We start from the raw sequence: 57,671 nt of genomic DNA on the forward strand, positions 1-57,671 counted from the left end.
TTATGGCCACCGAACTTGCCGATCTTCGTAAAGAGTATACGCTAAACGGACTTGACGTACCTGATGTTGCGCCGGACCCGATCAATCAATTCCAGGTTTGGTTCAACGCGGCGCTGGCTGCCAATGTTCACGAACCCAACGCCATGCACCTGAGTACCGTCGGAAAAGACGGGCGTCCGGCCGGGCGTATTGTGCTGGTGAAGGGGGTGGATGAACGCGGTTTTACGTTCTACAGCAACTACAGTAGCCGAAAAGGAGAGGAGCTGCTGGCCAACCCCGTGGCTTCACTTACGTTTTTCTGGCCTGAGCTGGAGCGTCAGGTACGTATCGAGGGGTACGTTGAGCAAGTAAGCGCCGCCGAGTCCGATGCCTATTTCAACAGCCGCCCCCGAGGGAGTCAGCTGGGGGCGTGGGTGTCGCACCAGAGTGAGGTGATTGCGGGGCGCGAGGTGCTCGAAGCCGAACAGCAACGCCTGGAAGCCCAGTTTGCCGATCAGCCCGTACCGCGCCCGCCGCATTGGGGTGGTTTTCTGGTCCGGCCCGACGCCATTGAGTTCTGGCAGGGCCGCCCCAGCCGCCTCCACGACCGTATCCGGTACCGCAAAACGGGCGACAACTGGCTCATCGAGCGGCTGTCGCCCTAGGCGGTTGCGGTGGCTTTAGGCGGCGAGCGCCTGTTCCAGATCAGCAATGAGGTCATCGGCGTCTTCGATGCCGACGCTGAGGCGGATCAGTGTGTCTTTCAGACCGTTTTTAAGGCGTTCTTCTTTCGGGATGCTCGCGTGGGTCATGCTGGCCGGATGCGTACACAGCGACTCAACCCCTCCCAGCGATTCGCCGAGCGAAAAGAGCCGGATACTTTCCATGACCTTGATGGCTTCGGGATACGAATCGCCGGTTAGTTCGAAAGACAGCATGCCGCCAAACCCGCGCATCTGCCGGGCGGCCAACTCGTGGCCGGGATGGGAGGGAAGACCGGGGTAATAGACTTTGCCCACGCGGGGGTGTTGGTCTAGATACTCGGCTACCCGCTGGGCATTTTCGCAGTGGCGCTGCATCCTGACGTGCAGCGTCTTGATACCCCGCAACGCCAGAAAGCAATCTTGTGGCCCCGGCACAGCCCCGCAGGCATTCTGAATGAATCGCAGCTGAGCGGCGGTGTCGTCGTCGTTCGTGATGATGGCCCCCATTACCGTATCGGAGTGGCCGCCGATGTATTTGGTAACCGAATGCACCACCACGTCGGCACCCAGATCGAGCGGATTTTGCAGGTAAGGCGAGGCAAACGTATTGTCGACGACCAGCCTGATGTTTTTTTCCTGATCGTCTCCACGCCGGGTACGTTGGGCGATGGCGTTGATGTCAACGAGCCGGAGCAGGGGGTTGGTAGGTGTCTCGATCCAGACCATGCGGGTACGTTCCGTCAGGGCCGCGTCGAGGTTGGCGGGGTCGTCGAGCGAGACGAACTTGAACGTCAGGCCCAGCGGCTCGAACACCCGTACCATAATCCGGTAGGTACCGCCGTAGAGGTCACTGCTGGCGATGATCTCGTCGCCGGGTTTGCAGAGTTTCAGGATGGCGTCTGTGGCGGCCAGGCCCGAGGCAAAACAAAGGCCATGCTGTCCATTTTCGAGCGCCGCCAGATTAGCCTGCAGGGCGTCGCGAGTCGGGTTTTGCGTCCGGGCATACTCGTAGCCTTTGTGCTTCCCCGGCGACTCCTGCACGTAGGTCGAGGTTTGGTAAATGGGCGTCATGATGGCGCCCGTAGTTGGGTCGGGGTGTACGCCCGCGTGGATGGCTTTCGTTCCGAATTGCATAGATGAAGTCAGGTACGTCGATGGCACGAAACTAGTTCATTCGGCGCAACCACCCACATGGCCCGTCCTTGTTTCCAGCTTATGACCCCATTAGACGACAAGCAAACGCCGCCGGTCGATGAGTCGACCGGCGGCGTTTGGGTATAAAGAACGGTATGTATTGACTAAAGCAGACTGCGCAGTATCGTTTCGACGAGCGAGGCGACATCGGCCAGACGGGCGGCTACCCAATTGGCCACACTCAGCTGGCTGTTGTGCGGCAGGGTCAACGTGGGTCGCTGAGCCGCTGCTGGCTGTAGCATGCGCAACGTCATGAATCCGGCCAGCATCAGGCAGTTCAGGCTCAGGGTGAGCACGGTCTTACTTCGTAGCAGTTGAGCAAGCCAGTTCATGATGGTGTTGGTTAACAGGCACAAAATTAATCAGGGCAATGAAAATACCTATTTTGCGATCACCTTTATTAAGGATCCCTGCTGCACCTGATCATCGTTTTTCATGCTGTTCAGCACCCCCAATTCTTCCAACCGGCTGCTGGGCATACCCAGGGCCGTCATGGCGTCGCGGAACGTACCTGTGCGAGGCACTTGCTTCACGTACACCCGGTCCGGTTTGCGGTTTAGTTTGTCGGGGTCGGTGAGGGTGCGGAAGCTTTCCGATACGCGCTTGAACGAAGGGAACGCCTGCTGAAAATCGGTGGCCGCTGACAGCCCGTGCAGGGCATAAATCCCGTTGTTATACTGGATCAGGTACGTTCCGATTTGCAGCGTGTTGGCGGCTGACTGCTGTTGCTGGGGCTGGCCTTGCTGCTGTTGCGGTTTCTGCTGCGAAATGACCACCAGCGCGGGCAGACCATTAACGGTTGTCTTGCCATTTTCGAGCACCGTCAGGCCCAGTTCTTTAACCATGTTCTGAGCGGCTTCATCGAGCGAATTGCCTTTCGCCAGCATCAGGATCATCGCCGACTTGCCGTCTTTGGGGCCCATCTGGAACTGGGCGGGCGAGTTCTGGTACTGCCAGCCGCTCGGCACGCTAAACTGAAACTTCAGCTCGGGGTGATAAAACATGTTGTTTTCCACAAAACCCTGCCTTGGGTCTTCGCCAAACATAATGCCATCGACGAGCCGCAGGTAGGCGTCGCGGTTGATCTGGTAGTTGGCAGGGTTCTGGGTCTGATAGTCCTTGGCCAACTGATTGACGCGCGTGAAGCGGTTGCCCGGGTCGGGGTGAGTCGAGAGCATGTTGGGCACGGCCTGTCCCGAATTATCCTGAATCCGTTTGATGGTGCTGAAGAAGTTGGCCATCTGCCTGGCGTCATACCCAATTTTGCTTGAGTAACCCACGCCCAGCTGATCGGACTCTGATTCGTGGTCGCGGCTGTATTTGAGCGTCAGGAGTTGCGCGCCCTGCATGAGCGTTTCGCCCAGTTGCGGCACGAAGATGGTACCGGCGATGGCTCCTAGTGTGCTGAACAACTGGCTGGTTTGCTGCCGAACGGAGTGGCGCGCCGTAACGTGCCCAATCTCGTGCCCCAACACACCGGCAAACTCCGCCTCGTTGTTAAAGTGGGCCATAATCCCCCGCGTGAAGTAAACGTACCCACCCGGCACGGCAAAAGCGTTGACGACGGGCGAATCGACGATGTAAAATTGGTAGGGCAGGTCGGGGCGGTGCGAAATGGCCGCCATGGCCTTACCTTTTTCGTTGATGTAAGCGGTCAGCTTGGCATTCTCGTAAATCCCCATCGACGCGACGATTGAGGGGTGCGACTCTTTGCCAAGGGCGATTTCCTGCTCGGTCGACATCAGGCTTATCTCGCGCTTGCCCGTGACTGGATTTCGGGCGCAGTGGGTGAGTGTCAGGGCCAATCCGGCAATGGCCAACCGGGTAAATCGTGTAGTGAACTGCATTGTGCGAACGGAGAATGTGTCGTGTAGTAAGTAAGTAACCACGCAGGCAGTGCGTATGTTTGCTGGGTAAATGTGCTATGAATTCGGGAGATTGTACAAAACGGCAGAGCTTTCCCCAGACGGGAAGCCATTTACTACCCACGTGAAACCATCGTGGTGGGGAGCGCGGGCTCGTTGGCCGAAGCGACTGTTGGTGAATTGGGCTATAAAATGAACCCCAGCGCGAGCCCTCCCAGAATGAGCGCAAAAGGGGGCGTTTTGGTGAATTCGAGCAGCAGAATGGTGCCCATAACCACCGCGACGAATGGCCAGTGGATGACCATCGGCTCGAAGAGAATGATGGCCGAAGCGGCCGTCAGGCCTGTGCTGGCGGCGTTGATGCCGTCAAGCGACGCCCGTACGGGACGATGGCGTTTGACCTGATCCCAGAAGCGGTACACAAAGAAGATCAGGAACGTACCTGGCAGGAAAATCGCCACCGTAGCCACCAGACTGCCCAGCAGTTGGCCCTGAAAGCCTTCGGCGCGCATGGCGAGTGTGCCGATGTAGGAGGCAAACGCGAATACCGGCCCCGGCATCGCCTGCACCAGCCCCAAACCCGACAGAAACTCTTCGCGGCTGACGTAGTGCTTAAACGCAACGAACTCGTTGTAGAGAATGGGCGTAAGCACCTGCCCACCGCCAAACACGAGGCTGCCATTGCGGTAAAAATTCTCGAACAGCCGCACGGGCAACGACTGCGTAATAGCCCCTAAGACCGCCGCGCCGACGAGCACGCCCAGCCACAGAAAAAAATTGGCCCACTGAATCTGCATGGGCTGGTGTTCCATTTTCTCGTGCTTCTGATACTTCAGCGCCGTAGTGAGGCCACCCACCAGAATCACGATGGGCGTCATAAACGGCGACCGAAACGCGTAGGCCGCTAATGCCGCCAGAACGGCCAGCACGACCCCGGTCTGATCGCGAATGACCTTGCGGCCAATCCGATACCCCGCCACCACCAGGAAGCCAACGGCCATCGGCTGCACGTAGCGCGTGAACGCCAGCGACCCGTTATGTTGCTCGACGTAGAAAATGCCGATGCCTGCCGCCGTCATCATCAGCACGGCTGGCAGGCACCAGATCAGGAGCGTCAGGTAGGCCAGATTGGGGCCGCCAATTTTGAAGCCCAGCGCCGTAATCGTTTGGGTCGAGGTGGGGCCGGGCAAGAGTTGGCAGAGGGCCGTCAACTCCATCAGTTCTGCCTCGGTGAAGTACCGCCGTTTGCGCACCAGCAGTTCCAGAAAGAGGGTGAGGTGCACCTGTGGTCCACCAAACGACGTTAGGGCCAACACCAGCACGTCCTTCAGGAAAATGAAGTAGCGAATCTTCCGAACGGGCGGCAGGGTAGAGGTAAACTTCATGCAGCAGGGGCAAGGGGCACGGGGCTTCGGGCACGAGTAGCAGGAACGCTTGCTCCCCTGCCCAAGCCCCGTGCCTTACTTTTTCTTCAATCCCAACTCCTGCAAACGCTCATCCAGAAACTCGCCGGCGGTCATGTCGGCGTAGAGTTTCGGATTTTTGGCGTCGATGCAACTGCCGAGGCTGGTTAGGTCCATATCAGCGCGGGGATGCATAAAGAACGGAATGGAATACCGCGACGTCCCCATCTTTTCGCGGGGCGGGTTCACTACCCGATGAATGGTCGATTTGAGGCGGTGGTTGGTCAGCCGGTCAAGCATGTCGCCTACGTTCACAATGATCTGATCGGGCAGGGCCGTGATCGCGATCCACTGACCGTCGCGGCGGAGCACTTCCAGCCCATCGGCCGAGGCACCCATCAGCAGCGTGATCAGGTTGATATCGCCGTGAGCCGCCGCCCGTACGGCGCCTTCGGGCGTGGTGTTTGGGTCGAGCGGAAAGTAATGCAGCGCCCGCAGGATGCTGTCGCCGTTCCGAACTTTATCCTCGAAATAGGCTTCGGGCAGGTTCAGGTAGAGCGCAATCGCCCGCAACAGCGTTTTGCCCGTGTTCTCCAGAATCCGGTACGTATCGACGGTATACTTGCCAAAATCGGGGTACTCATCGGGCAGCACGTTGGCGGGCATCGACCCTTCCGGTTCGGGCTGACCGATGTGGTAGAACTCTTTCAGGTCGGCCACCTTAAAGCCTTTGGCCGTCTCTTTCCCCTTACCAACGTACCCACGTTGCCCGTTGAGTTCGGGGTGTTCGTAGCGCTTTTTTACCTCATCGGGTGCCTGGAAAAATTCCCGAGCCGATGCGTATAAGTGTTCCGTTAGCTCGGCGGTGAGGCCATGGTTCCGGATTGCAACAAAACCAATATTGGTAAAGGCGTCGCCAAGTGCCTGCACAAACTGAGCGCGGCGAGCGGCGTCGCCTGACGTAAAATCCGCTAAGTCGAGCGAAGGTATCTGGTCGTACAATGATAAATCAGCCATGATCGAAGACGAAGTTGCTAAACGACAAAATTACGAAAACCCGCAGAATCCTTGTTAGTGGTCCTAAGTCAAGCAGCGGTTGCGTTACTTTTGCGGCTTCAACCAACAACCAATCGGCCTGGTTGGTTGACACTCAGAAAAACACCCACACGTACGTTCTAAAGCGACTATTCACGTTCTATGCAATCATCCTCAGATGTGCCTGCGCCAGCCGCTGACTCCACAGTTATCAGCTTAATGCAGGCCGCCTTAGACCAGTCAGCTAGCGGTATCATTGTCTGCGAAGCCGTACGGGACAACCGGAGAGGAATCCAAGCGGCTCGTGTGGTGCTGGTGAACCGGCGGGCCGAGCAATACCTGGGCCTGTCCCGTAGCGAATTGATTGGACAGACCGGTGACAGCATTTTAGTGACGGCTACCAGCAGTGATCTGTGGCCCAACGTCTACAAGGCCATCGAGACGGGGGAGCCGAACCGCTACGACGTGTTTCTGAGTATTCGGCGGAGTGAGGTAGCCGCCTGGTTTGATATGTGCATCGAGCCGGTGGGCGACGGCGAACGTGTGGTGGTTTCGCTGGCCGACATTACTGAGATACGGAATGCCAAACAGGCTCTGATGGGTGAGTCGATCCTGTTCAAAGCGCTTTCGTCGACGGTGCCTGAGATGGGGGTTATCGTCACCGATTATTTCAAGAAAATTCTAACCGCCAGCGGCCTGCTGCCCGATCTGCTCTCAAATACCAATCCCGATGAGCTGGTAGGGGGGCTGCTGGAAAACTTTGTGTTGCCCGAATTTCGGCAAGACTGGCGCAATTACCTCGGTACGGCCCTTCGCGGCGAGGCGCACTTTTTCTCCGACCACTGGGCGGGTTGGCGCAGTGAAGTATATGTGGGGCCCGTCTATAATGACGTGGGCGCGGTGGTCATGATTCTGGTTGTGTTCCGCAACGTCACCGAGCAGTACCGGCAGCAACAGGCCCTCATTCAGAGCAACATGGCCCTGGAACAGTCGAACCGGAGCCTCGAACAGTTTGCCTACGTGGCCTCCCACGATTTGCAGGAGCCATTGCGGAAAATCAAATCCTTTGGTGACTTGCTCCGTACGAATTACGGCGACGCCATCGGCGAAGAAGGTATCGGTCTCATTCAGCGGATGCAGTCGGCTTCGGAGCGGATGAGCACCCTGATTCAGTCGCTGTTGGCCTACGCGCGGCTCAGTTCCGAGCAGCGATCGCCCAGCGTGGTGCATCTGGAAGACCTGTTCAACGAGCTCATCAGCGACCTGAGTGTAGCTATTCAGGAACGAAACGGCGTGGTTCGTCTGAAACCACCCCTGCCTATTATCCCCGGCGACGAGCAGCAGCTACGGCAGCTGTTTCAGAACCTGTTGACCAACGCCCTGAAGTTTGTGCCCTCCGACCGAACGCCCATCATCACGATTGGGGCGCGGGTGGTTGAAGGCCCCAAAGTGCCTCATGTGGCGGCCGCGGCCGATGCCATCTACGCCGAAGTCGATATTCAGGACAACGGCATCGGAATCGATAAGGAGAACTACGACAAGATTTTCGGACTCTTCAACCGGTTGCACGGCCGCAAGCAGTATGAAGGATCGGGCATTGGGCTGGCGACGACCAAAAAAGTGGTCGAAAACCACAAAGGCGCGATCACCATCGACAGTCAGCTCGACAAAGGCACCACGTTTCACGTATACCTGCCTATGAAAGGCGAAGGCGATACGATAGAGGCATAAGGCTGAGCGGTTGTAAGTGGGTAAGTCTGGAACGTCGTACAGAAAAAGTCCGGCGTCTGGATAGTCCGTTTGGGTGATGCTTACGCAAAGTCAACACCCAAACGGACTATCCAGACTCCGGACTTTTTCCTGTATGACTTATCTCAGACGTCTCTATGCCTGGAACAGCTTACTGGCTTTGTCCCAATCGTAGAGGTTCCAGGCAGCGGCCACGTAGTCGGGGCGTTTGTTCTGGTATTTGAGGTAGTAAGCGTGTTCCCACACGTCGAGCCCGATCAGGGGCTTACCTGGTTTCTCGGCCAGTTTCATCAGCGGGTTATCCTGGTTGGGTGTCGATACGATCTCGACCTCGTTGCCGGTCTTGATGAGCCATACCCAGCCTGACCCAAAACGGCCCGTAGCGGCTTTGCCCCACTCGTCCTTAAACTTATCGAACGACCCATACTTTTTGGTGATCGCATCGGCCAGCGCCCCTTTAGGCTGCCCGCCGCCCTTCGGCGACAGAATCGTCCAGAAAAACGAGTGGTTCCAGTGGCCACCTCCGTTATTACGCACCGCCGCCGGGGTTTTGGCGTCGATAGCGCGTACCAGATCGTCGATGTTCATTTTCGCCATATCCGTGCCCGCCACTGCCTTGTTGAGGTTGTCGACATAGGCTTTATGGTGCTTCCCGTGGTGAATTTCCATCGTCATCTTGTCGATGTGGGGTTCCAGGGCGGCAGCGTCGTAGGGCAGAGCGGGTAGCGTGAATGGGCCGGCGGGTTGCTGGCCTATGAAGCCAAACGAGTTGGTAAACGACAGGCCTGCGGCGGCTCCGAATGCTATTTTTAGGAATTCAGCGCGGTTCATGGAGTTGATTGATTGGGGGTAAAGGCCCGCCGAAACGGACCGACTTGGGCAAAGAAAGCGGTTTTTGCGGAATGCTGCTCATCCCGACCGGCAGGCAGACTCGCCGCCCCGCCAAGAACATAACCGCTATGGAATGGTTTTGTCTGTGTAGCACACACAACGAATGCGGTTTACGGATAAGGTTTGTTTGATCACGGGCGCCACGTCGGGTATTGGCCGGGCGGTGGCGCTGCAAATGGGTACTGAAGGCGGCAAAGTCGCCGTGATAGGGCGGAAGCCCGACGAAGGCGACGAGGTGCTCGGGGCCTTTGGGGAATTGGCCGGTGAGGCCATGTTTATTCAGGCTGATATTGCCGACGCAGCGGCCATCCAACGGGCTGTTCAGCAAACAATCGACCGCTGGGGGCGGGTTGACGTGCTCGTCAATAATGCCGCCAAAATGACCTTCACGCCCATCGTCGAGCTAACCATCGACGATTGGGACGACCTCATGGCGACCAACCTGCGGTCGGCGTTCTTATTCTGCAAGTACTGTATCCCGCACATGAACGGTGGGGCTATCGTCAACGTCAGTTCGGTGCATGCGCATCAGACGACGCCCAACGTGGTACCTTATGCCGCGTCGAAAGGGGCGCTGGAAGCCTTCACGCGTGGGTTAAGCCTTGAACACCCGCGCGCTACCGTGCGCGTCAACTGTGTGGCACCGGGCGCGGTGGATACCCCAATGCTATGGGATAATCCCAACGTGAAAGCCAACCGGGAAACGATTGATATGACCGAAGTGGGCCAACCCGAAGACCTGGCATCCGTTATCTGTTTCCTGGCGTCGGACGAAGCCCGGTTCATTAACGGCACTACGCTCGTAGCGGATGGCGGCCGCCTCGACAAACTGTAGGTGGTGGCAGCAGTCCTAAGTGGCTGAACCTGAGTAGGGAGTAAATGTCCGTAAAAATTAGTTTGGCCCACTGACTAGAAAATAAGGCGGTTTCTTGCAGCGGGAAACATTTTGCCTTTATTTGCGTTACATTGATTACTGACGGAGTAGTCTATCTTTGTCGCTTAGCGAAACCCTGAGCCGTAGTCTACTGGACCGGTTTTTGTTCGTAATCTGCAGGCAGTAGACTCCGTTGCAGAATCAATCATCCGGTCAATCGCACTGGATGTGGCCAATCTAGCCAGTTAACTTCGCCGATTTCCTGACGACCCTCACTTAGTGCTTACCAACTCCTAGTTGCCGTTCGGGCCACTCACCAACGTTCCTCACGTGCGCGTTCATTCCGGTCTTCTGCTCACCGACTGCGCCACCCCTTAGTATGTATACCTCAAGCGAATTGAATGCTAAGCTCCTTGCAGAGCTGCGCGGCCTTGCCAGTCAGTTTGGTATTGAAGACGCCGCCAAACACACTAAAAAAGAATTAGTTACGAAAATTTTGGATAACCAAACCCAACCCCCCGCGGCTACACCTACCGATGCTTCCGCCGCGCCAGCGCCTAAGCGCGCTACCTCCCGTAGCCGTAAACCCCAACCCGACGCCGGTGCCCCCACCGACGCCCTGCCCGCCGTTGAGGCTGATCCGCAGGCACCCGCGGCAGTAGCTGCGCCGGCCGACACCGCCGACGCTACCCCCGCCCGGCCTACGCGCCAACGTGCCAAACGCACCACCGACGTACCTGCCGAGGCGCCTCAGTCGGTTGCCGCCGAACCAGTAGCCCCGGTAGCCGACGCAGTGGCGGCCAACGTACCTACCGACAACGTACCTGCGGTTGCAGAAGCCCCCGCCGAAGCAAACCCGGCTACCGACGAGCAGGCTGGCCTGCGGCGCGAGCCCCGGCAGCGCCTCGATGCCCCCCGCCCGGCCGATGCCCGCCAACAACGCACGGGCGATAACCGGTTCAACGAAAATCGCCCTAACCGCAATGACCAGAATCGGAACAACGACCGGTTCCGCGACAACAATCGCGAGAACCCCCGCGACGCTGGCAATGGGATGAACCGGCAGCCGCGCCCCGACAACCGCGGTGGCAACGACCTAAACCGGTATTCGGGTAATAACCGTGATAACAGTGGCTATAATCGGCCCGATAACGGCGGACGTGGCAATGATATGGGCCGTAGCGATCGCCCGCAGAATCCGTCACAAAACTCGTCGAACCGGCCGGATCGTTTTAACAACCAGCCACCAATACCGCGCAATGGGCAGGGCAACGACGCCAGTCGGCCGGATCAGAACCGGAACATGACCCGCCGCGAACTGCGCGAAAACTACCGCAGCGATGTAAACCGCCAGGATCCGAATCGGCAGCAGGGCGGTGGCCAACCGACTAACCCAACGAATCAGCCGTTTCAGAACCGCCGTCAGGTACGTGACGAATCGGCGTTCAATTACCAGGGTGAGCCCGAGGAGGAGTTTCTGACGCCAACCGTGGTGTCGGACCAAACCCCCGGCCTGACCAACGTACCCCCGGCTCCGGCCGCCGAGGTAATGCCCGCTGTCGAAGCCGATCCGCAGGCCCCCGAACCGACCGACGATGGGCAGGGTGAGAACCGGCAGCAGGCCGCGCAGCCCAGTCGCGAACAAACCGAATATGCCGCCCGCATCCGCCGCCAATACAACCAGTATGTGCGCGAATTCGATGGTATCATCGAGAACGAGGGCGTACTGGAAATCATGCCCGACGGTAGCTACGGCTTCATGCGTTCGGCCGATTATAACTACCTCGCCAGCCCCGACGATATTTACGTGTCGCCGTCGCAGATCAAGCTGTTCGGCCTGAAAACGGGCGATACCATCCGGGGTACCATCCGGCCACCCAAAGAAGGGGAGAAGTATTTCGCCCTGCTGAAGGTGATTACCGTCAATGGCAAAACGACCGAGGAAATCCGCGACCGGATTCCGTTTGAGTACCTTACCCCGCTCTTCCCCGACGAGCAACTGAAACTCAGCCACCGGCCCGACCAATATTCGACCCGCGTGCTCGACCTGTTTGCGCCGATCGGTAAAGGGCAGCGCGGTATGATCGTGGCCCAGCCCAAAACGGGTAAAACCGTGCTGCTGAAAGAAATCGCCAACGCCATTACCAAAAACCATCCTGAGGTATACCTGATCATTCTGCTGATCGACGAACGCCCCGAGGAGGTAACCGACATGGCCCGCAGCGTGAACGCCGAGGTTATTTCGTCGACCTTCGACGAACAGGCCGACCGCCACGTGAAGGTGTCGAGCATGGTGCTGGAAAAAGCGAAACGGATGGTCGAGTGTGGCCACGACGTGGTGATCCTGCTCGACTCGATTACGCGGCTGGCGCGGGCCTACAACACGGTGGTGCCGTCGTCGGGTAAGATTCTATCGGGTGGTGTCGATGCCAACGCGCTGCACAAACCCAAGCGGTTCTTCGGGGCCGCCCGGAACGTGGAAAACGGTGGTTCGCTCACCATCATCGCTACGGCCCTGATCGACACCGGCTCAAAAATGGACGAGGTGATTTTTGAAGAATTCAAAGGCACCGGCAACATGGAACTCCAACTGGACCGCCGTCTGGCCAACAAGCGCGTATACCCATCCATCGATGTAATGACGTCGGGCACGCGGAAAGAAGACCTGCTGCTTGACCGCGAAACGCTGCAACGCGTCTGGATTCTGCGCAAACACATGGCCGACATGAACCCCATGGAAACGATGGATTTCCTGCTCGACCGCATGCGCGGCACCCGCAGCAACGAAGAATTCCTGATCTCGATGAACCGCTAGGTACGTCGGTCAGTGTGTTTCCAAAGCCCAGCCATACGTGGCTGGGCTTTTTTGTTGGGCTGTCCCGTACAGTAACTGGATTTTTTTGTAAGGGTTTGATTGTAAATGGTTTGTGATTCTATGCCGTCAAGCAGGGAAAGGGTCGTAGTCCGGTCAGTTATTCTATGTGAACAGTAGAGTAGGCTATTGACTTTTACCCCTAAAAGCCAATAATCAACGTATATGAAAAAGTTTGTTACCCGCCTGGCAGCGCGATTCAGCCCATCGCCAGCTACCCGCTTCTTGCCCGCCTGGGTCATGCTAACAGCCCTGCTGGCCGGGTTACTGAGTAGCTGCGAGGATCACCGCGATCCCCTGCCCGGGCAGGGAATTCAATCCAACAGCCCCAAGCCCGACTGGGGGCCAACGATCACGCCGCAGATGCTGGCGGTTATTGAAGAACTGGGCCGATTGGCACCAACGCCGCTCGAATCACTGCCACCGCAGCAGGCGCGCCAACAGCCTTCGTTCAAAGATGCTGTCAACTCCCTGCTCGATAAAAACAATATTCCCCGCCCGACGGCCAACGTGACCATCAGCGAGCGCACGATCACGGGTGCCGACGGGGCGGCTATCCGGGCGGTAATCTACACGCCACGTAACGCCACGGGGCCGCTGCCGGTGATTGTGTATTACCACGGTGGCGGTTGGGTGATTGCGAGCCCAGAGGTGTATGAATACTCGACGCTGGCCCTGGCCGAAGAGGTGGGCGCTGTTGTGGTGTCGGTCGATTACCGGCTGGCGCCCGAACACAAATTCCCGACGGCCCACCGCGATGCGTTTGCCGCTTACAAATGGGTGAAAAACAACGCCGCTGCCATTGGCGGTAATCCCGATAAGGTGGCTGTGGCGGGCGAAAGTGCCGGGGGCAACATGGCCGTTACCGTCAGCATGATGGCCCGTGATTCGGGGCTGGCGCGGCCGTTGCATATCCTGTCGGTTTTCCCGGTGGCCAACAACGATCTGTTCACCGAGTCGTATAACCGGTATGCCAACGCGAAGCCGCTCAACCGGCCACTGGTTCAGTATTTCACGAACAATTACTTTAACTCGCCGGCCGATGGCGATAGCCCGCTCATCTCGCTGGTCGACGTCGCCAACCTACAGGGTCTGCCGCCCACGACGATCATCGGTGCCGAAATCGATCCGCTGCAAACGGAGGGGATGCAACTGCGCGACAGGCTTCAGGCGCAGGGCGTGCCGGTTACGTACCAGCTATATACCGGCGTGACGCACGAATTCTTCGGTATGTATGCCATCGTCCCCGAAGCCCAGCAGGCGCAGGCCTTGGCCGCTACCCAGCTTCGCAACGCCTTCCGGTAATGTAGAGCTGCTTTCTGAATTGAAGACAAAAGAGATGCCGTCTCCGCAGGCAACGTACCCAGCAAAAAGCCCGGCCAATACTGGCCGGGCTTTTTGCTGGGTACGTTGTTGTTAAAACAGGTTGGGGTAGTCGGTGATGATGCCATCGACGCCCAATTGCACCAGGCTGTCAATTTCGGCTTTGGTGTTGACCGTCCACGGAATGATGGTCATGCCCTGCTCGTGGCAGGTTTTTACCGTTTCGGCGGTGACCCCTTTGTAGTACGGGCTATACACCTGCGGCTTGAAACCCAGCACGGCCAGATTTTCATCGACCGATTTGGCATTGCCCGTGAGGTAGGCGAGCCGGACGGTCGGGTACTGCTGATGAATCAGTTGCAACGGGCGGGCATCGAACGACTGGATGTTGAACCGGCGACCCAGTTGCTTCTGCTCGCAGATTTCCATCACCATCGGCACAAACTCGGCCGGAGTGGGGTGGTAGACGTTGTCGGTGGCCGGGCTCGATTTGATCTCGATGTTGTAGTTGGGTAGCGGCAGGCCTTTCTGACGGGCATAAGCCTCGACCGAGTCGATCAGTTCGCCGAGCAACGGTTTGTAGGCCGCCATTTTCTGCTGCTGAGCAAACTGCGGATGGGGTTTGCGGCCCACGTCGTACGACTTGATCTGCGCGTAGGTAAGCTGGTACAGGTTGATCTGCTTCTGCTCGGCGGCCGTTACGGGCGTACCATCGGGTTTCAGCGTAATATCGGCGGCCATATAGGGGTCGTGCGAGACAACCACCTGTTTGTCTTTAGAACTGACCACATCCAGTTCCAGGGTCTGCACGCCCAGATCGAGCGCTTTTTTCATCGCCGGAATGGTGTTTTCGGGCATCAGCCCCCGCGTGCCCCGGTGCCCCTGCCGATCAAGTTTGGTTTGGGCCAGCAGCGGCTGCGTACCCAGTAGCAACAGGCTTATGATGAGTGTTTTCATAGGGTTTGATAGTTGGGATTTATAGTCATTAATGGCCATTTGCCTTCGGCGTCATTTGTGGTCATTAGTTGCCATTTATTGCCTTTACAACTAATAACCACAAATGACGCCGAAGGCAAATGACTACCAATTTAAAAACTATACCGCAAACCGATCTGCACCTGGAACGGGTCGCCGGAAGGTGTTACGGCTCCGGTGTTATTCACCCGGTAATTGAAGCTGCGGGTAGACTGGCTGAAACCCGGAACGGCAGCGGCTCCGTTGGCTGCCGGAATACCCAGCGCGTACAGGGCCTGCGAGCCCAGCGACCGGTTGACACCCCAGTTGCGGTTGAGGAAGTTGGCGAAGTTGAAGATGTCGCCCGACACTTCGATGGCGCGGGTGCGGCCCAGGCGGAACCGCTTCAGCAGCCGGATGTCGAATACGCCGTAAAAATCATTGATACCCCCATTTCGCTCGGCAATGCGGCCTGAGTAGGCGTTGATATAGTTCTTCAGGCTGGGGCTGGCGTCGGGATTGTCGAGCAGGGCCTGCAACCCCGCTTTGACGTTGGCCGGTACGTTCTCGCCGTTCCGGTCAAAGACAAAAGCCAGATCGTTGGTCGCCACAAAGTCGGCATTGGTGTTGGCCCCCGACAGCAGCGAGTAGCGCGTGCCACCGATGCCCGAGTAACGTACCCCGAGTGTGATGCCCCATACCGACGGCAACGTACCGTAGAACACAACCTTGCTGCGGAAGTGATTATCGGAGTAGGTCATCTGGCTCAGGTTGCGCGGGTCGTCCTTCACGGGCAGCGACAGCGTGGCCGTGTTGGCGACGTTCCCGTTGTACGAGACGTTGTCGCGGGTGTCGTTCCAGGTATAGCTGGCCGTGATCTCGCCGTCGCGGAAGTACTGCCAGGTGGCATCAGCTACGACGGCATACTGGTTCACGCGGCCTTCGCTGTTCAACTCCAGCACGCGGCCCAGCCGATTGCTGATGCGACCCTGCTGCCAGTCACCGACACCACTGGTAGGCATTTTGTCGAGGGGGACATAAACGCCCCGGTTATCTTCGTTGGGCAGCCGGAAGAACGGATCAGCCACCATGTTGCGGTCAACATACATGTAGTTGTTGCGACCCAGCGACATGTAGCCCGCGATGCCCACCTTCAGTTTGTCGGTCAGGAAGCGCGAGTAGGAAATGTTCGCCTTATAAAGCACCGGCACTTTGGCATCCGGGCCCGTCATGTTGATCGTCGGCACCTGGAACGCCGCGAGCGTCGGAATGTTTGCGTAATTGCTCCGGTAGGCCGCGAAGTCGGGCGTGGGTACGTTCGGAGCCCGCACGTCAACGGTGGCGTAGTGCTTGCCATCGAAGGTGAGGTTGTTGATCAGCATGTAGTTGTTGATGTCCGACGCGAACACCCCGGCCCCGAACCGGATAAAGTTGCGGTGTTCGCCGTTTACGTCCCAGTTGATCTGCAGGCGCGGCTGGGCAATGAACGACTTGATGGGGTTGTCGGTGCGCAGGCCCAGGTCGTCGAATACTACCTGGTTAAACTGGGCTTTGGGGTAATGGGCGTAATCGAAGCGCAGCCCGGCGGTCAGTTCCAGGCCCGTAGCCAACTGTGTTGTCAACTGACCATACAGACCCGCGTTGAGCGTGTTGCCTATCACCGTCGGGTCAGACACCAGCGGCACCTCGCGGTAGTAGCGGTACGGTTGCAGGTTGTTGAAGTTGTCGAGGGCCGACACCGTCGGGTTGGTCGTTGCGTTGTAGTGGAACCGGCCGTTTACCTCGCTGCCATACAGCGACTTGGCATTGGTGTACATCAGGTCGAGGCCAAACGTATACTGCACCTTGTCGGTGTTGTAGTAGAAGTTATCGACCAGTTGCAGCACGTTGTTGGTGAAGCCTTCCTGCGCAAAGCGGTGGCCGCCCGTCTGGATATTCGTCGACAGTGTGCGCCCGTCAACCGTCGAGGTTACGTTCTCCACGATGTTGCGGGGAATGTTGGCTTCCGGGAGTTGGTCGCCGGGGCTGCTTTTCTGGTAGGTATACAGGTGTTGCAGCTTTAACTCGTTGGTAATCTGCGGCGTAATCGTCGTGCGGAGCGTAGCCAGCAGGCTGTTATCCACGTTGTAATCATTCCCGTACGATTCGTAGAGGTTGATCGCGGTGTTGTCGGCCAGGCCCTGCTTGTTGCGGTCGTTGGTATAATTGTCGCGGATGGTCAGCAGGTTGTTGCGGTTAATCTGCCAGTCGAGCCGTAAAAAGCCGGCATCCGTTCCACGGTTCCGGGGAAACGTACCGTACTGTTGTGAATTGGCCACGCCGTATTTCGAGCGGGCAATGTCGACAAAGCGGTCGAGCGTGCTGCGGGTCACGTTGAAGCGGCTTTCATCAAGCGGCGTCTGCACGTCGGCAATGATCAGCGGGCGCGAATCCTGCTGATGATCCCAGACCATGTAATAATGTAGCTTGTCTTTGATGATGGGTCCACCCAGCGAGAAACCAAACTGGTTGGTCGAGAACGGGACGTTCCGCAGGTTACCCCGGATGTCGTATTTGCTCGACAGCCAGTTGGCGCGGGTGTAGTTGAATACGCTACCCGACAGCTGGTTGGTACCTGCCTTGGTCACGGCGCTCACGATACCGCCCCCGGCCCGGCCATACACTACGTCATACTGGTTGGTAATCACCTTAAACTCCCGCACGGCTTCGATGGAAATCGAGTAAGGCGCGCCGCTGCGGCTGGTGGTCGACCCCGCCGAGGTGGGGTTTTTGGCCGTCATGCCGTCAATGGTGAAGTTGGTCGATGAGCCCAGCTGTCCCGAGAGCGTACCGTTGCTGGCGCTCAGGGGCGAGAGGTTCACCAACTGGGTGAAATTCCGGCCGTTGACAGGCAGCGTTACCAGCGTTTTGGCGTTGATGGCCGTGGCCGCGCCGAAGTTGTCGGTTTTGTTTTTGAGCCCTGAAGCTACTACCGACACCACCTCCAGATCTTGGCCGGTCTCCTGCATCGGCAGGTTGATTTTGATGGCGTCGCCCTGGTTGACCGTGTAGCCCGACCGGATCTGATCGCCGTAGCCAACGAACGTAATCTTAACCGTATAGGGGCCACCCAGCGGCAGTTCTTTTAGTAGGTATTCGCCCTGCGCATTGGTGACGGTCCCGGTTGTAAAGCCGGTCGATTCGTTACGGACCTGAATCGTGGCACCCGGTAGGGGAGCCCGTTTGTTGTCGGTGATGATACCCGAAATGGACGCCTGTGTGGTTTGGGCAAGCGCGCGCTCGGTAAACAGACCGATCAGCAATACCCAAAAGAGGCTTAAAAGAAGACGTTTGTTCATACTGTAGGTTGTGAAATTTCCTGCTGCAAAGAGAGTCTCCCTGTATTATCCCCTTGTTACCCACATGTTAGCAAACTATAACTATTGCGAAGTGAATTTTATCAAATCGCAATGGAGCACCCCCGTTTTGGTAAAACAAGGATAAAGCCCCACCTTAGGCATTCGCTGGTTACTTAGATGTCAGTCGGTTTGAAGCGGTACAGATACGGGGCTTTGTGAGGCGTGCCGGCCCGCCGCTCCGACAGGCGTTCCAACGTACCTGAGGCCATCAGTTTCTTGTAGAAATTGCGCGCATCCAGCGGTTGTCCCAGAATGGTTTCGTGCAGGCGCTGCAACTCGGGAACCGTAAAAGCGGAGGGAAGCAAATGGCTGATCGGCTGATCGGCGAACTGCCTGCGCAACGACGACAACGCTACCGCCACAATATGATTATGGTCGAAGAGCAGCGGCGGGATGTCGTCGACGTTCCACCAGCAGCATTCCTCCGTCAGGAAGTCGGGCGTAGGGACCACTTTCGAGTACTCGACCAGCGCGTAATACCCGATCGAAATGGTTCGTTCCGACCAGTTGACCTGCTGTATGGGCAGTTTGGTACGCGCCCAGGTATCGGCCTGATCATACCGCTCGGCCTCGCCAAACACATGGAATTGCTGTAAATACAGTTCGTCGAGGCCCGTTCGCTCGCGCACCACCCGCTGCGCCGCCACATCCACCGACTCAGTTTTGCGGATAAAGCCACCCGGCAGGCTCCATTCGGTAGTGCCTTTCCAGCGGAGCAACAGCACCTTCAACTGATTCTCGTGAAAGCCAAAAATGACCCCGTCGATGGATAGGTAATGGATGCACTGTTCCGAGACGTCCTGGTAATACTGAATAGCCGGATGGTTATACGCATTCATAAAATTTTACAACAAGAATGACGAACTGGTAGGACAATTAAGCGCTTTACGTACTTTTGACGTAAAGCTAGCTACTACCGCTTTGGTTTGCTTGTCTACAGCTCAAACCTACGTCCCGCAACGTCCTGATCGTGCCCTCCCTTCATGAAACGCCTAAAAATAGGATTACTGTAGGGTTTATCAACCCTCGGTACGCCGTGCCTGATCATACCATGAAAAAGAAGTTATTCGCTGCGCTCTGTCTCTTTGCGTTACCTCTTTTGGGCATCTGCGCCAAGGTCGATACCATCGACGTACCCAGCGCCCGGATGAACCGTACGTTGCGGGCGGCGGTGGTATTGCCGGAGCAGTACGTGAAGGCAAAAAAACGCGATGCCCGCGCCTTCCCGGTGCTGTACCTGCTTCATGGCGGGAGTGGCAGCTTCCGCGACTGGCTTACCAAAACGCCCGACAAAACGCTGCTCCACCGCCTGGCCGACCAGTATAACCTGATCATTGTAACGCCCGACGGTGACCCCACCAGCTACTACTTTGACAGCCCGCTGGTGCCAGCGAGCCAGTTCGAGACGTTCATTTCGAGCGAACTGATTCAGAAAATTGACGCGACCTACCGCACCATTCGCGAGAAGAAAGGGCGCGTGATTGCGGGGCTGAGCATGGGCGGCCACGGTGCCCTGTTCATTTCGAGCCGCCACCCCGACCTGTATGCCGCCGCCGGGAGCATGAGCGGGGTGATGAACATCAACACGGCCACCTGGAAGGTCCCCGCCGACTTCGCCAAATCGCGGGCCGATAATTTTGTCAAACTACTGGGCCCACCAGCTACGGGCGACGCGCCATACCCCGGCTACACGATGGTGACGCTGGCCGACAAGCTCAAGGCCAACGGCCTGCCGCTCATTCTCGACATTGGCGTAGATGATTTCCTTATCAACGGCAACCGGGACCTGCATCAGCAATTGATGGCCAACCAGACGCCCCACGACTATACCGAGCGGCCCGGCGCTCATACCTGGGAGTACTGGGGCAATGCTCTGCCGTATCAGGTACTTTTTTTTAGTAAGATTCTGGCTATCAACTGACTGCGTGTAATTCGTTTCATGACTAATTTTCCGTATTTCGAATGAAAACTCACTCTTTTCTTGTCGCGTTAGCGGCGCTTGCGCTGCCCCTGCTGGCAGTAGGCCAGCCCAAAAAAGAAATGGCCGCGCCGATCGTGGCTGGTAAAGACATCGCCGTTGTGCCGACCGAATCGGGCAAGGTGCGTGGGTACGTCCACAATGGCATCTACACCTTCAAAGGCATTCCCTACGCCAAGGCCGAGCGGTTTATGGCCCCCACCAAACCCGATTCGTGGTCGGGGGTACGTTCGTCGATGACCTACGGCCCCGTTTGCCCCATCGACCCCACGACCTCCGTGTATGATGAAATCGAATTCCCGTTTCATCATGATTGGGGCTACATGAACGAAAATTGCCTCAGCCTCAACGTCTGGACACCGCAGGCTACCGCTGCCCAAAAGAGCCCCGCGGGAGGCCGCCCCGTACTGGTGTGGCTGCACGGTGGTGGTTTCTCGGCCGGTTCGTCGGTGGAGCTGCCGTCCTACGACGGCGAAAACATGACCCGCAAAGGCGACGTGGTGGTCGTGACGGTCAACCACCGGCTCAACCTGCTCGGCTTTCTGGACCTGTCGGCCTACGGCGAGAAGTACAAAAGCTCGGCTAACGCCGGGCTGCTCGATCTGGTGGCGGCCCTGCAATGGGTGAAGGCCAACATCAGTCAGTTTGGCGGCGATCCGGGCAACGTGACCATCTTCGGGCAGTCGGGTGGGGGTGGCAAAGTGACCAGCCTGATGAACGCGCCGTCGGCCAAAGGGCTGTTTCACAAGGCCATCGTGCAGAGTGGGAGCTACGTGAACAGCTTCACCGAAAAAGAGCTGTCGCAGAAAGTGGGTGCCGCCATGCTGGCCGAACTGAACCTGCAACCCAACCAGGTCGATTCGCTGCAAAAATTCTCGTATGAACGCCTGAGTGCCGCTAGTAAACGGGCACTTCGGAAGGTGAACGAGTCGTTGAAAGCCGAAAACCGCCCGGCGTTCGGCGTGGGCTGGGGGCCAACCCTCGACGGGACGTTCCTGCCCTATCAGCCGTCGGAACCCGCCGCGATGGAACTGGCCAAAAATGTGCCGCTGCTGGTGGGGTCGACCAAAACCGAATTTGGCCCCTTCAACCCGACCAACCGCGTAGCCGACATGGACGCGGCCAAAGCCAACCTGCAAAAACGCTTCGGCACCAAAACCGATGCCTACCTGACCGCCGCCAAAAAAGCGTATCCTGAAGCCACCCAACCCTCCGACTACGTAAATATCGACATCAATTTCCGGGCGGGGGCTGTGCAGCAGGCTAACCAGAAAGCCGTAGCGGGTGCGGCGCCGGTCTATGTGTACCTGTTCACCTGGAATTCGCCCGTGAACGATGGTATTTATAAGTCGATGCACTGCATGGAACTGCCGTTCGTGTTTGACAACATCAGCCGTTGCGAAGAGATGACGGGGGGCGGCAAAGAGGCCTACGCGCTGGCCGACAAGATGAGCCGCGCCTGGATTGCCTTCGCCCGCACCGGCAACCCCAACCACAAAGGCTTACCCAACTGGCCCGCCTACACCGCCCAGACCGGCGCGACCATGCTGTTTGACAACGTAAGCCAGATCAAAAATCACCCCGACAAAGAACTGCTCGAAGTTGCCACCGGCAAGTCGATGTAGGGTTGTTCTCCCCCAATTACCGATGAAAGTCGCGATTATCTTCCTGGCTATGGTGCTGGCTGCGTTCACAACGAACGTGTCACCGGGTCCTGCAACGCCGTCAACCCCCGCCGCCGATCGCTTTACCAAAGTGAGCGACGTTGTCTGGGCATCACCGAAGGGGTTTGACCTGACGATGGATATTTACACGCCCAACACGGGCAAGAAGAGCTACCCGGTCGTGGTGATTTTCCACGGCGGCGGCTGGCTCATCAACACCAAAAGCATCATGAACGAGATGGCAACATACCTGGCCAATAAGTCGGAGTACGTCGTCTGTAACGTCAATTACCGGCTGCTGGGCGATCAGGGCAACACCGTGACGATGAACCAGATCGTGGAGGATGCCTTTGGCGCGGTACTATGGGTGAAAGACAACATTGCTAAGTACAAAGGCGACGCGGGTAAGATCACCGTGACGGGCGACAGCGCGGGCGGGCATCTGGCTACGATGGTGGTGGTGCAGGGGCAAAACCTGGAGTCGGATGGCTTTGCGGGAAATACGCTGGGCTTCAGACCAACGTACCTGCCCGCCGGAAAAACAGCCGAGCAGGTGGCGGCCGCCAACGGACTGGCGGTGCAGGCTGGGCTGATCAGCTACGGGGCGTTTGATCTCTACGCCAGCGCGCTGGGTGGTTTTGAGAAGGAGAGCAACATCTTCTGGGGGATGGGCAAAGCCAAAGCGCGGGGTATCTTCGGAGAAGGCATCACGCCCGCCGCCAACCCGGCTCCCTACAAGCAGGTGTCACCGATCTACGTGGTGCCCAAAGCGGGCGAGCGTAACCTGCCGCCGCTGTTCTTTTCGGTGGGTTCAAAAGACGACCTGACCACGCCCAAGTCGGTCGAGGCGTTTATCGGTAAACTGAAGGAAGCCGGACACACCAACCTCGAGTACTGGGTGTACGAAGACCGACCGCATGCGTTTCTGGACTCGGGCTCAAATCCGTATCTGAAAACGAGCTTCCAGCACGATGCGCCCGAAGCTCTCGACCGGATGATCGCCTTCCTGAATAAGGTGTTCTATTGAGCTGCCCATGCTGTCACTGCTCGGCTTCGCGACCATCGCGCTGTTTCTATTGCTGATCATCACTAAGCGGCTGTCGGTGGTGACGGCGTTGGTGCTGGTGCCGCTGGTGATGGGGCTGCTGGCGGGTTTCGGTCCGAACGAGTTGGGTGAGATGATGCTGGCCGGGATCAAACAGGTAGCGCCCACGGGCATTCTGCTGATGTTTGCGGTGCTGTATTTCGCCACCATGCTCGACGCGGGCCTGTTCGACCCCATCATCGCGGGCATCATCCGCTACGTGAAGGGCGATCCGCTGAAAGTGATTGTGGGCACGGCGCTGCTGACGATGATCGTACACCTCGACGGTGACGGTACCGCGACGTTCATGATCGTGCTATCGGCGTTTGTTCCCATTTACCGGCAACTGAACATTAACAAGCGCATCTTGCCGGGCATTGTGGCGCTGAGCGTTGGGCCATTGCACCTGGTGCCCTGGTCAGGTACGTCGGCGCGGGCGATATCGACCCTGAAAACCGACGCCACGCAGTTGTTCAACCCGAATATACCCGCCATGCTGGCGGGTGTCGGCTGGGTGCTGGCTGTTGCCTATTGGTTTGGTCTGAAGGAGCGCAAACGGCTGGGCGTGACTGAGCTGACCTACGTACACCACGACAACCTGACGGATAGCCAACGGGCCTTGCGCCGCCCGAAACTGTTCTGGATCAACGCCGTTCTGACCATTGGCCTGATCGTTACGCTGATGAAGGGGTGGGTGCCCACTCCCGCGCTGTTCGTGGTGGCGGCAGCCGTGGCGCTGGTGCTCAACTACCCCCGGTTAGCCGATCAGCAGGCTGTGTTGCGGGGGCATGGCAACAACATTTTCATGGTGTCGAGCATGATATTCGCCGCGGGCGTTTTCTCGGGAATCCTGACCGGCTCCAAGATGATCGAGGCGATGGCTACGTCGCTGGTGTCGCTGATTCCCCAGCAGCACGCCGCTTGGCTGCCCACGCTCACGGCCATCACCAGTATGCCCGCCAGTTTGCTCTTTACGCCCGACGCCTACTATTTCGGGGTCGTGCCGATTCTGAGCAGCACGGCTACTCAGTTTGGTATCGATCCGCTCGAAATTGGCCGGGCGGCTTTGCTAGGGCAGATGACTGTGGGGTTCCCGGTTAGCCCACTAACGGCGTCGACGTTTTTGCTGGTTGGGTTGGCCGAGGTCGATCTGGGTGATCATCAGAAATTTACCCTGAAATGGGCTTTTGGTGCAACGCTGGTTATGACCTTGGTTGCGCTCTTAACGGGTTCCATTCACCTATGAAAACAACGGTTCGCATTGGCTGCGGGGCCGGCTTCTCTGGTGACCGGCTCGACCCGGCGGTCGTGCTGGTTGAGCAGGGCGGGCTGGATTATCTGGTGCTGGAATGCCTCGCCGAACGGACGATTGCCCTTGCCCAGAAACGCAAACGGCAAAATCCGGCGCTGGGGTATGATCCGCTGCTGGAACGCCGGATCGAAAGCCTGCTCCCGCTGCTGCTGGACAAAAACGTTCGGTTGATTACCAACATGGGGGCGGCCAATCCGCTGGCGGCGGGCGAGAGGATCGGCGAGATAGCCCGGCGTTTGAATCGCTCCGTAACGGTGGCGGTGGTGCAGGGTGACGATGTGCTGCATCAGTTAACGGGCGATGAACCGAGCCTGGAAACGGGCCTCCCGCTACGCCAGTCAGGTACGTTGCTGTCTGCGAACGCCTACCTGGGCAGCGACGCTATCCTGCCCGCGCTGGCTACCGGAGCACACGTCATCATTACGGGCCGCGTAGCCGATCCGTCGTTGTTCGTCGCCCCACTGGCCCACGCGTTTGGCTGGTCGCTGGACGACTCCCGGCTGATGGGGCAGGCAACCGTGATCGGGCATTTGCTCGAATGTGCCGGTCAACTGACGGGTGGCTACTTCGCCGACCCCGGGCGCAAAGACGTACCGGATCTGGCGCACCTGGGCCACCCGTTTGCGGATGTGCAGGCCGACGGTACGGCTACGTTTGGCAAGGTGGCCGGAACGGGTGGCCTGCTCACCACCGCCACCGCCAGCGAGCAACTGCTTTATGAAGTGATGGACCCCCGCCGCTACATGACCCCCGACGTGATCGCCGATTTCACGCAGGTACGTCTCGAACAGGCAGGCATCAATCAGGTACGGGCTATCGGTGGACAGGGCGAAGCAAGACCCGACACGCTGAAAGTCAGCGTGGGCTATGATGCCGGGTACGTTGGGGAAGGCGAAATTGCTTACGCTGGCGCCAACGCACTGGCCCGCGCCGAACTGGCCGGCCGCCTGGTGCAGGCGCGCCTGCAGGATCGGTTTGGCGACCTACGCGTCGATTACATCGGCAGTACCTCGGTCCATCGCACGAACTTTGGTCAGGCTCCCGAGCCCTACGAAATCCGCTTGCGTGTAGCGGGCAAGGCAAGTACGGCCGCTGAGGCAGCGTTGGTCGGCGAGGAGGTCGAGGCGCTGTATACCAACGGCCCCGCTGGCGGCGGTGGAGCCCGAAAGTACGTGCACGAAGTGGTGGGGATCGTTTCGATGCTCTTGCCACGTCATCGGGTTACACCGACGGTCACCTTGCTAACGGTATGAAAACAAAACTCTATGAACTGGCTCACAGCCGGGCGGGTGACAAGGGCAACACCCTGACGCTCTCGCTGATTCCGTACCGTGCCGAAGACTACCCGCTTCTGCGCGAGCAGGTGACTGCCGAGGCCGTCAAACAGCATTTGCAGGCCATTGTAGCAGGCGATGTGATCCGCTACGAATTGCCGAATCTGCCCGCGCTTACGTTTGTCTGTCAGCAGGCGCTGCTGGGCGGGGTTACTACGTCACTGGCGATGGACACCCACGGCAAAAGCCTGAGTTATGCGTTGCTGGAACTGGAAATTCATACAACTTCGTAGCTAGCTGGCGGTCAGGTACGTTGCCTGGGGGTATCGAGACTGACCTGTTTTGGCTTAGCCAGCTACGTTTTAGCGCGAACCGGGCGCCAGGACGTTCATTTTTAGCGTATTTTTCGGGTACATCAACTCTATGTTTATGCAACCTGACCGTTTGCTGAATCGCTCGATGCGCGTGGTTCCGCTCGCCCTCGTCTCCTGCTTTCTGTTTGGCCACTTAACCGGCGTAGCGCAGGATGCCCCCACGTACCAGACACCACCCAAAGCGCTGGCCGATCTCGTCACCGTGCCGCTTACGCCTTCGGTCAGTGTGTCAGACAAGGGTAGTATGATGCTGATTCTGGAACAGGCTTCAGCACCCGGCATTGCCGAACTGGCGCAACCCGAACTGAAACTGGCAGGTCTGCGGCTCAACCCCGCCAACAATGGCCCGAGCCGGATGCGCTACGTAACGGGCCTGAAGCTGAAAAAGCTGACGGCGCAAACCGAAGTAGCCGTAACGGGCCTGCCCGCCCAACCGCTGATCAGCTACACGCAATGGTCGCCCGACGAAACCAAGATCGCCTTTGCCAACTCGACCGATAGCCGGATTGAGCTGTACGTAGTCGACGTGGCAACGGCGGCAGCCACCAAAGTGGGTAACGTCGCGCTGAACGCCACCATGGGTAGCCCGTTTCGGTGGTTGTCAGACAGTAAGAGCCTGATCGTGAAAGCAATTCCGGCCGGTCGGGGTGCGGCGCCCGAGGTTAGCCGCGTTCCCGCAGGTCCGACCATTCAGGCCAACATTGGGGGCAAACGGGGGCAGGCGCCCACGTACCAGGATTTGTTGAAGAGTGCTTCCGACGAACGCCAGTTTTCGTACTACACCACCGCACAGGTAATGCGGGTAGCATTGGATGGACAAAGCACACCCATCGGGCAACCCGGTATCATCGCCTCGGCCGATCCGTCGCCAGATGGCAACTACGTGATGATCGAAACGGTGCATACGCCGTTCTCGTATTTGGTGCCGGTGTATCGGTTCCCGCTGCGCACCGACATTTACGCCACTTCAGGTACGTTGGTGAAAACCATCAACGACGGCCCCTTGCATGAGAGCGTGCCCTATAGCCCCGATGGCGCGCCGGCCGGTCCGCGCGATTTCAACTGGCGGGCCGATGCCCCGGCTTCGGTCTATTACACGGTAGCGCAGGACAACGGCGACCCGAAAGTGAAAGCTGATGTGCGCGATAAGGTGTTCCTGCTGGATGCGCCTTTCGCTGGTCAGCCCAAAGAAATCTACGCGGCGCAGTACCGCTTCGAAGGCTTCGAGTGGGGGAACGAAACGATGGCGCTGGCAACCGAGCAGTGGTGGCAGACCCGTAAAGCCCTTACCAAAACGGTGAATCCCAAAACGTGGCAGACGGTGGTGCTGTTCGACCGGTCGTACGAAGATCGATACGGCAACCCTGGTCAGCCCGATACCCGGCACAACCAGTATGGCCGCAACGTGCTAAACCTGCTGCCAAATGGGGAGATTATGATGGTGAACGGGCAGGGTGCCTCGCCCGAAGGCGACCGGCCGTTTGTGAGCCTGCTCAACCTAAACACCAAGCAAACGCGTGAACTGTGGCGGTCGCAGGCCCCGTATTTCGAGCGCCCCGTTGCCATTCTTGATGCCGCCAAGCAGGTAATCCTGACCACGCGCGAAACACCCGACGAGAACCCGAATTACTTCGTGCGTAACCTCAAAGCGCGTATTGCGCCAGTGCAGGTGACTCAGTTTGCGCACCCATATCCGCAACTTAAAGGCGTTCAGAAACAGCAACTTCGCTATAAGCGTGCCGACGGTGTCGACCTGACGGCGACGCTCTACCTGCCCGTAGGTTACAAGAAAGAGCAAGGGCCGCTGCCGACGTTTTTGTGGGCGTATCCGGCCGAATTCAAAAGCAAAGATGCTGCCGGGCAGGTGTCGGGTTCGCCTTACCAGTTTAACCGCATCAGCTACTGGGGCGCGGCCGCGTTCGTGACGATGGGCTACGCCATTCTCGACAACGCCAGTATCCCGATCGTGGGCGAAGGCGATAAGGAACCCAACGACACCTACGTGGAGCAACTGGTGAGCAGTGCCAAAGCCGCCATCGATGAGGGTGTTCGGCTGGGCGTGGTCGACTCGACCCGCGTGGGCGTGGGTGGCCACTCATATGGCGCGTTTATGACGGCTAACCTGCTGACGTACAGCAAATTATTCCGGGCGGGGATTGCGCGCAGTGGGGCCTACAACCGCACGCTGACGCCCTTCGGTTTCCAGAACGAGCAACGTACCTACTGGCAGGCCCCCGATGTCTACAACAAGATGTCGCCGTTTATGAATGCCGACAAGGTGAAGACGCCTATCCTGCTCGTGCACGGCGAGGCTGATAACAACACCGGTACGTTCCCGATTCAGTCGGAGCGGTATTACAACGCGTTGAAGAGTTTTGGGGTAACGACCAAATTCGTGCTGCTGCCCTACGAAAGCCACGGCTACACGGCCAAAGAATCGCTGTTGCACATGCTCGCCGAAATGAACACCTGGCTGGATACCTACGTTAAAAACCCCAAACCAGGCGCCGTCGCCAATCAGGCCGACAAGTCAGGAAGCGGCCGATGATCCGTTTCTAAAAGTGCTTCCGTAAGTAAGCCTTCATTAGCTGTCTCAACGCCCGTTTTGGGGGAATGAAACAGGGCGTGAAGGCTTATTTTTTTGCCTGAAGTTTGCGCATCGCCTCCGCATAGCGCCGTCCCAACTCGCGGGCCGAGGGGGTGTCGAAATGCGTTTGATCGCCTTTATCGGTCAGGCCGGTGGCTTCGATGCAGGCGACAACCGGTAGACGGGTGGGCAGGTTACGGAGCTGCGCGTTGATCTGCGCGGCTGCGGGATTTTGCCGCACGTAAAAATCCCCTAACGTACCCACCACAACCGGTACGTTGGGGGCGGCAAGTTCCTGACGGAACCGATTGATGAGCGTAATCAGCTTTTGGTCATAGCCAGCCACGAGTTCAGGTTTGCTGTCACTTTCGCCCTGATGCCAGAGAATGCCCCGCAACGTACCGCTTGGCAGGGCTATTTTGGCCCGCCGGAGCGCATCATCGTACGGGTAGCTTTTGGTTTGATCATGATAGCCGCCGGGCTGCCAGCTGTCGATCGCCGATCCGCCAACCGCAACCGGGATCAGGCCAATATAGGCCGTAGTATCGGCGGCAAGCATGGCGCGGGCAAAGGCCAGCCCCGGCCCAACCCCAACCACACTGGGCTTATCAAAATGGAGTGGCTCGGTGGCCACTACCCATTGGTTGGCCTGGTTCAGCATCAGGATGTGGGGATTGGGCTGTTTATCCGTTTCGGCTGGCGCACCCCGCCCAGCCATGTTCGACTGACCGGCCAGCAAATACAGGTGAAGTTTAGCCGGTATTGGTTGCGCCGGAGCACTCGCTGGAGACTGCGCAAAAAGCTGGCTTATTCCAGCCAGAAAAGCCAGCAATAGCAGTGGGGATTTAGGCATTATTGTGAGGGAAAAGTAAGCCGTGCGCCATCCAACGGTCCGAAGAAAACGGCGTCTCAATGGGAAGGCGTTGGTTGCTTTTTTTACCCGTTTTAGCCCCGTTCAGGCCAACCCGCCAATAAAAAAGCCCGACCAAAGTGGCCGGGCTCTTATGGGAATTAACCGCAGACTAAGCTGATGCAGGCGGCGTCGGAGTCGACGTAAAAGGTTGCGTCTCCAGCGGCTCCGTAGCGGCCGGCTTGGCTTCAGCTCCAATCTCCTCCTTTACTTCCTCGCCACGTTTTTTGTACGCCTGGTAAGCCGTGTCGCGCTCGAACGGCCGACGGCCAATCAGCCGTTCCAGATCGTTTTGGTACAGAATTTCCTTTTTCAGCAATTCCTGAGCGATAATCTCGAGTTGCTCGCGCTTGTCGGCCAGCATGCCGGTTGTGCGCTGGTAAGCAACATCAACGATCTTCCGAACTTCGTCGTCGATCTGACGGGCCGTTTCTTCCGAATAAGGCTTGTTGAACGAATACTCCGACTGTTTCGAATCGTAAAACGATACGTTGCCGATTTTGTCATTCATGCCATACATCGTCACCATGCTGTAGGCCAGTTTGGTAATCCGTTCCAGATCGCTCAGCGCGCCGGTCGATACCTTACCAAACACGATGTCTTCGGCGGCCCGGCCACCTAGAGCCATGCACATTTCGTCCATCAGTTGCTCGGTGCGGTAGAGGTACTGCTCACGGGGCAGATACTGAGCGTAACCCAGCGCCGCAACCCCACGCGGTACAATCGTCACTTTCACGAGCGGATCGGCGTGTTCGAGGTACCAGCCCGCTACCGCGTGACCAGCCTCGTGGTAGGCCACGATCTCTTTCTCTTCAGGCGAAATGAGTTTGTTCTTCTTCTCCAGACCACCGATCACCCGGTCCATCGCATCCTGGAAGTCAATCATGTCAATCGACTCTTTGTCACGACGGGCGGCAATCAGGGCGGCTTCGTTACAGACGTTGGCGATTTCGGCACCGGCAAAACCAGGCGTCTGCGCGGCCAGATCTTTCGGCTCTACGTCTGCTGAAAGTTTCAGCGGTTTCAGGTGTACCTTAAAGATCGCTTCCCGGCCAATGATATCGGGTTTATCGATGCTGATCTGACGGTCGAAACGGCCGGGACGTTGCAGGGCGGGGTCGAGTACATCAGGGCGGTTGGTGGCGGCCAGGATGATGATACCCGAGTCGGTAGCAAACCCATCCATTTCAACCAGCAGGGAGTTCAGCGTGTTCTCGCGTTCGTCGTTGGCACCAGGCATTGAACCCCGTCCCCGCGAGCGACCTACGGCGTCGATCTCGTCAATGAAGATGATACAGGGCGCTTTTTCTTTAGCCTGTTTGAACAGATCACGTACCCGAGCGGCACCAACCCCCACAAACATCTCCACAAAATCGGAACCCGACAGTGAGAAGAACGGCACCCCGGCTTCACCGGCCACGGCTTTGGCCAACAGCGTCTTACCCGTACCCGGAGGGCCAATCAGCAGGGCACCCTTCGGGATTTTGGCACCCAGCTTGGTGAACTTCGACGGGTTTTTCAGGTAGTCGACAATCTCTTTGATCTCTTCCTTGGCTTCGTCGAGGCCGGCCACGTCGTTGAAGGTAATCTTCACCCGGTTTTCGGCATCGAACAACGCCGCGCGCGATTTACCGATGTTGAAAATCTGCCCCCCCGGGCCACCCGTGCCCGACATCCGGCCCAGAATGAAGTACATCGCCAGAATCATGATGATGATCAGGCCGTAGGTCGCCAGTGAACCGGCCCAGTCGGCCCGGCTTTCGTAGCGGTCATCGATTCGCTGATCTTCGGGAACGCCCTGTTCGAGGCGTTCGAGGTCTTTCTTGAACGATTCGGCCGAAGGTACTTCGAAGGTATAGTGCGGACCCCGGTCATTGGCCCCGAAGTAGGGCTTCTCGGAATTCAGCGCGCGATATTCGGGCTTTTTGAGGGCCTCTTCGCGCAGGGTTACTTCGGCAATTTTGTCATTAACGATGATGACTTTTTCAACATCGCGATTCTTCACCATGCGCTCAAACTGCTTAGGCGAGGTCTGTCGAACCGACGTGCTTTTACTCATGAAGGCGATACCGAGGATGGCGGAGATCAGCAGTACCACAATCCAACCCTGAAAATTCGGCTTACGCGGAACTCGGGGCAGATTTCTATTGGTGTTGTTATCAGACATTTCTACAGGTTATACGGAAGTCGGTTTGTAGGGGTAACACCGTTCAGAAAGCGAATGTTTAGCTGGCAAACGGTGGGTGGGAGCGGCAAAAACAAGCGATCAACCAACCCGTTGGATGGCAGGAACAATGTCGTCGTCGGCAATGTATTCGATCTCAGCATCACCCCAAAGCTGCTCCAGATCGTAAAATGCCCGGCGTTCTTTCTTGAATACGTGCGCGACTACGTCGACGTAATCGAGCAGAATCCACTCGCGGTTGGCTTTGCCTTCGCGGTTGAACGGGAACGTCCGGCTTACTTTCAAAATCTCTTCTTCGATCGAGCCAGCGATGGCGTCAATCTGGGTATCAGAGCTACCCGAGCAAATGATGAAATAGTCGGTAATGGCGTTTTTGACACGGCGAAGGTCCATCACGACGATGTCCTGCGCCTTTTTCTCCTGCATACCTTTTACGATCAGATCGCGAAGTTGCTGAGTAGTTAGTTCGGGTTGTTTGGCTAAAACAGTGTTTTGAATCATGCTTTGAATGTAAACTTGTGTGGCAAACGGGTAGCGGGTACGTTGCCAAGTCAAATGGGTATGCGTAGAAACACTACCCGACCGCACCATACACCATTTGACATGTCATGGTCATGTTATAAACGTAACAATCTTTGCACAAAATCTGTCCCAAAACGCTATTCGTTGGTCAAAAAATAGTTTACCTGCCAAGCTGTCACTCTACCAACGACGAAGCGTCCGATTTACTACTTACGACTGACGTATCGGAGGGTACGTTCGTCGTCACGGACCGGCAAACCCGCGGCCGCGGCCAGCGGGGCAACCAGTGGGAGGCCCAGCCGGGCCATAGTTTCACGGGTTCGCTCATTTTGTCGCCGACTTTTCTGGCCGCTACGGAACAGTTCTGGCTCAATATGGCTGTCTCGCTGGCGATCAACGATACGCTCTCGCCGCTGCTGCCCAACGGGGGGCTGACCATCAAATGGCCCAACGACGTGTATGTCTACGACCGGAAGCTCGGGGGCGTGCTCATCGAGAACACCCTACAGGGCTATAACGTCGCCCAGTCGATCATTGGCATAGGGCTGAACGTAAACCAAACCGATTTTGGCCTGCCGACGGCGACATCCCTACTGTTGGAAACACCCATTGACGAAGGGTACCAGCTCCCGGCCCTGCTGACGACGCTCTGCGAACAGCTGGAAAAACGCTACCTGCAACTACGGGCCGGGCAGCGGTCAGTCTTGCGGGAAACGTACCTGAACCACCTCTACCGTTACCAGCAGCCCCACCGCTACAACGCCGAGGGTCAGCCCTTCACCGGCACCATCGTCGACCTCGACCCGCTAGGCCGCCTTGGTATCTGGGTTGCTGGCGAGGTACGTTATTTCGGCTTCAAAGAAGTAGCGTTTGAGTAGGCTTCGCTGTCATTGGTGGTGTCATTTGCTGCGCGTCATTCGTCGTCACTGGTGGTCATTCATTGTCTTCGTTGTAAAAAGCGATCAATGACTACCAATGACAATGAATGACCACCAATGATCACGAAGTCAATTGACGGCACAGCCCAATGCCATTTCCCCCTCAAAAAATCCGGCTCCAGGCGAAGCGGATGAGCAGCAACGTACCAACGAAGCCCACGACGAGGTAGCCAAATGGTACGTAGGTGAAAGCCACGAGACGAAGCCGGTCGACAAACCACAGGATACCGATCAGCGCGGCGATGAGCGTAAGGAAACTAGCTAGTCGACCAAAGCCAGGTACGTAGATGAACGGTAATTTCTGCCGCACCAGCCACAACGTGGCGATCATGGTCAGGATGGGCAGCACCTGCAAGACAAGGTTCATGGCCCAGACACTCTGCCGCTCGAACAGAAACAGGTAAAGGTTGAGCGTCAGGGCGAACACACCGGGAATGCAGGCGGCATAGACCAGCACGGCGTAGGCATACCGCCATGTCCAGATTGCCTCCGTAGTCTCACCCGACCACAGGTTGACCAGAAAGGTGAGCAATGGAATCGTCAGAAAAAAAACGCCACTGTCCAGGGTTGAGCAGCGGCGTAGTCGAAGAGATCACGGAAGGTCATGGAAAGTATAAGGCACAATGGATAATGCACAATGTACAATGGGCGAACTGAAAACGTAACAGTTTTATAGCGAACGCTTCATTGTACACTGTGCATTATCCATTGTGCATTACTTCAGCGTCAGCAGGTAGCCGATGGTGAAGTTGGCGTCCCAGTCGAAAACGAATTGCTGGCAGCCCGTGGCGTCGGCGATGGCTTTGTAGATATTGAGGCCTGCTTTCTGCTTGGCGTTGTCGCCCTTGTAGTCGGCGGGGGCTTTCAGCACGGTGTAACGCTCCTTGCCATTCCGAACCTGCTTGGCCAATTCGAACGGAATACCGCCGATGATGAAGCAGGTTTTCCGACGACCGGCGGGTACGCCCTTCGCTTTGCTGTTGACTTCGCTGTAGACTTTGGCGTCGTCGGAGCCTTCCTGGAAATACTTGGCTCCGTAGGTTTCCAGAGCCGATACGTTGCCGTTCGTCTTCCACGAAATCTTGGTGTTACCCGACCCAATGTCGACTACGAAAGCATTGTCGTCGAACTCCGGAGGCAGCACGGCCCGCAGCGCCAGCCGACCTTCCTGCTCGGGCGTCACGGTGTTTACCACATAGTTGAGCGCCTTCAGGTTTTTGATGATTTTCTGGGTAGCATCGGCTTTCAAGGCACCCGAGCTCACCACAAACTGAATGTCGCGGCCACCCACCCCGAAGTTGAGCATGTTAGCGATGTACTGCTTCAGGCCCTCCCGGATGTCGAGGTCGGTCGCCATGTTTTCCAGTACGAGGCTGTTGCCAAAGTCGGCTTTTTCGAGCTTCCAGCGTTTCTGATCATCGATCCGAACGATGAACGAGTTGAAACCGCTGGCCCCCAGTTCGACCACGCCGCGCAACTTGCCACCTTGTGGTTCGGCCGCCTGGTAACCGAAGGCGCTGCTGGCCGACGAGGTGCCGTTCGACGTCGCCGACGACTCGCTGTCGCCCGTGCTTGAGGCTTCGCTGCTGCTGGTAGCTTCTTCGTTTGAGGCCGAGTTTTCGGTGTCGAGCCCGCCTTGAGGCAGTGATGGTGAGGAGACCTGTTCGGTTTTGTTGCCGCTCCGGAATTTGTCGATCAGGTCGATACCGGCAACGTACTTGAGGCCAAGGTAAACAAGGCCCAGAATGAGCAGCGTAATGATCAGCCGCCCGGCAGTGGTTAAGCGATTCATAAGGAGTGAAAAAGTGAAAGAGTGAATCAGCAAACGAATGAATGACTGGCGACGAATCCGCTCATTCACTCGTTCGCTTTTTAACTAATTAGTCTAACAGATTACGATAGCCTTCGTCTTTGGGCGGGTTCAGCACGCGGGCCTGCTGCGGGGCATCGAGTTGGTTGGTTGTCGCCGGGTTAAGCTGCACCATCGAGAATTCGCCCCGGTTGTAGGCTTCCAGCAACTGCTCCCCTTTGTCCGACAGCAAGCCGTTCTGAATGTCCACGCCATTGATGAAGTCCATCGAGAGGTCCATCGCCCGTTTCATTTCGCCCAGCTTCTTGCTCATGTCGTCCTGGATGTACTCCATCGACTCATCGAAGTAGAACTTCTTGTCGGGGTTGCCTTTGAAGATGCTGACCGCCGTTTTGAGCGCGTTCGAGCTTTCCTTCACGATCTTGTACTCGGTCTCTTTCAGCTTTACCTTGATGTCGGTTTCCTTGATCAGGTAATCGGCCGATTTGTTGACCTTTTCCATGAAATCGAGCACCGTTTTCATGTTGCGTTGCAGCGGGAGCAACTTCTCGTTCATCTCCTGCAAGCCCGCGCCTTCGATCGTCGCCAGCGTGGCGGCTTCTTTCATGCCGGGTTTGGTCGCGGCCATCTCATTGGCTTTGTTGGCCTCGGCAAATTTCTGCTTGATGGTGTCGTTGTTCTCGTTGATCTTCTTGTTCAGCTTCACCAGTTGCCCGGCCAGCGTGTCGATCTGCCCCTGCATTTTCTCGCGTTTCTCGCGCAGATCCTGCACGTAGATTTTCATGATGGCAATCGGGTCGAGCTGAATGATAGTCCCGGCCAGTTTGCGCATGAACGTTTTGAACAGGAAGAACACCGCCGTTCGGACGTCGCGACTGGTGAATAGAAACACCAGTAGGGCCAGCACCCCGAGCAAACCCGCCAGATAGAGCGTGTTTTCGGTAACGCGGATCAGAAACTCCACGATCCGGTTGAAATAAACGAGGCCAAGCGCGGCCACGGCACCCAGCACTAACATGCCTGCGATGCCTTCGGGGCGGCTCCAGAACGACCCTTTGTGCGGGTCTGAGTCGGCATTGCCGCCAGCTAATTGTGAAAAGTCAGGAGAAGCCATGGTTTACGTTAGTTAAGGCGTTTTCAAGTTGGCCTTTTCAGTTGGCTGACGCCTGTGTAATTCTGCGTCAGCCAACTGAAAAGGCCAACCTGAAAACTAGAAATTCATTTCAGGTACGCTGTAATCTTGGAAATATCGGCCTTGATCTGGTCGGTGAAACTGGCGTAGGTGGTTTCAAAATTGGCCCGATTCTGGTTGATCTTGGCGCTTTGCTCGTCGATCTCGCCACCAATTTTACCCAGCCGGTCGTTGTTAGCATTGACGCGCTGCTGCAATTCGGCAATCTGTTTGGCGATCGCGTCATTGTCGGCCTGGAGTTTTTTCTGTTCGGTCTGCAACCCACCGACTCGTTCCTGCACGGCGGCTTCCACGCTTTTCAGAAAAGCCTCGCGGTCGGTGCTTAAGGCCGCCAGATACTGGTTGGCAGCGGTGGCCAACGTACCTGGGTCGCCCGTACCGGCCATAGCCTTAAAGCTCGCCCAGGCTGCCTGAAACTGCTTTTCTTCGGTAAGCCCCAGATTGGCCAGGTTGCGCAAAATCTCGCGAAACTCGAAATAGTCGGGTCCTTGCAGGTTGGCTTTGCTCAGCACCCCCGCAAAGTGATCGACAAACTTGGTGTCGACGGCTCCCGTAGGTGACCCTGCGGCGGGCGAAGGCATCGGGGGCAGGGTGTTGGTGCCGGGCTGCATACCCGCTGGTACGGATGCAGGCGGCGTGGCCGAAGCGGGTGCACCGGCGGGGCCGCGTTCGGGGACGTCTTTGATGAAAAAGCCCAGCAACTTGTCGCCAAAACTCTTTTCTGTTTCTGCCATCGGTTGAAGTCGTGATTGACGTGACAATACTAAGGGCTTACGCCTTTCACACAACGATCAACTCGTACAAACGGTTATGGGGGTCAACAAACAGGGGTTTTACCCTTATGAAGTGTACAGCCAGCCTCAAAATCGGGGTTTGACGCCGCCAGACAGCTATTTCTTGAACACCAGCGCCTTAACTGGGTCGATCCGGTTGATGATGAGCGTTGGCACCCACATCGCCAGCGCGATAAGCCCCACCACGGCCGCATTGACCAACCCAATTACGGGCCAGTCCCAGGCGATGGGTACGTAGGTCATGTAGTAGTTTTTAGGATCGAGCGGGATCAACTGGTACCGATCCTGTAGCCAGCACAGGCCAATCCCCAGCGTGTTGCCGATCAGTAGCCCCCAGGCCACGATGCTCAGACCCACCACCACAAAGAGCCGCCGCATCAGGTCGTTGGGGCTACCCAGCGCTTTCATCAGGCCGATCATCGGGGTACGTTCCATCATCAGGACCAGCAGTACCGAGCCCATATTGAAACAGGCTACGAACAGAATCAGGACCAGAAAAACGGCCGTGTTGCGGTCGAGTAGCACCATCCAGTCGAAGAGCGTGCCGTATTGGTCGGTCACCCGGATCAGCCGCATCTCGGGCGGAATCTGGTTCAGCACGGCGGAGGCGGTCGCGTTGAGCTGGGTGAAATCGCGGACGAAAATCTCGAAGCTGCCGACCGAGTCGGCACCCCAGTTGTTGAGCCGCTGCACCAGTCGCCGGTCGCCGATGACAAACGTCTTGTCGCCCTCTTCCAAACCCGTTTCGTAAATGCCGGTGATGGTCATTTTGCGGGGACGAAGGCCGGTCGGGCTGGCGGGTGCCTCGCCCGGGCGGGTTTGGCCCGTAAAATAAAGGATCGCCGATTGCCCGACCGTCAAGTTGAGCTGGTTAGCAATGGTGCGGCTGATGAGCAGCTGGGTCGAATAGCCGTTGGTACTGGCCGAATCGAAGTTGGGCAACGTACCCGCTACCAGTGATTCGCGGAAAAGCCGCCAATCGTAATCAGGTCCGACGCCTTTCATGACCACCCCCGAGAGGTCGTCCTCGGCTTGCAGAATGCCCGCTTTCTGGGTGACACCCTGAAGATGACTCACGCCCGGCAGCGCCCGTACGCGGGCCACGGCGGGTGCGTTAAGGGAAATGGGTGGGGCGTCGTAGGAGACGTTATTGGAAAACTTAATGACTTGCAGGTGCGCGCCAAAGGCAAAAATCTTTTGCTGAATGGTGCGCTTAAAGCCGAACAGGATACCGAAGGCGATGATCAGCACGGCGAGACCAATGGCAACGCTGGCAATACCCACCCGCGTGACCGTCGCCGAGAAACTGCCCAGCGGCGCATTCCGTACCCGATTCGCTAAAAAGAGGGGAAGATTCACAGAGAGGGATTCAACGAAAAAGGTTCAATAGTCAAAGTTGCGATATGAATGACCAACTTTGACTATTGAACCTCTTACTTTGGGCTAATTTTTATCCCCTCACCTGCGGGAATTGCTCGACGATGCGTTCAACCTGCTTGGCCAGATTCTGGCTGATACGGGTTGGATCGCCCACGGCATTCTGCACGGCACCTCGCCAGACGAGGCGTTTGGTTCGGTTGTCGACCATATCGACTACGACCGTACCGGCTTCATATTTCTCCTGCGTGTACTGCGGGCCAAAACTGTTCCAGCCCCACCAGCCGGGACCCCAGCCAGCGTAGCCCCAGCGGCCCCAACCCGCATAGGGACCATAAAAACCATAGGGACCACCACCCGTGTTGTTGGCTACAGTGCGGGTCTTTTCTTCAACAAAAAAGTGATAGCCGATCAACAGATCGGGGCGGCGGCTGGTCTCCTTCAAGCCTTTCTTGGCTAGTTCAGAAACCACCGTTTGCTCGACCTGATCGGACGCCAGCTGATTGTAGTAAACCGGATTTTTGGTGCCTTTCACGTCGGAATCCATCCAGGCGAAAGTGCGGTATTTCGAGAAATCGACGTTTTGTGCCTTGTCGACCGCCACGCGGGGGGCACAGGCTGAGATACCCACCAAACAGGCGAGCAGGATGAGTGCATTTTTCATAGATCAGTTGAGCATTGTTGTTCATTAGATAACTGAAATAGGGTTAGAATAGTTAGTTTATAGACTAATTATTGGCTCATAGAATGAAGGCTGGCGCGACAGAAGCGAGGTCGCCAGTTAGAACCCGTCAACTGCCACTACTTACAGGTTAGAAACGCTTATGCCCCACTCATCCACGATACAAAGCGTTTAACCCAAAAACACCGGGCGCTGCAACCCGTCGGCTATTTTTACCGTACTTAATCTGTCTGCCGGGCGCTACGTCGACGGCTGTTACCCCAATTCGTCTTTATGCGACAGTTTCTGAAGTATTTGCTGGCTACCCTGTTGGGGCTGGTCATTTTCACCCTACTGGGTATTCTCATTTTTGCCGGCATCATTGGCGCGGCTTCTTCTAAAGGAGACGTGACGGTGGCCGATAACTCCGTACTCAAAATCAAGCTCGACGAACCCATCCGCGAGCGAAGCCGTACCAACCCATTTGCGTCGTTCAGTGGGGGCGATGATGCCAACGTGATGGGGCTGGTTGAAATTAAGGAAGCCCTGAAAAAGGCTAAGGACGACGATAACATCAAAGGCGTTTACATCGCCGCTGAAAACCCGCAGGCGGGCTGGGCCACGCTGGAAGAAGTGCGTAACGCGCTGATCGATTTCAAAACCTCGAAAAAGTTTGTCTACAGCTACGCCGAAGTAATGACCGAAAAAGCCTATTACATCGCCTCGGTAGCCGATAAAATCTACCTTAATCCGGCGGGCGACATGGAATGGAACGGCATATCGGCTGAGCTCACGTTCTTCAAAGGATCGCTCGACAAGCTGGGGCTGAAACCCGAAGTGTTCCGGGTAGGGGAGTTCAAAAGTGCTATCGAGCCGTTCATTCGCGAAAACATGAGCGAGCCGAATCGCCTCCAGGTGTCGTCGTTCCTGAACTCGATCAACGATCATTTCCTGACGAGTGTGGCCAAAAGCCGGGGCGTATCAGCGATTACGCTGCGCCAACTGGCCAGCGACCTGACCATTCAGACGCCCGCCGATGCCCTCCGGGCCAAGCTGGTTTCCAACGTGGGCTATTACGACGAACTGGAAGGTGAAATCCGGAAACAACTGAAACTCGATGAAAAGAAAAAAATCGAGTTCGTTACGGTAGGCAAGTATAAGAATGCCGCCTCGGGTGATGAGAGTGACGATGACGACAAGGTATCGAGCAAGAACCGAATCGCCGTGATTGTGGCCTCAGGCGACATCAATACGGGTTCGGGCGATGATCAGAGCATCGGCTCCGACAAGATTGCTGGGGAGATCAGAAAGGCCCGGTTGAACGATAATATCAAGGCTATTGTGTTGCGCATCAACTCGGGGGGCGGCAGCGCGCTGGCGTCGGACGTGATGTGGCGCGAAGTGCAGCTGACCCGGAAAGTGAAGCCCATTGTGGCCTCGTTCTCTGATTACGCCGCCTCGGGCGGGTACTTCATGGCAATGGGCTGCAACAAGATCGTGGCCCAGCCCAACACCATCACGGGGTCGATTGGCGTGTTTGCGCTGCTCTTCAATACCGAAAGTCTGTTTAAAGACAAGTTGGGTGTCACCTTCGACCGGGTGCTGACCAACCCCCACGCCGACTTCCCGAGCGCCACCCGTCCTCTCACTGATTTCGACCGGAAGGTGTTGCAAACGGGTGTCGACCGGATTTATGCCAGCTTCACCAAGAAGGTGGCCGACGGCCGTAAGCTGCCCATCGACAGCGTGCGGGCGATTGCCGGTGGTCGGGTTTGGACGGGCACGCAGGGCAAAGCCATTGGCCTGGTCGATCAGCTCGGTGGGCTCGACGACGCCATCAAACTGGCGGCTACCGAAGCCAAACTCAAAGACGACGACTACCGCCTGCGCTACATGCCCGCCCTGGAAAGCCCCGTTGAGCAGTTTATGAAATACTTCGGCGATTCGGACGACGATACCCGCCTGAAAGCGGTGTTGGGTACGTTTGCCCCGGCCGTTCAGCAGGTACGTAAGCTACAGTCGCTCAAGGGTATTCAGGCGCGCCTGCCCATGGAAATGGATATTCGGTAGTATAAGCAGAGTGTTTTAAACCAAAAGCGGCGTTGCTGATGACACACAAGTCCATCAGCAACGCCGCTTTTGGTTGTTGGCTGACGGGACTTTGATACCTTTAGCTAACTTATCGGTCGTTCAAGTAGCCATTGGGCGGCATATTCGTGGGTACGTTAGTGACTCAAACGACCACTAGGTAACATTGACGGTATGGCTTCATTCACGGCATTTCTGGAGGTAGGCGGGAAGCAGTACCCGTTGCAACGGTACGAACTGGGTATGCGGCAGGATATCGACCATCTGGGTCGGCCCGCCTCGCCGGTATTGGGGGTAGCGATCACCTGTACCCTCCATTCGCCCGTTTCGTCCGATTCCTTTTTGTATCAGTGGATGCTGTCGCCTACCATGCAGCAGGACGGCAAGATCAGGCTATTGCAGGCGGGGGCGAAGGCTACGGAAAAGACCATCAGTTTCTTCAATGCGTACTGCATCGATATGAACCTGAATTTCTTTCCGGGCTTGTCAGGCGGAATAGGCAGTAGTTGGTTGCAACTCCAAATCAGCCCGCAGCGGGTGGCTGTGGGGGCCATCGTTCACGACAACAACTGGCCGCTGGATAGCCACGGCGCGGGCGAGACGTTCAGTCTGGCTGCTTATCAGGCCAATAGCGTAACGGCCAAAGCTCCGAAGCCACCCAAACCGGCGATCTGCGCCCAGGTAGCCGACGCCACCGACATGCGCAAGTCGAAAAAAGAGCGCTACAACGCCCGTTTGGCCGTGATCAATGAAGCAAGGACGCATATGGCACAACAACTGCCGGGTTCGAACGCCATGATTGCTCCGGCGGATGCGACGCGAGTGGCCAAGAACTTACCCGCCGTTGCTGAACAGGCTAGTTTGGAAAAGCTAACAAACCGGCTTGAGTTGAATAACCGGGCTATTGAACGGGCTCGACTCGTCGATGATATTTATGTGTGGGGGAAAGAAGATTTGTATAAGTCGCAACTAACAGACCCTGATCCTCAAAAAGCGGCCGCCGCAGCTAAGAACCTGGCTGACATCCAGAAAAAGCTGAAAATGCCGGGTGTACATCCGCCTGAAGGTTGGGTAATTAAAGAGCCTTTTTACAAAGACCCTGCTACCGGATTTGCTTATGCGGTTTATCAATCTACGTTTGAAAAGCCAGCCAGGCCGGTGCTTGTTTTTCGAGGAACGGATAATGCCGATAACGCTGTGGCTGACTGGAAAACGAACGCTCTACAGGGTATGGGCATGGAGACCCGGCAGTACTCACAGTCGATTGATAAAGCCTTGGAGTTAAAAGATAAATATGGTAGCCGGATGGAAATAGCAGGCCATTCTAAGGCCGGAGGACAGGCTGCTGCCGCCAGCATCGTAACCGGTTTAAAAGGGTTTACATTTAATGCGGCTGGCGTTCATGAAAAGACGGTGCAGCGTTACGAAAAAAGCCGTGATGATGCGAAAAAACTGATTGCTGGTAAACCCTTGGTTAATGCATTCAACTTTCCGTACGATATTCTTAGCAATGTACAGGACGTTCCTCAACTGAAAAAAGCGGCCACCATATCAGGTGCTTTGCCGTTGGTTGGCTTTGGTGGGGGCGGATATGGCGGTGCTATGGCAGGCGGCAGAGCCGGAGCGGCGGTTGGTCCTTATGTAAACCCATTGATGCCTACTTTTTTGAATAAACTTACGGGGCAAGTTGGCGGAGGTGTTGCAGGATCTGTTGTTGGTGGAACATTAGCCGCCTTATTGGCTCCAATTGTAGGAGCGAAAGTGTATTTCAACAACGAGATGCCGCCTGCAGCGGGTGCACGTACGACATTGCCGGCTCAGGATATCAATGGTAACAAGATTGATAGTCCCGGTCTACGAAGTACATTAGATCGGGTTGAATACCACGGTATGCCTTATTTAATCGACTCGATGGAGAAGCAGAAGAAAGATGATTTGAAAGGAATCGCAAAACAGTTGGGATGCTAAGGCAATTAAGTAAACTCATCGTCTTTTTTTTGGGTAGCCTGCTTTTTTCAAGTGCCGGTTGCCAATCACCCACGTCATCCATGGATCAACGCGAAGACCAATTCTTTGAGCCCGCCTATCAACCCCTGGCCCGAGCCGTTGCCCAAGGGGATTTGACCGCCATTCGCCAGCAGCTCGCCGCAGGACTAGACGTCAATCACGTGGGCAAACAGGACATGACGTTGCTGATGTGGGCCATCGTCACCAAAAACAAGCGCAGCCTGACGTACCTGCTCGAGCAGGGAGCCAACCCCAACTACAAAGACGGGCAGGGTACCCAGCCGGTGGGCTTAGCCGCAGGGTTGGACGATATCGACTATTTGCGGATTCTGCTGGATCACCAAGGCGACCCCAACAGCGAAGACCGGGGCGAGAAAGCGCTGATCACGGCGATTCTGAGTTTGTTCAAGCCCCATATCTACCTCTTGCTCGACAAGGGCGCCGATATCAACGTAACCAAGAAAGACAATCAGGTAAGCGCAGTGACCCTGTTGGCTAACTTGAACCAGTTTGAGGATGTAGCTAACTTTCTCAATCGTAATGCAGACTATCAAAAGGCCTCGTCGGTGGGGCGCACACTGCCCTATGCAGTGCAAGACGCCACCCCCAACAAGGGCACAGCGGGCTACGAGTGGCAGAAGAAGGTGAAGCAGATGCTCCAGGAACGGGGCGTTCACTTTCCGGTGGAGTCGCCGTTGTATAGCAAGCCCGCCTGGCAGCCCATCCGTCAGCGGTGGTATGAGTCGCCACAGGGGCAGGTCTATCGGGCAAGGCTGGAGGAACTGGGTCGGGATCCTGAGGGCTTCGGCGAGAAGTGGCGGGCGCTTCATCAGCAGGAAGAAGACGCCTTTGAGCAGTGGATGGCTGCCAACAACATTGAGCAGCCCGACTAGCGGTGAAACATTTGGCTCACGTTTGCTCAAAACTATTGACCATCAATAAATTATCGGTCGGCGCTAACGCTTTAGCGCCTATACTGCTTCCGATAATTAACGTCTGAATAAAGGAGACTGATGGGACAGCCCGCCGCACGAGTAGGAGATATGCACACCTGCCCAATGGTTACGCCGAGCGTACCCCCTGTACCGCACGTAGGCGGGCCGGTAATGCCACCTGGTCACCCTACCGTGCTGATTGGTGGACGACCGGCCGCTACGGTTACCAACATGTGCGTGTGCGTAGGCCCACCCGACGTGATTTCGCAGGGGGCCTCAACCGTACTCATTAACGGGCTGCCCGCCGCCCGGATGGGTGACAAAACGGTTCACGGAGGCGTACTGATTATTGGTGAGTTTACAGTGTTAATTGGCGGCCCAACGACGGTAATCACCGGGCTTGGCGTTGATTTCGATGCGTTTGCTGCCCTTTCGCCAACCCTGCAGGACCAGATACGTACCCTTCAGAGCCAGGGCTGGACGTTTCAGTATGGCACCCCCGGCGGGGGTTCCTTTGCCGACCGGAGTACGCAGACGATCACCGTCGACCCGAACGAACGAGGTAATCCCACGGCTTTGGGGCAAACGGTATCGCACGAAACGGGGCATGCGTTATATCCGTACCGGGCCGATGTATCATCGCGTAATGCGTACGTACGTGGTGCGCTGGCGGATGAAGGTGCGGCGACTCTAAATAATATTCGCATACAACGCGAGATCGTTGCTAACGGGGGAGCCGATATTGGGATCGCCGGTAACCCAGCCAATCAACAGGCTTATAACAATGCGTATAACCAGTATGAGCGAGACGGGAATGAGGCCCGCGCACGCGATACCATCGGCGGTATTTTTGGCCGTGGCGAACGTACCTCTACGACAAATCAGCCCTACGAAGATTACTACGGTGGGTGGTATGACCAAAACTATCCGCCCCCACCACGCCGCCGATAGCCTTAAGCCGCCGCGTAAATGTGGCATGGTTATGATTCGTCAGAACGCAATTCGTTACTTCGTGTTGATTATGGCCGCTGTGGCCGTTGCTGCTACTCCTATGTTTTCCCGACCTACGCTTTGGCAGGTGGTACGCCAACTGGGCAATCAGGCCCCATTTACGAAAGAAAAGCTGGAAGCCCAGTTGGGGGTCCCGCTCGCGCGAAAGTCACAGAACGATTTCTTTACGTTTTTTGAAGGTGGGCCGGTCAAACTAGCCAACGGCGTTGTGATTGGTAAGATTGATCTGCGCCTGCGACATGACGGGCAGGCGCATCCTGGCTTTCTGGTGCTGACCCTGGCAGGACAGTGCGTGACGGTACCCGAATTACGGCAGCATTACAACCACCTCTCGCTGCTCGACGTACCCCGTGGGCGGTCAGTCAACGAGGTGACTTCGGCCGAAGCGACGGAGCCCTGGGGTACGATCAGCTTTGCCCTGCCCGTCACGAATCCAACCTGTATCAGCACCATTGCGTTTAAACCGACTCCGTGACCCGATAGCAGGCGTTTGCAGGCGAGGGGATTTGCGTTACTTTAGCGGCCCCGACAACCGGCTTACTGCATGGACGCTACGCAACTGCTCGCCTATCTGGATGAACACGACATTCCTGCCATCAAATTTGCCTTCGCCGATATCGACGGTATCCTGCGCGGCAAGCTGATCAGTCGCGATAAGTTCCGGGCAGGGCTGGTTGATGGCTACGGCTTTTGCGATGTGGTCTTTGGGTGGGACAGTCAGGATGCGGCTTATGACAACGGAACCGTCACGGGCTGGCACAGCGGTTATCCCGACCGACCCGTCCGTATCGATCTGGGTACGTTCCGGCGAATTCCGTGGCAGACCGAATCGGCGGCCGACCAGCCATTTTTTTTGGCCGATTTCAGCCACCCGACTGATGCTACCCGCGATCTGCCTGCCTGCCCGCGCTCGCTGATGAAACGCATCGCGGCGCAGGCCGAGCAAATGGGCTACCGAGCCGAGATGGCGCAGGAGTTTGAATGGTTCAACTTCCGCGAAACACCACAAAGTCTGCAACAGAAGGGCTTCCGTGACCTGGAACCGCTGACGCCGGGGATGTTTGGTTACTCGATCCTGCGCCCCTCGCTCGAAAACGCCTTTTACAATGACCTCTTCGAGGCGCTAGGTCGGTTTGGCATTCCGCTCGAAGGCCTGCACACTGAAACGGGGCCGGGCGTGTATGAGGCCGCCATCCACCACGACACCGCGCTGGCAGCCGCTGATAAAGCCGTGCTGTTCAAAACGGCAGTAAAAGAAATTGCCTACCGCCACAGCCTTGTCGCCACATTCATGGCCAAACTGAGCGCCGATTTGCCGGGCTGTAGTGGCCACATTCACCAGAGCCTATGGTCGGCCGAAGGCGCCAATCTCTTCTATGAGACCGACGCGCCGGATCGCCTTAGCACCTTAGCCCGGCAATACATCGCGGGTCAGCTGTACTGCCTGCCGCACGTGTTGCCCATGTATGCGCCCACCATCAACAGCTACAAACGGCTGGTGGAGGGGGCCTGGGCACCGACAACACTCACCTGGGGTTTTGATAACCGCACCGTGGCCATGCGGGTGCTGAACCATGCCGAAGCCTACACCCGCGTGGAAATGCGCGTACCGGGTGCCGACTCAAACCCCTATCTGGCAATGGGAGCCGCGCTGGCTTCGGGCCTCTACGGTATCCGGCACGGGCTGACGCTCGGGGTGCCGGCCACCACGGGCAACGGTTATTTAAACGAGCAAAATGGGCGGCTGGCCCCCAGCCTGCGCGAGGCAACGTACCTGATGCGCGATTCGCCCGTAGCGGCCGAACTCTTCGGAGCCGACTTTGTCGCCCATTTTTGCCAAACCCGCGACTGGGAACACCGCCAGTATGCCCGGCACGTGAGTGACTGGGAATTAAAGCGGTATTTTGAAATCATATGAAATCCGTTTGCCGTTTCTGGTTTACGGTTTGATGGTGTGCCGCCACAATGTCGGCCCGCAACATCAGCCGTTCAGTACCCGACGTCAAACCCGTACGTATGCGTCTTATCGATTACACGACCATCATCCGCCAGGCCTGGGCGGCCTTCGATCCCAGCCAGACCGTGCAGGCGGTTGAAGATATCAGTGCCCGCGTCTCGACTAACCACGTCTTCCGGCTTACCCTCGACTCGGGCGACCGCGTCATTGCCAAGCTGTCGTATTTCGGCAAGTTTGAGCACTTCAAAGACGATCACCGCATCATCCACGCGCTGGCCAACAACCTGTTGTATCCGTTTGAAAACGTATTGGCGAAATCGCTGATGAAAAACGGGCAGGTGTTCATCTACCGGCATCAGGATGAGCTTATCGATGCCTGGGTGGTGTTCTACAACCCCATCCGCACGATGGAGCGCCTGCCGCGCCGCCTCGACGAACCGCACATCCGAAAGCTGGGCAACGAGATTGCCCGCTTTCACCTGGCCTGCGCCCGGGCGTCGTCGGTACTGCCCAAATACGCCAAAACGCTGCGGTCCGACGTGCAGGGGCTGCTCGATCTGCTCGATACCGACGCGGGGCGTTTCGAACACCGGATGCATATCGACACGCTGCGGCGGCAGTGCCATCTGTTTCTGGAAAACCGGAAAAAGCTGGTCGATAAGACGGTGGAAACCATGCCGGTCTTTGTCGACTGGAACATTGGTAATTTCTCGGTTACGCCCGATCAGAAGCTGTTTTCGCGCTGGGATTACGACTGGTTCCGCATCAGCTACCGGGTGATGGACTTTTACTTTTTCAGCCGCGTTTGTTCCGATGCCGGCGACCGCACGGTGTTTTCATACTACATCGGGCCAATGGCCGAAGAGCGCTTTGGCTGGTTTCTCGACGAGTACCACAAGGTGTATCCGCTCACCGAGCGCGAAATCCGGTTTCTGCCCGAGGCCTACCGGTTCTTCATCCTGAATTACGTGATCAAGTACGGGCGCTATTTCTTCCACCGCACCTACGCGACCAAGCTACAGCGCGAAGCCTACGACATTTACCTGCCGTCGATCGATACCTTCGACGTAACGCCCATCCTGAAACGGCTGGGGCTATAACCAGATTACAGGCCTCTGTTCACGGTCTTCTGTTAGCTGGCGCATGTATAGCACTGATGCGCCAGCAACACAAGACCGTCAACAGAGGCCTGAAGACCGCTTTTCTATGACTCCTTTTGCCACCCTGATTGAGCAGTACAAAGCCATTTTCTTCGATGCGTATGGCGTGCTGAAAAATGCCCACGGGCTGATTCCCGGCATCGACGGCACCATCGACGCGCTGATTGCCGCCGATAAGCCGTTCTACGTGCTGACCAACGACGCCTCACGCAGCCCCGACCAACTGGCCGATTCGTATGCCCGGCTGGGGCTGCCCACCATCACCGCCGACCGGATTGTGTCGTCGGGGATGCTGGCGCGGGAGTACCTGCAATTGAAAGTCAATCACGGTACGGTAGCGTACCTGGGCACCGACACCTCGGCCCACTACATCGAAAACGCAGATCTGCACGCCCTGCCTATCCGCGCCGTAAACCTCGATGATGCTGCTGACATCACGGCACTCGTGCTGCTCGACGACGAGGGATTTGACTGGAATACCGATCTCAACAAAACGATCAACCTGCTACGGCGGCGCAATATTCCGGTCATCGTGGCCAATACCGACGCGACGTACCCAGTCCGTGGGCAGCAGGTAGCCGTGGCGATTGGGGCCGTGGCCGATATGCTCGAACGTATTGTGGGTAAGCAGTTTATCCGGTTCGGTAAGCCGGATGCCCAACTGTTTATGTTTGCCTATGATCTCTTGCGGGAAAAAATGCCCATCAGCAAAAACGAGATTCTGATGGTGGGGGATACCCTCAAAAGCGACATTCTGGGTGGTAATAAATTTGGCTTCGATACCGCGCTCGTCCTGACGGGCAACACCCCCGTTGAAGATGTCGATCTGCGCATTAAAGCAACCGGCATCATACCCACCTACGTCTGCGAATCGGCGGCCGTGTAGGTACGTTGCCGTACTTTTAGTGGCGCCACACAAACAACGTACCCAGGTCATTGCCTCACGTTTACCCTCGTACCAATGCCATGAACGATACCGGACACCTGCATCACCACGAAGAGCACCTCGAAAGCTCTGATATGATTTCGGACATCGTCATCGGGATGTCGGACGGCCTGACCGTTCCCTTTGCGTTGGCGGCGGGCCTGAGTGGGGCCGTCGCCAGTTCGTCGCTCGTCGTGACGGCGGGCATCGCCGAGATCGTCGCCGGGTCGATCGCCATGGGGCTGGGTGGTTATCTGGCTGGCCGTACCGAAGCCGATCATTACGAATCGGAGCGGCGGCGCGAGGTGCGCGAGGTCGAAACCGTGCCCGAACGCGAAAAGCAGGAGGTGCGCGACGTATTTGCCGAGATGGGCCTGAGCCCTGCGCTTCAGGACGCGATCACCGACGAACTGGTGAAAGACAAAACCCGGTGGGTCGATTTCATGATGAAGTACGAACTGAACCTCGACGAACCCGACCCCAACCGCGCCACCAAAAGTGCCCTCACCATCGGCCTGTCGTACGTGGTAGGTGGGCTGGTACCGTTGGTGCCGTATTTTCTGGTCGACGCGCCGCAGAAGGCGCTGTTGTATTCGTGCGTCGTCACGCTCATCTGCCTGTTTGTGTTTGGCTATTTCAAAAGTAAAGTAACCGGGCAGCCACCCATTAGTGGCGCTCTCAAAGTCATGCTGATTGGAGCACTGGCCGCCGCCGCCGCCTTCGGCATCGCCCGGCTGGTTGGAGGCTGAGCCGTAACGCCCGGCTGGGGCCGGGCTGCCGGCGTAGCGCGTTACGGATCGAACTCGCAGGCGTTTTCTGCCCGGCTGGAGCCGGGCGCTACTTGTCAGTTCCAAGAGCGATATATTTCACTTTTTTTGCCTTATACCCAGTAGACCACTACCGGTTAGTTCAAGCGTTTCTTTCGTTGCAAGCTACTCAACAACCCTCCATAACCCGTTCAACCCGACCCCATTATCCGCTTCTGGATGGCCTGCGGGGCGTTGCGGCCATTGCCGTGCTGGTCTTCCATTTCATGGAACTGGCCGAGCCTGATTACACCAAAAATTTTATTGCACACGGCTATCTGGCGGTCGATTTCTTCTTTTGCCTGTCAGGCTTCGTTGTCGCCTACGCCTACGACGGCCGACTGGAACAGATGGGGGTGGGTACGTTCCTGAAGCTGAGGCTCATCCGGTTGCAGCCTCTGGTGGTGGTAGGCTCCGTGATCGGGCTCATCAGCTTCCTGGTTGACCCTTACCGAAACTTTTACCAGACAATGGGCTTCGGCAAAACGGTCTGGCTGTTTGTGACGTCTTGCCTGATGATCCCCAACCCGGTGCTGCCACAACGCTACAACAATATTTTTCACCTGAATCCGCCCACCTGGTCGCTGCTGTGGGAATACGTAGCCAGCTTGGTCTACGCGTTGGTGCTGGTCAAACTCGCCAACAGGTGGGTGTGGCTGCTGACGGGCCTGGCGGCGATTGCGCTGTGCTATACCGGTGTTCTGTTCAAGAACATAGGCGTGGGCTGGAGCGGCGAAACCTTCATCGGGGGCGGGGCGCGCGTGGCGTTTTCCTTCCTGATGGGGGTGCTGATCTATCGGTCTGGCTGGCTGATTCCTACGCGGCTGGGCTTTCTACCCATCGCGGTGTTGCTGCTGGCTTTGCTTCTGGTGCCGTTTCGGGATGGCCTCAATCTGGTCACCGAGCCGCTGGTGGTTATCATCGGCTTTCCGGTACTGCTAGCTATGGGGGCGACCACTTCGTTGTCAGCCCGCTGGCAATCGATTTGTACCTGGCTAGGCGAACTTTCCTATCCGCTTTACATGGTTCATTACCCATTTATCTGGGTGCTGTTGAGCTACATGGAGGTGCACAAACCAACGCCCACGCAATTGGCGCTCATCATGCCGCTGATGGGACTTGGCTTACTCGTCTTTGCGTATGGTGTGCTGGTTTACGTAGATCGACCCATCCGAACGTACCTGACAAAACGGTTTGTCCCTCAACGCAAAAAGGCGGTTCAGTAAGTGCCATCGTTCGAGTTTGGCCGCAACGAGGCGAGCCAGGTACGTTATCCCGTCACGCGCACCGTGAATGGACCCGTGTACCGGATGGTACCATCTAGCCGGATGCTACGCACGGTGAACGGGGCATCGACGGTGAGGGTATGGCCGGCGTTGATCCGTACGTATTCGCTCGGTAACGGTTTTCGCCCCACGGACCACACCGTGCGGTCGGCCCAATTGCCGGTCTTGACCGTTTCGACCAGGTTGGAAAACAGCGAGACCGTGGGGAAGTCGAGCACCGAGGGCGAGGTTTTGAACAACAGCGTGTTGGTTTTGGCAATGCCCGCCCCAAACCAGTCGTTCAGGATGTCGCTGTAAACGCGGCGGAAATCGATCTGATAGGGGATGTTGCGGCTGCCGTCGTTGCCTACGATGAGGTTGCTCAGGTCGGGGTTGACCCCGATGGTGGGGTGTTGCACACTTTGCCCAAACACAAACATGGGCGCGGCCATGCCGTGGTCGGTGCCTTTCGAGTTGTTGGAGTTAGCCCGCCGCCCAAACTCGGAGAACGTCATGCCAATGACTTTGTCGGCGATGCCTTGCAGGGCCAGATCATCCTGAAAGGCCTTGATACCCGCCGATACTTTGCCCAATAGGGTCGCGTGTGCACCGATGGTGTTGTCGGTCGTGTCAACCTGCGCCGAGTGGGTATCGAATCCACTGATCGAGACAAAGTAGATTTTTGTTTTCAGGCCGCCGTGAATAAGCCGGGCCACAATCTTGAGCTGATCGGCCAGCGTGTTCTGCCCTGCCGTTGGGTACGTTGCTCGGGTCGTGCCCGCGTCGAAGGCTGCCTTGATCTGGCCGGCGTAGCCTACCGCCAGCGTTTGCTGCTGCCGTACGTGGGCGATCTTGTCACCGGCGTCGCAGCAAGGCAGGTAGTCGGGCGGGGCGTTGGTGCTGCTGCCAACGAGCGTGTAAAAACTGGTAGGATCGTTGATCGCCACGCCCATCGACTGGATAGGGCCGAGCAGGGTAGTGCTGGTCAGAAACCCGATTTGTAGGGCCAGCGGGTCTTCCATCGTGGCGCTGGGGTAATTGTCGGGGTAGCCCGGAAAGCGATCGTCGAGGTAACGGCCGGCCCAGCCCGTTTCGGCGTACTGGTTGCTCGAAACGCCCGTCATCCAGATATCGGCCGAACGCTGGTGCGACTGATCGGGGTTAGGGTAGCCCACCGAGTGCAGGATCGTCAGCTTGCCGTCGTTATACAGATCGCGCAGGCCGGTCATGGCGGGGTGGAGGCCAGTGGTATCGTTGCCCGCCAGCGGCAGCACACTGCTTTGCGGGATGGCGATGTTGCTCCGCAGCGAAGTATAAGTCGAATACTGATCGACCGGAATCACCATGTTGAGCCCGTCGTTACCGCCGTTGATGTTGATAATAACCAACGTACGGTCGGCAGCGGCGGCGTTGGTGCCTAGTAGTGAGCGCACCAGCACGGAATTGCGCGCCAGGGCATTGATGCCAAACCCGTTCAGCGCAATGGGCAGCGCCAGGGAGGCAGTCGTGGCCAGAAAGTTACGGCGGTTCATGGGGGCGGGGAGTGAACGAGATAAAGAGTGAAAGAGCGGTTCACCGCAGCGGCGAATGTTGCTTGCGCGTCATGAGTTGCCACTGCTAGCAGCATTCGCCGCTGCGGCGGACCGCTCTTTCACTCTTTATCTCGTTCACTCGTTAAACGATGTGATACTCGGCTAATCGGAGCAGGGCTCGTTGGAGGGCTTTGAGGCGGTTGTTGACGGCGTTTTTGGCGTTGGTGATGGCCGAAGCGGTATAGTTGGCCGGGTACGTTACGGTGCGGCGGTAGGTGTTCCATTCAAACTCCCAGCTCGACCGGGGAATGCCCTGCATCATGATCGTGTCGATGAGGAAGTCTTTCTGCACCTGAATGAGGTCGGTGGCCAGCAGGTTGGTCAGAAAGCTATCGAGCACCTGCACACAGGTGATGGGTGGCGTGTTGGGTGCCTGCGACGTGCTGGCCGGAATATCACCAAAGCTGGGTTGCAGGGCCGTGGCGCGCGCTAGCGGATTAATGTTTAGCACCGTCGTCTGGTACACCGTATAGCTGTTGGAAAACCGGTCGCTGACATCGCTGCGTACGGCCATCGTGTTGGTGTTGCTCCACAGCTTGGTGTAACCAGTCTGGTAGTACGCATCGTAGCCGAACACGCTGGGCTGATCGAGCAAATCGAGCTGCAGATCGCGGAGTTTGGTATAGACGTACTCCATCGTTTTCCGAAAATTAATGACCGGTGTAATCGGGGCGATGGGTAGTTCGTAGGCGCGCAGCATCCCGATCACAAAATCGGCGGGCGATTTTATCAGGGAGCCGATGTTGGCCGAGTCGAAAAAGACCTGACTGGTCAGGAGGGTTTCGATAACCGGCTGAATCTGGTAATTGTTACTCACCAGTAACTGCGCCAGCGGAATAATCACGTTCGTTTCGATGTCGGGCGTTACGGTGTCGTTGACGTACCAGCGATAGAGCTTCCGACAGATGTGGCGCGACGTCTGCGGGTGGTTAAGCAGCATCGTTACCAGGTCGGCCAGTTCGAGGTCACCGGCCGTAGTGCCCGTCCGGCCGGTGATGACCGTATTGGCATATTTGGCCGAAAACGTCTTGTTGGTGCTGTCGTGCTTGCTACTGGTAAACGTCGTGGCAAACGTCGTGGCGCCTTCTTTGTAATAATTGCTGTATTTCCAGCCCGTCAGCACGCGGGCGGCATTGCGCACGTCTTCCTCGGTGTAATTGGGGTTACCGGCGGCATCAACAGCTCCAACTGTAAACAGCTCCTGCAACTCGCGGGCGTAGTTTTCGTTGGCTTTGCCCGCTCCCACCTCGTTCTGATCGCCGTTGAGAAAACGGAGCATGGCGGGTTCTTTGGTCACCTTCGTCACCAGATCGCGAAAGTTGCCCAGCGCGTTGTCGCGGAGCAGTTTCAGGTACGTCCAGACGAAGCGGTAGTCGTTGGCGACCTCTCGGGTGGCCACAAAGTGGTTTTGCCAGAAGAGCGTCAGCTTGTCGAGCAGATTGGCCGGGCCGGGCTGGATCATCAGATTCAACCACCAGTACTTGATGTAATAGCCATACTTGAAATTATTGGCCCCCACAAACGGCAGGTATTCGCCCGCGGGTGTGGCGGTACCCTGCAAAAAGGGTTGCCCGGCCGTGCTGGCCGTATCGTCGAGGTCGACGGGGGGCGGCGGGGTATAATTGACGTTGGCAATCAGCGCCTGAACCGCCTGCGTGGCGGTTTGGCCCGTAAAGGCGGCGAGTTCGGCGGGCGTTGGGCCAAACGTAGCGCGGCGTAAGAGATGCGCCGCGGTTTTGGCCGTAAGTGGTTGCGTGTAGCGATCTAAGTAAGGCATTCGTGCGCCGGCTGGCTGGGTACGTTGACGGTGGATTGGCCGGCCTACAGCAAGGCGGCTAAAGGCAAGATAAACACGAACCAGGCCAGGAAATACCAACGAATCGATTTTCTGCAAAAACCAAGGCCGGGCTGGTTACTTATGTAAGAATACTAACAATATAGGTACATATTGCACTACGTAAAGGTGATGCCGGATCGACACGCCCAAACGCTATGAAAAGAACGACCCTACAACTGCTCCTAGCTCCGTTCGTGCTTTTGCTGGCCTGCTCAAAACCAGACACAGTGCCGCCAGCCGTTCTGTTCGGGACGTGGGAAGGCCAAACCGGTATCACCTCGGCTGGCGACTGCGTCTGGAGCGGCATCGCTTCCATGCCGACTTTGGCCACCTGGCAGGTGACAGCCAACACTGTTAAAGCAACCGTTAACCGCAGAGTCGATCAGATCAATGTGTCGATTACCATGCAGGGGACGATCGTGGGTAACAAACTAACGTTGACAGAGCAGAAGCATGTTGTCTGTAACGGCGTTCCACGCACGTACGATAGTCGATACGAAGGAATAATCGGCGGAAAAACGCTGACCCTGGTGGCCCTCGACACGATTTGCCCTGTTGAGCGGTGCATTTTCAGGCATACGCTGACACTCACGCAGCAGTGAGCCGGGTTCCGTCAAAAGCCGATCACCAACTGCCGGCCAATCTCGCGCTGATCGACGGTGCCATCGGTTGATTCGAGGTTCGACAGCGACACCCCCAGTAACCGGACGCCCTTGGGTAAGGGCAATTGGGTACGTAGCAACTCGTGGGTCAGGTACGTTAGCTGCGCCTCGCTGGCGATGGGTGACCCAAAGCTGCGGCTGCGCGTGATCTGCTGAAAATCGGCGAATTTGATCTTGAGCGTCAGGGTTCGTCCGGTTGTTTGGAGGCGCACACAGTCCTGCCAGAGGTCGGTAATGGGGCCGCTAAGTCCGTCGGTGAGCTCGTCCCACTCGAAGAGGTCAGTGGCGAAGGTTGTCTCGGAGCCGACCGATTTCCGCTCGCGGTCGGGTCGCACGGGGCGGTTGTCGATAGCGTGGGCAATGGCGTGGTAGAAGTGGCCCATCTTGCCGAAATGCCGCACCAGAAAGGCCTCAGTTTGGTGCCGCAGGTCGAGGCCGGTGGCAATACCCAACTGGTTCATTTTGCCCGCTGTGGCTGGCCCAATGCCGTGAAATTGCCCCACGCGCAACGATTCGACGAACGCCAGCCCGGCTTCGGGCTTGATCACAAACAGGCCATCGGGTTTGTTGTGATCGGAGGCGAGTTTCGCCAGGAATTTGTTGTACGATACTCCGGCTGAGGCAGTCAGGCCGGTAGCTTCCCGAATTTTGACTTTGATTTCCCGGGCAATCTGGGTGGCGGAAGCAAGGCCCGGCCGGTTCTCGGTCACGTCGAGGTAAGCTTCGTCGAGCGAGAGCGGTTCGATGAGGGGCGTGTATTCAGCAAAAATGGCCCGTATCTGCTGAGAAACGGCTTTGTATACGTCGAATCGGGGCTTCACAAAAAGTAAATCGGGGCACTTCCGCCGGGCCGTGCTCGACGGCATGGCCGATCGCACGCCGAAAACCCGGGCCTCGTAGCTCGCCGCTGCCACCACGCCCCGCTCCCGCGAGCCACCCACCGCCACCGGTTTTCCCCGCAATGCCGGATTGTCGCGCTGCTCGACCGACGCATAAAAAGCGTCCATATCGATATGGATGATCTTGCGAACCGAAACGTCCGTCATGGCTTGTTATAGTACAAGGCAAATATAGTGGCTGTTTTAATTTGATGATAGTCGACCGCTAAGCGTATGCCCATCTTGGCTAGCGGGGAATGGGCGTTGACCAGATACAATCTGATTCGATACATTCCGTAGAAAAACAGTAAACCGAGGATTCGTTTTTCTGAGCTATTATCAAAAAATTATATTGTAAATAGATGGTTTTTATTTATGAATATTAGTTAACATGATTTGTTGTTTTATAGTAAAATGGTACTCTGTAGTGTATGATATTGATGAATATAATTTTCTATGTAACGAATTGATAATGTGGATTTTAATTGGATAAATAAAGTATAACGTCTGGCAGGTTATTTGCTGAAGCGGCCCATTTTTTTAGGGATTTGCTACTGTAAAAAATGGTATTGTGCTCGCCTTCAAGTAATTGAGTGTTGTTGGCTTTCAGAATCTGTTCTTCGCATAATTATTGCGCCTGTGCATAAGTATAATTACTGACTAGCTCCTGGGGTTGCCGGGCAACACTGTCACTATGTAGTTCTGCCATGCACACAACACCACTACCTGCCTGCCGATTTGACGCTGTTCTTCGCATACGTCTGTGGATGCTGCTTATGCTGGTTGCTACACGCGTGACCGGGCAGGCGCCCCACGTGCAAACGTTGATGCGAGCTAACCCCACCCAGGCAACGCTGGCGCAGCAGACCGTGAAAAACCACGCCACCTCGCTGGCGTTTGAAACGAACGTATTCGGCGGCGAGGCCAGCTACCTGCTAACCACCCCCCAGGTCAATCTGGCGTTCATGCCCGATCGGGTTCAGTTTGCGGCGACGCCAGCGACGGAGCAAGTCGGCAAACCCGTTGCACCCGTGAACTGGAGCCTACGCTGGCTGGGAGCCAACGCACCCCGACAGCCTGAAGCTATCAACGAACTGGGTGACAAGGGCGAATATCGTTTTATCGACAAACATGGCAGCCATCGCATTGGCCGGTATGCCGAACTCTGGTATAATGACATCTACGATCGAACCGACCTGCGTTTCTACGGACGGGGTTCGGCTGATCTGGAGTATGACTTCGTGGTGAAGCCGGGCGGTAATCCCCAGGCCATTCGGCTGGCGATGGATGGAGTGAACGATATACAACTCTCCCCGACCGGAGAATTGGTGCTGAACCTTCCGTTTGGCGCGTTGAGAAAAGCCCGGCCCTACGCGTACCAGCTCATCGGGGGGCAGGAAAAGGCCGTGCCGGTTCGGTACACCCTGCAGCCAGACCACAGTATCGGGTTTGCGATGGGAGCGTACGATCCGGGCCAGCCGCTGGTGATTGACCCCGTCGTAATCTTGTGGAGCACGTTCATTGGGGGAACTACCCGCGATGCCAACGGCGGTATCTGGGTCGATAATCAGGGGTTTATTTACCTGACTGGCACTACCCGCGCCGGTACGTTCCCGACAACTACGGCCAGTAGCGTGGCCCCCGC

At 57.0% G+C, this 57,671-nt stretch carries 46 protein-coding genes (1 of these 46 only partly in view); 25 read left to right on the top strand and 21 right to left on the bottom strand.

The annotated features are described in order from the left end of the window. The first annotated feature begins 2 nt into the window (after nucleotides 1-2). Nucleotides 3-644, top strand: a complete 642-nt coding sequence (gene pdxH, locus FAES_RS14340; RefSeq protein WP_015331952.1) for a pyridoxamine 5'-phosphate oxidase — start codon at nucleotides 3-5, stop codon at nucleotides 642-644. A 15-nt stretch (nucleotides 645-659) separates the two neighbouring features. Here pdxH and FAES_RS14345 read toward each other — a convergent pair whose 3' ends face one another. The 5 genes from FAES_RS14345 to FAES_RS14365 all read right to left on the bottom strand — a co-directional run bounded on the left by FAES_RS14345 (nucleotide 660) and on the right by FAES_RS14365 (nucleotide 6,162). After that, a complete protein-coding gene (locus FAES_RS14345; protein ID WP_015331953.1) occupies nucleotides 660-1,817 on the bottom strand; it encodes a cystathionine gamma-synthase in 1,158 nt (385 codons plus the stop codon). Between the two features lie 164 nt (nucleotides 1,818-1,981). Then, nucleotides 1,982-2,209, bottom strand: coding sequence for a hypothetical protein (locus FAES_RS14350; protein ID WP_041257888.1), 228 nt, complete (start codon nucleotides 2,207-2,209; stop codon nucleotides 1,982-1,984). Between the two features lie 48 nt (nucleotides 2,210-2,257). After that, complete coding sequence (locus tag FAES_RS14355; RefSeq protein WP_015331955.1) at nucleotides 2,258-3,724, bottom strand: M48 family metalloprotease; 1,467 nt, start codon at nucleotides 3,722-3,724, stop codon at nucleotides 2,258-2,260. Nucleotides 3,725-3,927: 203 nt separating this feature from the next. Then, a complete protein-coding gene (chrA, locus tag FAES_RS14360) occupies nucleotides 3,928-5,127 on the bottom strand; it encodes a chromate efflux transporter (protein ID WP_015331956.1) in 1,200 nt (399 codons plus the stop codon). A gap of 75 nt (nucleotides 5,128-5,202) precedes the next feature. After that, nucleotides 5,203-6,162, bottom strand: a complete 960-nt coding sequence (locus FAES_RS14365) for an isopenicillin N synthase family dioxygenase (RefSeq protein ID WP_015331957.1) — start codon at nucleotides 6,160-6,162, stop codon at nucleotides 5,203-5,205. 180 nt (nucleotides 6,163-6,342) lie between these two features. On the opposite strand from FAES_RS14365, the gene FAES_RS14370 reads away from it, so the two are divergent. Beyond that, nucleotides 6,343-7,911: a sensor histidine kinase gene (locus FAES_RS14370; protein ID WP_015331958.1), complete on the top strand. Its 1,569-nt coding sequence runs from the start codon at nucleotides 6,343-6,345 to the stop codon at nucleotides 7,909-7,911. 153 nt (nucleotides 7,912-8,064) lie between these two features. Here FAES_RS14370 and FAES_RS14375 read toward each other — a convergent pair whose 3' ends face one another. Further along, the gene (locus FAES_RS14375) at nucleotides 8,065-8,760 is read right to left on the bottom strand and encodes a superoxide dismutase (RefSeq protein ID WP_015331959.1); all 696 of its coding nucleotides are present in this window, start codon (nucleotides 8,758-8,760) and stop codon (nucleotides 8,065-8,067) included. 163 nt (nucleotides 8,761-8,923) lie between these two features. Between FAES_RS14375 and FAES_RS14380 the strand changes: the two genes are divergently transcribed. The 3 genes from FAES_RS14380 (at nucleotide 8,924) to FAES_RS14390 (ending at nucleotide 13,871) form a co-directional block, all read left to right on the top strand. Next, nucleotides 8,924-9,655, top strand: coding sequence for an SDR family NAD(P)-dependent oxidoreductase (locus FAES_RS14380; protein ID WP_015331960.1), 732 nt, complete (start codon nucleotides 8,924-8,926; stop codon nucleotides 9,653-9,655). A gap of 418 nt (nucleotides 9,656-10,073) precedes the next feature. Further along, complete coding sequence (gene rho, locus FAES_RS14385; protein WP_015331961.1) at nucleotides 10,074-12,509, top strand: transcription termination factor Rho; 2,436 nt, start codon at nucleotides 10,074-10,076, stop codon at nucleotides 12,507-12,509. Between the two features lie 222 nt (nucleotides 12,510-12,731). Next, complete coding sequence (locus FAES_RS14390) at nucleotides 12,732-13,871, top strand: alpha/beta hydrolase (protein ID WP_015331962.1); 1,140 nt, start codon at nucleotides 12,732-12,734, stop codon at nucleotides 13,869-13,871. 111 nt (nucleotides 13,872-13,982) lie between these two features. Here the strand turns inward: FAES_RS14390 and FAES_RS14395 are convergent, their stop codons facing one another. The 3 genes from FAES_RS14395 to FAES_RS14405 all read right to left on the bottom strand — a co-directional run bounded on the left by FAES_RS14395 (nucleotide 13,983) and on the right by FAES_RS14405 (nucleotide 19,080). Then, a complete protein-coding gene (locus FAES_RS14395) occupies nucleotides 13,983-14,846 on the bottom strand; it encodes a glycerophosphodiester phosphodiesterase family protein (protein ID WP_041257889.1) in 864 nt (287 codons plus the stop codon). Nucleotides 14,847-14,977: 131 nt separating this feature from the next. After that, a complete protein-coding gene (locus FAES_RS14400; RefSeq protein WP_015331964.1) occupies nucleotides 14,978-18,181 on the bottom strand; it encodes a TonB-dependent receptor in 3,204 nt (1,067 codons plus the stop codon). Nucleotides 18,182-18,354: 173 nt separating this feature from the next. Beyond that, a complete protein-coding gene (locus FAES_RS14405) occupies nucleotides 18,355-19,080 on the bottom strand; it encodes an NUDIX hydrolase (protein WP_015331965.1) in 726 nt (241 codons plus the stop codon). Nucleotides 19,081-19,292: 212 nt separating this feature from the next. Here FAES_RS14405 and FAES_RS14410 point away from each other — a divergent pair, with 212 nt between their 5' ends. From FAES_RS14410 to FAES_RS14440, 7 genes are all read left to right on the top strand, one after another. Next, the gene (locus tag FAES_RS14410; RefSeq protein ID WP_015331966.1) at nucleotides 19,293-20,162 is read left to right on the top strand and encodes an alpha/beta hydrolase; all 870 of its coding nucleotides are present in this window, start codon (nucleotides 19,293-19,295) and stop codon (nucleotides 20,160-20,162) included. A gap of 41 nt (nucleotides 20,163-20,203) precedes the next feature. Next, nucleotides 20,204-21,844 (top strand): carboxylesterase/lipase family protein, encoded by a 1,641-nt coding sequence (locus FAES_RS14415; protein ID WP_015331967.1) that lies wholly within the window; start codon nucleotides 20,204-20,206, stop codon nucleotides 21,842-21,844. A 22-nt stretch (nucleotides 21,845-21,866) separates the two neighbouring features. Next, nucleotides 21,867-22,910, top strand: a complete 1,044-nt coding sequence (locus FAES_RS14420) for an alpha/beta hydrolase (protein WP_015331968.1) — start codon at nucleotides 21,867-21,869, stop codon at nucleotides 22,908-22,910. 7 nt (nucleotides 22,911-22,917) lie between these two features. Beyond that, a complete protein-coding gene (locus FAES_RS14425) occupies nucleotides 22,918-24,213 on the top strand; it encodes a CitMHS family transporter (RefSeq protein ID WP_015331969.1) in 1,296 nt (431 codons plus the stop codon). Next, nucleotides 24,210-25,532, top strand: coding sequence for an acyclic terpene utilization AtuA family protein (locus FAES_RS14430; RefSeq protein WP_015331970.1), 1,323 nt, complete (start codon nucleotides 24,210-24,212; stop codon nucleotides 25,530-25,532). Before FAES_RS14425 ends, FAES_RS14430 begins: the two co-directional genes overlap by 4 nt. Further along, nucleotides 25,529-25,846, top strand: coding sequence for an AtuA-related protein (locus FAES_RS14435; RefSeq protein ID WP_015331971.1), 318 nt, complete (start codon nucleotides 25,529-25,531; stop codon nucleotides 25,844-25,846). The genes FAES_RS14430 and FAES_RS14435 overlap by 4 nt, the downstream gene beginning before the upstream one ends. A gap of 130 nt (nucleotides 25,847-25,976) precedes the next feature. Further along, nucleotides 25,977-28,475 (top strand): S9 family peptidase, encoded by a 2,499-nt coding sequence (locus tag FAES_RS14440; RefSeq protein WP_015331972.1) that lies wholly within the window; start codon nucleotides 25,977-25,979, stop codon nucleotides 28,473-28,475. An 85-nt stretch (nucleotides 28,476-28,560) separates the two neighbouring features. Here the strand turns inward: FAES_RS14440 and FAES_RS14445 are convergent, their stop codons facing one another. The 3 genes from FAES_RS14445 to rsfS form a co-directional block, all read right to left on the bottom strand. Continuing rightward, entirely contained in the window at nucleotides 28,561-29,367 is an 807-nt protein-coding gene (locus tag FAES_RS14445; protein WP_015331973.1) for a sialate O-acetylesterase, read from the bottom strand. Between the two features lie 169 nt (nucleotides 29,368-29,536). Beyond that, nucleotides 29,537-31,591: an ATP-dependent zinc metalloprotease FtsH gene (ftsH, locus tag FAES_RS14450; protein ID WP_015331974.1), complete on the bottom strand. Its 2,055-nt coding sequence runs from the start codon at nucleotides 31,589-31,591 to the stop codon at nucleotides 29,537-29,539. Between the two features lie 99 nt (nucleotides 31,592-31,690). Next, nucleotides 31,691-32,110 (bottom strand): ribosome silencing factor, encoded by a 420-nt coding sequence (rsfS, locus tag FAES_RS14455; RefSeq protein WP_041258973.1) that lies wholly within the window; start codon nucleotides 32,108-32,110, stop codon nucleotides 31,691-31,693. A 134-nt stretch (nucleotides 32,111-32,244) separates the two neighbouring features. Here rsfS and FAES_RS14460 point away from each other — a divergent pair, with 134 nt between their 5' ends. Continuing rightward, complete coding sequence (locus tag FAES_RS14460) at nucleotides 32,245-33,009, top strand: biotin--[acetyl-CoA-carboxylase] ligase (protein WP_015331976.1); 765 nt, start codon at nucleotides 32,245-32,247, stop codon at nucleotides 33,007-33,009. 163 nt (nucleotides 33,010-33,172) lie between these two features. Here FAES_RS14460 and FAES_RS14465 read toward each other — a convergent pair whose 3' ends face one another. From FAES_RS14465 to FAES_RS14490, 6 genes are all read right to left on the bottom strand, one after another. Further along, entirely contained in the window at nucleotides 33,173-33,601 is a 429-nt protein-coding gene (locus FAES_RS14465; protein ID WP_015331977.1) for a hypothetical protein, read from the bottom strand. Between the two features lie 183 nt (nucleotides 33,602-33,784). Next, complete coding sequence (locus FAES_RS14470; RefSeq protein ID WP_015331978.1) at nucleotides 33,785-34,861, bottom strand: acetate and sugar kinases/Hsc70/actin family protein; 1,077 nt, start codon at nucleotides 34,859-34,861, stop codon at nucleotides 33,785-33,787. 88 nt (nucleotides 34,862-34,949) lie between these two features. After that, nucleotides 34,950-35,993, bottom strand: coding sequence for a hypothetical protein (locus FAES_RS14475; protein ID WP_015331979.1), 1,044 nt, complete (start codon nucleotides 35,991-35,993; stop codon nucleotides 34,950-34,952). A gap of 104 nt (nucleotides 35,994-36,097) precedes the next feature. After that, nucleotides 36,098-36,805 (bottom strand): hypothetical protein, encoded by a 708-nt coding sequence (locus FAES_RS14480; protein ID WP_015331980.1) that lies wholly within the window; start codon nucleotides 36,803-36,805, stop codon nucleotides 36,098-36,100. Between the two features lie 156 nt (nucleotides 36,806-36,961). Continuing rightward, complete coding sequence (locus tag FAES_RS14485; RefSeq protein WP_015331981.1) at nucleotides 36,962-38,224, bottom strand: ABC transporter permease; 1,263 nt, start codon at nucleotides 38,222-38,224, stop codon at nucleotides 36,962-36,964. A gap of 91 nt (nucleotides 38,225-38,315) precedes the next feature. Further along, entirely contained in the window at nucleotides 38,316-38,906 is a 591-nt protein-coding gene (locus FAES_RS14490) for a DUF4136 domain-containing protein (protein ID WP_015331982.1), read from the bottom strand. A gap of 291 nt (nucleotides 38,907-39,197) precedes the next feature. On the opposite strand from FAES_RS14490, the gene sppA reads away from it, so the two are divergent. From sppA to FAES_RS14540, 10 genes are all read left to right on the top strand, one after another. Beyond that, the gene (gene sppA / locus FAES_RS14495) at nucleotides 39,198-40,973 is read left to right on the top strand and encodes a signal peptide peptidase SppA (protein WP_015331983.1); all 1,776 of its coding nucleotides are present in this window, start codon (nucleotides 39,198-39,200) and stop codon (nucleotides 40,971-40,973) included. Nucleotides 40,974-41,165: 192 nt separating this feature from the next. Continuing rightward, complete coding sequence (gene tssD / locus FAES_RS14500) at nucleotides 41,166-42,959, top strand: type VI secretion system tube protein TssD (protein ID WP_015331984.1); 1,794 nt, start codon at nucleotides 41,166-41,168, stop codon at nucleotides 42,957-42,959. 80 nt (nucleotides 42,960-43,039) lie between these two features. Continuing rightward, nucleotides 43,040-43,891, top strand: a complete 852-nt coding sequence (locus FAES_RS14505) for an ankyrin repeat domain-containing protein (protein WP_041257890.1) — start codon at nucleotides 43,040-43,042, stop codon at nucleotides 43,889-43,891. 120 nt (nucleotides 43,892-44,011) lie between these two features. Continuing rightward, nucleotides 44,012-44,884, top strand: coding sequence for a PAAR domain-containing contractile injection system baseplate protein (locus tag FAES_RS30790; RefSeq protein WP_015331986.1), 873 nt, complete (start codon nucleotides 44,012-44,014; stop codon nucleotides 44,882-44,884). Nucleotides 44,885-44,984: 100 nt separating this feature from the next. Further along, complete coding sequence (locus FAES_RS14515) at nucleotides 44,985-45,419, top strand: hypothetical protein (protein WP_041258974.1); 435 nt, start codon at nucleotides 44,985-44,987, stop codon at nucleotides 45,417-45,419. Nucleotides 45,420-45,488: 69 nt separating this feature from the next. Then, nucleotides 45,489-46,862, top strand: coding sequence for a glutamine synthetase family protein (locus FAES_RS14520; protein WP_015331988.1), 1,374 nt, complete (start codon nucleotides 45,489-45,491; stop codon nucleotides 46,860-46,862). A gap of 98 nt (nucleotides 46,863-46,960) precedes the next feature. Continuing rightward, nucleotides 46,961-48,001, top strand: a complete 1,041-nt coding sequence (locus tag FAES_RS14525; protein ID WP_041258975.1) for an aminoglycoside phosphotransferase/kinase family protein — start codon at nucleotides 46,961-46,963, stop codon at nucleotides 47,999-48,001. A 106-nt stretch (nucleotides 48,002-48,107) separates the two neighbouring features. Then, a complete protein-coding gene (locus FAES_RS14530; RefSeq protein ID WP_041257893.1) occupies nucleotides 48,108-48,947 on the top strand; it encodes a TIGR01459 family HAD-type hydrolase in 840 nt (279 codons plus the stop codon). 80 nt (nucleotides 48,948-49,027) lie between these two features. Beyond that, nucleotides 49,028-49,735 (top strand): VIT1/CCC1 transporter family protein, encoded by a 708-nt coding sequence (locus FAES_RS14535; RefSeq protein ID WP_015331991.1) that lies wholly within the window; start codon nucleotides 49,028-49,030, stop codon nucleotides 49,733-49,735. Nucleotides 49,736-49,911: 176 nt separating this feature from the next. Continuing rightward, entirely contained in the window at nucleotides 49,912-51,018 is a 1,107-nt protein-coding gene (locus tag FAES_RS14540; protein ID WP_051054150.1) for an acyltransferase family protein, read from the top strand. A gap of 44 nt (nucleotides 51,019-51,062) precedes the next feature. Here the strand turns inward: FAES_RS14540 and FAES_RS14545 are convergent, their stop codons facing one another. Together FAES_RS14545 and FAES_RS14550 are read right to left on the bottom strand one after the other, a co-directional pair. Then, nucleotides 51,063-52,589 carry a DUF1501 domain-containing protein gene (locus FAES_RS14545; protein WP_015331993.1) on the bottom strand — a complete coding sequence of 509 codons (1,527 nt, stop codon included), beginning with the start codon at nucleotides 52,587-52,589 and terminating at the stop codon, nucleotides 51,063-51,065. Nucleotides 52,590-52,731: 142 nt separating this feature from the next. Then, nucleotides 52,732-54,426 carry a DUF1800 domain-containing protein gene (locus tag FAES_RS14550; protein ID WP_015331994.1) on the bottom strand — a complete coding sequence of 565 codons (1,695 nt, stop codon included), beginning with the start codon at nucleotides 54,424-54,426 and terminating at the stop codon, nucleotides 52,732-52,734. A 215-nt stretch (nucleotides 54,427-54,641) separates the two neighbouring features. Here FAES_RS14550 and FAES_RS14555 point away from each other — a divergent pair, with 215 nt between their 5' ends. Continuing rightward, nucleotides 54,642-55,088, top strand: coding sequence for a hypothetical protein (locus tag FAES_RS14555; protein ID WP_015331995.1), 447 nt, complete (start codon nucleotides 54,642-54,644; stop codon nucleotides 55,086-55,088). Between the two features lie 11 nt (nucleotides 55,089-55,099). Here FAES_RS14555 and dinB read toward each other — a convergent pair whose 3' ends face one another. Next, nucleotides 55,100-56,194 carry a DNA polymerase IV gene (gene dinB, locus FAES_RS14560; RefSeq protein WP_015331996.1) on the bottom strand — a complete coding sequence of 365 codons (1,095 nt, stop codon included), beginning with the start codon at nucleotides 56,192-56,194 and terminating at the stop codon, nucleotides 55,100-55,102. Between the two features lie 608 nt (nucleotides 56,195-56,802). Between dinB and FAES_RS14565 the strand changes: the two genes are divergently transcribed. Next, nucleotides 56,803-57,671 carry the beginning of a DUF7948 domain-containing protein gene (locus FAES_RS14565; protein ID WP_148289368.1) on the top strand. Its footprint extends 8,422 nt past the window's final position, so the window shows 869 of its 9,291 coding nt (coding positions 1-869); its start codon is at nucleotides 56,803-56,805; the stop codon falls past the right edge of the window.

The organism is Fibrella aestuarina BUZ 2 (genome assembly GCF_000331105.1).
In the GTDB taxonomy this organism is placed as follows: domain Bacteria; phylum Bacteroidota; class Bacteroidia; order Cytophagales; family Spirosomataceae; genus Fibrella; species Fibrella aestuarina.

What these genes read in the sequence shown, in the direction of transcription:
- pdxH (WP_015331952.1), top strand. Translation starts at nt 3, where the DNA reads ATGGCCACCGAACTTGCCGATCTTCGTAAAGAGTATACGCTAAACGGA.
- FAES_RS14345 (WP_015331953.1), bottom strand. Translation starts at nt 1,817, where the DNA reads ATGCAATTCGGAACGAAAGCCATCCACGCGGGCGTACACCCCGACCCA.
- FAES_RS14350 (WP_041257888.1), bottom strand. Translation starts at nt 2,209, where the DNA reads ATGAACTGGCTTGCTCAACTGCTACGAAGTAAGACCGTGCTCACCCTG.
- FAES_RS14355 (WP_015331955.1), bottom strand. Translation starts at nt 3,724, where the DNA reads ATGCAGTTCACTACACGATTTACCCGGTTGGCCATTGCCGGATTGGCC.
- chrA (WP_015331956.1), bottom strand. Translation starts at nt 5,127, where the DNA reads ATGAAGTTTACCTCTACCCTGCCGCCCGTTCGGAAGATTCGCTACTTC.
- FAES_RS14365 (WP_015331957.1), bottom strand. Translation starts at nt 6,162, where the DNA reads ATGGCTGATTTATCATTGTACGACCAGATACCTTCGCTCGACTTAGCG.
- FAES_RS14370 (WP_015331958.1), top strand. Translation starts at nt 6,343, where the DNA reads ATGCAATCATCCTCAGATGTGCCTGCGCCAGCCGCTGACTCCACAGTT.
- FAES_RS14375 (WP_015331959.1), bottom strand. Translation starts at nt 8,760, where the DNA reads ATGAACCGCGCTGAATTCCTAAAAATAGCATTCGGAGCCGCCGCAGGC.
- FAES_RS14380 (WP_015331960.1), top strand. Translation starts at nt 8,924, where the DNA reads ATGCGGTTTACGGATAAGGTTTGTTTGATCACGGGCGCCACGTCGGGT.
- rho (WP_015331961.1), top strand. Translation starts at nt 10,074, where the DNA reads ATGTATACCTCAAGCGAATTGAATGCTAAGCTCCTTGCAGAGCTGCGC.
- FAES_RS14390 (WP_015331962.1), top strand. Translation starts at nt 12,732, where the DNA reads ATGAAAAAGTTTGTTACCCGCCTGGCAGCGCGATTCAGCCCATCGCCA.
- FAES_RS14395 (WP_041257889.1), bottom strand. Translation starts at nt 14,846, where the DNA reads ATGAAAACACTCATCATAAGCCTGTTGCTACTGGGTACGCAGCCGCTG.
- FAES_RS14400 (WP_015331964.1), bottom strand. Translation starts at nt 18,181, where the DNA reads ATGAACAAACGTCTTCTTTTAAGCCTCTTTTGGGTATTGCTGATCGGT.
- FAES_RS14405 (WP_015331965.1), bottom strand. Translation starts at nt 19,080, where the DNA reads ATGAATGCGTATAACCATCCGGCTATTCAGTATTACCAGGACGTCTCG.
- FAES_RS14410 (WP_015331966.1), top strand. Translation starts at nt 19,293, where the DNA reads ATGAAAAAGAAGTTATTCGCTGCGCTCTGTCTCTTTGCGTTACCTCTT.
- FAES_RS14415 (WP_015331967.1), top strand. Translation starts at nt 20,204, where the DNA reads ATGAAAACTCACTCTTTTCTTGTCGCGTTAGCGGCGCTTGCGCTGCCC.
- FAES_RS14420 (WP_015331968.1), top strand. Translation starts at nt 21,867, where the DNA reads ATGAAAGTCGCGATTATCTTCCTGGCTATGGTGCTGGCTGCGTTCACA.
- FAES_RS14425 (WP_015331969.1), top strand. Translation starts at nt 22,918, where the DNA reads ATGCTGTCACTGCTCGGCTTCGCGACCATCGCGCTGTTTCTATTGCTG.
- FAES_RS14430 (WP_015331970.1), top strand. Translation starts at nt 24,210, where the DNA reads ATGAAAACAACGGTTCGCATTGGCTGCGGGGCCGGCTTCTCTGGTGAC.
- FAES_RS14435 (WP_015331971.1), top strand. Translation starts at nt 25,529, where the DNA reads ATGAAAACAAAACTCTATGAACTGGCTCACAGCCGGGCGGGTGACAAG.
- FAES_RS14440 (WP_015331972.1), top strand. Translation starts at nt 25,977, where the DNA reads ATGTTTATGCAACCTGACCGTTTGCTGAATCGCTCGATGCGCGTGGTT.
- FAES_RS14445 (WP_015331973.1), bottom strand. Translation starts at nt 29,367, where the DNA reads ATGCCTAAATCCCCACTGCTATTGCTGGCTTTTCTGGCTGGAATAAGC.
- ftsH (WP_015331974.1), bottom strand. Translation starts at nt 31,591, where the DNA reads ATGTCTGATAACAACACCAATAGAAATCTGCCCCGAGTTCCGCGTAAG.
- rsfS (WP_041258973.1), bottom strand. Translation starts at nt 32,110, where the DNA reads ATGATTCAAAACACTGTTTTAGCCAAACAACCCGAACTAACTACTCAG.
- FAES_RS14470 (WP_015331978.1), bottom strand. Translation starts at nt 34,861, where the DNA reads ATGAATCGCTTAACCACTGCCGGGCGGCTGATCATTACGCTGCTCATT.
- FAES_RS14475 (WP_015331979.1), bottom strand. Translation starts at nt 35,993, where the DNA reads ATGGCTTCTCCTGACTTTTCACAATTAGCTGGCGGCAATGCCGACTCA.
- FAES_RS14480 (WP_015331980.1), bottom strand. Translation starts at nt 36,805, where the DNA reads ATGGCAGAAACAGAAAAGAGTTTTGGCGACAAGTTGCTGGGCTTTTTC.
- FAES_RS14490 (WP_015331982.1), bottom strand. Translation starts at nt 38,906, where the DNA reads ATGAAAAATGCACTCATCCTGCTCGCCTGTTTGGTGGGTATCTCAGCC.
- sppA (WP_015331983.1), top strand. Translation starts at nt 39,198, where the DNA reads ATGCGACAGTTTCTGAAGTATTTGCTGGCTACCCTGTTGGGGCTGGTC.
- tssD (WP_015331984.1), top strand. Translation starts at nt 41,166, where the DNA reads ATGGCTTCATTCACGGCATTTCTGGAGGTAGGCGGGAAGCAGTACCCG.
- FAES_RS14505 (WP_041257890.1), top strand. Translation starts at nt 43,040, where the DNA reads ATGGATCAACGCGAAGACCAATTCTTTGAGCCCGCCTATCAACCCCTG.
- FAES_RS30790 (WP_015331986.1), top strand. Translation starts at nt 44,012, where the DNA reads ATGGGACAGCCCGCCGCACGAGTAGGAGATATGCACACCTGCCCAATG.
- FAES_RS14515 (WP_041258974.1), top strand. Translation starts at nt 44,985, where the DNA reads ATGTTTTCCCGACCTACGCTTTGGCAGGTGGTACGCCAACTGGGCAAT.
- FAES_RS14520 (WP_015331988.1), top strand. Translation starts at nt 45,489, where the DNA reads ATGGACGCTACGCAACTGCTCGCCTATCTGGATGAACACGACATTCCT.
- FAES_RS14525 (WP_041258975.1), top strand. Translation starts at nt 46,961, where the DNA reads ATGCGTCTTATCGATTACACGACCATCATCCGCCAGGCCTGGGCGGCC.
- FAES_RS14530 (WP_041257893.1), top strand. Translation starts at nt 48,108, where the DNA reads ATGACTCCTTTTGCCACCCTGATTGAGCAGTACAAAGCCATTTTCTTC.
- FAES_RS14535 (WP_015331991.1), top strand. Translation starts at nt 49,028, where the DNA reads ATGAACGATACCGGACACCTGCATCACCACGAAGAGCACCTCGAAAGC.
- FAES_RS14545 (WP_015331993.1), bottom strand. Translation starts at nt 52,589, where the DNA reads ATGAACCGCCGTAACTTTCTGGCCACGACTGCCTCCCTGGCGCTGCCC.
- FAES_RS14550 (WP_015331994.1), bottom strand. Translation starts at nt 54,426, where the DNA reads ATGCCTTACTTAGATCGCTACACGCAACCACTTACGGCCAAAACCGCG.
- FAES_RS14555 (WP_015331995.1), top strand. Translation starts at nt 54,642, where the DNA reads ATGAAAAGAACGACCCTACAACTGCTCCTAGCTCCGTTCGTGCTTTTG.
- dinB (WP_015331996.1), bottom strand. Translation starts at nt 56,194, where the DNA reads ATGACGGACGTTTCGGTTCGCAAGATCATCCATATCGATATGGACGCT.